Here is a 56794-nt window from a genome sequence, read left to right on the forward strand (position 1 = left end):
GTCGCTGTCCACCGGCCCCGCCTCCAGCACGTGGACGGTGCGCCCCGCGTCGACCAGGCGGCGCGCGATGGCGCTGCCCGCCGATCCCGCTCCGACCACGATGTAGTCGGCGACTTCTGTGAGCTCGGTCATCGCTCGTTCCTCTCTGAACGCCGGGCGGTCTTCGCCCGCTGTCAGATCAGAATCGCCCGGATGCGGCGGATACGACCGGCCACCGACGAACACCGATGTGCCGGACGCGCACGATCGCCGGAGTCAGTGCTGCAGCGCCTCGGCGCGGTACTCGTCGCCAGGCCGGGCACAGCTTCGGATCCTGACCCGAGCACAGCCTCGGTCCCCGGCCGGGCACAGCTTCGGATGCCGTACGCGACACGCCGCTGGTTCGGCCGCACCGTCGGCGCGTCCAGGCCTCCGATCCGAAGCTGTGCCCGCGGCACGCCTGGCCGGACGCGCACGATCGCCGGAGTCAGTGCTGCAGGGCCTCGGCGCGGTACTCGCTCGGCGTGACGCCGAACCGCGTGCGGAACGCCCGGGAGAAGGCCGTGGCGTCGGTGAAGCCCCATCGCGCGCCGATCGACGCGATCTGCTGCCCGACCTGGCTCGGATTGCTCAGGTCTCTGCGGGTGGCGTCGAGGCGGCGATGCCGGATCCACGAGCTCACGGTGTCGTTCCTGCCCTCGAACAGCTTCTGCAGATACCGCACCGAGACGTGGTGGGCGGCGGCGATCTGGGCGACCGTCAACTCGGCATCACCGAGATGCGCGGCGATGTACATCTCGATCCTGGTCAGGAGCGCCCTCCGGTCGGCATCCCCTCCGCTGTCCAGCACGAGCTCCAGTCGTTCCCCGAGGGCAGCGGTCAGCATGTCGAGCACGGCGTCGGACAGCGGCATCCGGTTGCGGAGCGTGCCGTCTTCGAGGGCGCTGTCGAACGCGCGCAGCAGCGAGGAGGCGATCGCGCTCACGCCCTCGTGGCCGGAGAACCGCGAGGCCGTCAGCGCTCTCAGGCGCGCCCGATCGATGCGAAGAGTCTCGAGCGGGAACATCACGACCAGCATGCGGAACGAGTCGTCGAAGTCGACGGAGTAGGGGCGCGTCGTGTCGTAGACGGCGAAGTCCCCCGGCAGCAGGATGGCATCGCGCCCGTCCTGGCTGATCACGCTCCGGCCCTGCAGCTGCACGCCGAGCTTGATGTGGCCGGGGTCGTCACGGGCGATCTCGCTCCTGGTGCGGCTCACGCGAACGGGCGATCCTGACACGCTGCTCACCGACAACGGCCCGAGCTCCTGCGCCACGAGCTTGCCCGCGAAGCCCGCCCTGGTCGCGGGATCCGCAGACCAGGCCCGGAGGGGCACGAAACTGCGATTCACGGCATCCGTCCACATGTCGAAGCGCTCGGCGGAGGCTACGTCGCCGCAGTCGAGCACGACCCTGCCCGGGTTCTCCTCGCGTTCGCGATCGCCCATCCGTCACTCCTCGCCTCGTCGCGTGACGGACAGCATACGCGCAGTTCGTCGGCGCGCGCCGCGCGAGGTCGACCCGAGGTCAGCGCGACTGGAGCCCGTCCAGACTCACGCGCAGGATGTCCTCGCCGAGCTCGTCGGGGTCGACAGGCCCCCCGGGCCGGTACCACTCGACGACCGAGTTGATCATGCCGAAGATGAGCCTGGTCGCGACCGCCGCATCGACGTCATCGCGGATCAGCCCCTCGCGCTGCGCCTCGGCGACGATCGCCGTGACCCGCTGGTCGAAGTCGCGCCGACGCCGCAGCGCCGTCGTCTCGACCTCGCTGTTGCCCCGCACCCGCAGCAGCAGGGTCACGGAGGGGAGCTTCTCGGTGAGCACGCGAACGGCTCCTCGGACGATCGAGCGCAGACGGTCGGCGGCGAGCGGATGCTGCGCCACGGCGTCGTCCACGACCTGCTCCAGTCCGTCGAGCGCGTCGTTCAGCGCGAGCTCGAGGATCGCGGACTTGGAGTCGAAGTGGTGGTAGAGCGCCGACTTCGTCAGCCCGAGCGCGGCGGTGAGGTCGGCGACGCTGGTCGCGTCGTAGCCGTGGTCGTTGAACACCTTCACCGCGACGGCGAGCACCTGCTCGCGGTCGTAGCCCGGCCTGCCCCGCTTCGGCGTCGGATCTGCGGGATCGGTGCGGGGCATGCGACCAGTCTGTCATCTCGGAGTTGCCAACCGCCGGTTCATCTGAGAATGTATTCCTGACCGATCGGTCTGAAATTATCTGCCAGTGGCGGCAGACAGGAGGATGACGATGTCCGAGGCCTACCTCGTCGGCGGTGCGCGCACCCCGGTCGGCCGCTACGGCGGCGCGCTCTCCAGCGTCCGCCCGGACGACCTCGCCGCCCTCGTCGTCGGCGAAGCGGTGAGCAGGTCGACGGCGCCGGTCGACGCGATCGACGAGGTGATCCTGGGCGCGGCGAACCAGGCGGGCGAGGACAACCGCAACGTGGCCCGCATGGCCGTGCTGCTCGCCGGCCTTCCCGATTCGGTCCCCGGGCTGACCGTGAACCGGCTGTGCGCGTCGGGGATGTCGGCCATCGCCCTCGCGGCGAACGCCGTGCGCGCGGACGACGCCGACCTCATCGTCGCCGGCGGCGTCGAATCCATGACCCGGGCGCCCTGGGTGCAGGCGAAGCCGGAGCGGGCATGGGGCAAGCCGGGCGCCGCCTTCGACACGTCGATCGGCTGGCGATTCGCGAACCCGCGGCTGAGCGCACGCGACAAGGCGACCTTCTCGATGCCGGAGACCGCAGAGGAGGTGGCGCGCGTCGACGGGATCTCGAGGGCGGATGCCGACGCGTTCGCGCTCCTGAGCCATCAGCGCGCTCTCGCCGCGATCGACGCGGGGCGCTTCGTCCCCGAGATCGTGGGGGTCGAGACGGCCCGCGGACTCGTCGACGCCGACGAGGGTCCCCGCCGCGACACCTCGCTCGACGTCCTCGCGGGGCTCCGTCCCGTCGTCGCCGGCGGCGCGGTCGTCACGGCCGGCAACTCTAGCTCCCTCAACGACGGGGCCTCGGCGATCCTCGTCGCGAGTGCGCAGGCCGTCGCCGCGCACGGGCTGCGCCCCCGCGCGCGCATCGTCGCCTCGGCCACGGCTGCCCTCGCACCCGAGATCATGGGCCTCGGCCCGGTACCGGCGACCGAGAAGGCGCTGCGCAAGGCCGGGCTGAGCATCGCGGACATCGGCGCAGTCGAGCTTAACGAGGCGTTCGCCTCGCAGTCGCTGGCCTGTATCCGCCGCCTCGGACTCGACCCCGCGATCGTGAACGCCGATGGCGGTGCGATCGCCCTCGGCCACCCGCTCGGCTCCAGCGGATCGCGACTGATCGTCACGCTGCTCGGACGCATGGAGCGCGAGGGCGCACGATACGGCCTCGCCACGATGTGCGTCGGTGTCGGCCAGGGCACGGCGATGATCGTGGAGCTCGTGTCATGACGCTGCGCATCGAGGAGCGCGCCGACCGCGTGATCGCGACCCTGGACCGTCCGGAGAAGCGGAACGCGATCGATCAGGAGACGATCGATGCCCTGCACGAGCTGTGCGCAGGGCTCGAAGCCGCGCCGCGCACGCTGATCCTCACCGGCTCCGGAGGAACCTTCGCGGCGGGGGCCGACATCGCCCAGCTGCGGGAGCGCACGGCCGAGGACGCGCGGAAGGGCATCAACGCGACCGCGTTCATCCGCATCCGCGAACTCCCGATGCCCGTGATCGCGGCGATCGACGGCTATGCGCTCGGCGGTGGCGCCGAGCTCGCCTACGCGGCGGACATCCGCATCGCCACCCCTGCCCTGAAGATCGGCAACCCCGAGACCGGGCTCGGCATCATCGCCGCGGCGGGCGCCACCTGGCGGCTGCCCGAGATCGTCGGGGAGGCGAGAGCGAGCGACCTCCTCCTCACCGGTCGGGCGCTGGATGCCGAGGAGGCGCTGGCCTGGGGGCTGATCTCCGCTGTGCACGCCGCGGACGACCTCCTGCCCGCCGCCCACGCGATCGCAGACCGGATCGCCGCGAACGACCCCCTCGCGACGCGGCACACCAAGCGCGCCCTACGCACGCCGAGGGCCCAGCATCCGGCCATCGAGCTCGAGCTGCAGGCCGAGCTCTTCGAGTCCCCCGAGAAGCATCGCAGGATGACCGCGTTCCTGGAGCGCCGCACTGAGCGAGCGCAGCGAGACGAAGCGAGGAAGAAGCGATGAGCGACCCCCGGCCGTCGAGCGAGCCCGCTCCCGCGCACGCCCCCCGGTCGTTGAGCGAGCCGCAGGCGAGTCGAAACGCAGAGACGACACGCCCGCCGGCACGCGTCGGCGTCCTGGGCGGCGGACGCATGGGCGCCGGCATCGCGCACGCGTTCCTGCTGGCGGGGTCGCGCGTGACCGTGGTCGAGCGCGACGACGCCAGCGCGGATGCCGCGGCCGACCGCATCGACGACAGCATCCGCCGCTCGGCCGAACGCGATGCCTCCCTCGACGGGACCGCGCTGCGCTCGCACCTCACGACCGGCTCGGACATCTCGGCCTTCGGCGAATGCGACCTCGTGATCGAGGCGGTGCCGGAAGACCGCGACCTCAAGGAGCAGTCGCTCGCCCGCGCGGAGGCAGCCATGCCCACGCACGCGACGCTGGCGAGCAACACGTCGTCCATCTCGATCGACGACCTCGCCGCCACGCGGCTGCGCCCGGAGCGCTTCCTGGGCCTGCACTTCTTCAATCCCGTCCCCGCCTCGGCGCTGGTCGAGATCGTGCACGGCACGGCGACCGCGCCCGATGTCACCGAGAGCGCCCGCGACTGGGTCGCAGCCCTCGGCAAGACGCCGATCGTCGTGCGCGACTCCCCCGGCTTCGCCTCCTCCCGCCTGGGCGTGATGCTCGGCCTGGAGGCCATCCGGATGCTGGAGGAGGGCGTCGCATCGGCCGCCGACATCGACGCCGCGATGACCCTCGGGTATCGGCATCCCACCGGCCCGCTGCGCACCACGGACATCGTGGGCCTCGATGTCCGCCTCGGGATCGCGGAGGAGCTGGAGCGCGCCTTCGGCGAGCGCTTCGCCCCGCCGGAGCTGCTGCGGCGCATGGTCGCCGAGGGGCGGTTGGGCCGCAAGACCGGCCACGGATTCTACGAATGGAACGAGGAGAGATGACCGAGTACCTGTCGAGCTACGTCAACGGCGAGTGGTGGACGCCCTCCTCCCCCGACCGGGCGACGGACGTCCGCGACGCCTCCACCGGCGAGCTGATCACCCGGGTGTCGACCGAGGGCCTCGACCTGGCCGCCGCCCTCGAGTTCGCCCGGACGACCGGGCAGCGGAGCCTCGCCGCGCTCACCTTCCACCAGCGGGCGGTGCTGCTCAAGCAGTTCGCGCTCGCCCTCACCGCGCGCAAGGACGAGCTGTACGCGCTGTCCTCGCGCACGGGCGCCACGAAGGTCGACTCCTGGGTGGACATCGACGGCGGGATCGGCGTGCTCTTCTCCTACTCGGGCAAGGGCCGGCGCGAGCTGCCGAACGGCACCGTGCACGTCGACGGGCCCGTGGAGCCGCTCTCCAAGGACGGATCCTTCCTCGGCCGCCACGTCTACACGACCCTCCCCGGTGTGGCGGTGCAGATCAACGCCTTCAACTTCCCGGTGTGGGGTTCTCTGGAGAAGTTCGCCCCCGCGTTCCTCGCGGGCATGCCGACGCTCGTCAAGCCCGCGACGCCGACCGGCTACCTGGCCGAGGCGATGGTGCGGATCCTCGTCGAGTCGGGGCTGCTGCCCGAGGGATCGCTGCAACTGGTGAGCGGCAGCGTGCCCGAGCTGTTCGAGAACCTGCGGCTCGGCGACCTCGTCGGCTTCACCGGCAGCGCCTCCACCGCGGAGAGCCTGAAGGCGCACCCGGCCGTGCAGACGGGCGGCGTGCGGTTCACCGCCGAGACCGACTCGATCAACGCCTCCGTGCTCGGCACCGACGCGGTGGAGGGCACCCCCGAGTTCGACGCCTACGTCCGCCAGCTCGTGACGGAGATGACGACCAAGGCCGGACAGAAGTGCACCGCGATCCGCAGGGCGATCGTGCCCGCCGCATCCGCGGACGCCGTGATCGCCGCCGTGCAGGCGCGCATCACCGAGAAGACCGTGCTGGGTGACCCCCGCGCGGAGGGCGTGACCATGGGTCCGCTCGCCTCGACAGCTCAGCGCGACGAGGTGCGGCGCCAGGTGAAGGTTCTTCAGGACGCCGGCGGCCGGCTCGTCGTCGGATCCACCGACGCCCCCGAGGTGCGCCTCGCCGACGGCACGACCGGCCCCGCGTCCGACGGCGCCTTCGTCTCCCCCGTTCTTCTCCGGTTCGACGACGCGCAGTCGGATGCCGTGCACTCCGTCGAGGCGTTCGGCCCCGTCTCCTCGCTGCTCACGTACGACACCACCGCCGAGGCCGCGGCGCTCGTCGCCCGCGGCGGCGGCTCGCTCGTCACCAGCATCGCGACGCACGACCCCGCACAGGCCGTCGAGCTCGCCACGCGCATCGCGCCCTTCAACGGACGCATGCTGCTGCTCGACCGCGACGACGCCCGGTCCTCCACCGGCCACGGCTCCCCGCTGCCGAACCTCGTGCACGGCGGTCCCGGCCGGGCCGGCGGTGGCGAGGAGCTCGGCGGCATCCGCGCGGTGCTGCACCACATGCAGCGCACGGCCGTGCAGGGCTCCCCCGAGATGCTGACGGCGCTGACCGGCGTGTGGCACGCGGGGGCCGCGGCGCACAGCGGCGGGCGGCATCCGTTCCGCAAGTCGCTGGCGGAGCTGCGGATCGGCGACCAGATCGTGTCCGCCTCGCGCGAGGTGACCCTCGACGACATCGAGACCTTCGCGCACTTCACCGGGGACACGTTCTACGCGCACATGGACGAGGAGGCCGCCGCGGCCAACCCGTTCTTCCCCGGGCGCGTTGCGCACGGCTACCTGCTGGTCTCGTGGGCGGCCGGGCTGTTCGTCGACCCGGAGCCCGGACCGGTGCTCGCGAACTACGGACTCGAGAACCTGCGCTTCCTCACTCCGGTCTCGCCCGGAGACGAGATCCGCGTCGAGCTCACCGCCAAGCAGATCACGCCGCGCGAGACCGACGAGTACGGCGAGGTGCGGTGGGATGCCGTCATCCGCAATCAGGAGGACGAGACCGTCGCCACCTACGACGTGCTGACGCTGGTGAGCAAGTCATGAGGCCGATGATGCAGCGTGACAGCGCCTCGGCGATGCTCGGGATGGTCGTCGAACTCGACGAGCCGGGGCACGCGATCGTGTCGATGCCCGTGCGGGAGGACATGCTGAACGGCTTCGCGATCACCCACGGAGGACTCGTGTTCGCCCTGGCGGACACGGCGTTCGCGATCGCGTGCAACGAGGACGAGCGGGTGACCGTGGCCGCAGGAGCCGACATCACCTTCCTGAAGTCGACGCGGGCGGGGCAGACCCTCACGGCGACCGCCGTGCGACGCGTGGTCAGCGGCCGCACCGGGCTGTACGACGTCACGGTCACCGACGAGATCGGCGACGCCGTCGCCGAGTTCCGCGGACGCTCGATCACCACGAACCGGCCGGCATCGCGCTGAGGCGCGGGCCGTCACGGATGCCGCCGCCATGCGCGCCTCTGACGCAGAGAAGGGCCGGGGTCGTCACGACCCCGGCCCATCCGCGCGTTCCAGAGGCTCAGCGCTGGATCACCTGGGGAGCGGCGACGGCCTTGAGACCGGCGACGCCGAACTCCTGCCCGTAGCCGCTGGCCTTGATGCCGCCGAACGGCACATTCGGGTTGATCGCACCGTGCTGGTTGATCCACACCGTCCCGGCCTGCACCCGACGGGCGACCTCGGTCGCGGCATCCGCATCCGACGACCACACCGACGCACCCAGGCCCTGCGACGACGCATTCGCCCTGCGCACCGCATCATCGACCTCGGAGTAGCGGATCACCGGGATCACGGGACCGAACTGCTCCTCGTCGACCAGCGGGGCGCCGTCGTCGATGTCGGCGACGACGGTCGTCCGGTAGAACAGCGGTCCGTGCTCGGGCGCGGCTGCTCCGCCCGTCACGATGCGGGCGCCGCGCGCCCTCGCGTCATCCACGAGCCGGCGCACGATGTCGAACTGCTTCTCGTTCTGCAGGGGGCCGAGCACGTTCGCCTCGTCGAGCCCGTTGCCGCTCGGCATCGCCGCGGCGAGGTTCGCGAGCGTCTCCACGACCTGCTCGTATTGCGAGTCGTGCACGTACAGCCGCTTGAGGGCCGCGCAGGTCTGACCCGTGTTGAGGAAGATGCCCCAGAACAGGTTCTCGGCGATGGCGGCGATGTCGGTGCCCGGCAGGATGATGCCCGGATCGTTCCCGCCCAGCTCGAGCGTGAGCCGCGCGAGGTTGTGCGCCGAGGCCTCCACGATGCGGCGCCCCGTCTCCGTCGATCCGGTGAACATGATCTTGTCCAGCCCAGGGTGCGCCGCGATCGACGCGCCCACCTCGCGGTCGCCCGAGACCACGGTCAGCACGCCCTCGGGCAGGTGCCGGTTGAACACGGCGGCGAGCGCGAGCACCGAGAGCGGCGTGTACTCGCTCGGCTTCACGACCACGGTGTTGCCCATGCGCAGCGAGGGCGCTATCTGCCACACAGAGATCATCATGGGCCAGTTCCACGGGCCGATCGCGCCGACGACGCCGAGCGGCTCGTAGTGCACCTCGGCCCTCGACTCGCCGGCCTCGAAGACGACCTCGGGCTCGATCGGGGTGTCGGCGGCGGCGCGGGTCCAGAGCGCGCACGCGCCGACCTCGAAGCGCGCGTTCGGGCCGTTGAGCGGCTTGCCCTGCTCGCGCGAGAGCAGCACCGCGAGCTCCTCCGCGTTCGCCTCGATCTCGTCGGCGATCGCGTGCAGGATGCGGCTCCGCTCGGCGTGACCGAGAGCGGCCCAGCCCGGCTGCGCCGCCCGAGCGTCGGCAATGGCCCTGTCCAGGTCCTCCGTGGTGTGCACCGGCGCGTGCGCGATCACCTCGCGGGTCGCGGCGTCGGGGATCGGCCGACCGATCCCCTCGGGCGCGCTGATCTCCTCCAGGAGCGTCGTCGTCGTGGTCACAGCATCCTCCTTCTCCGCGGACGGCTCCGTCCGATTGCGGCGAGCCTACGAGCCGGCCGCCGCCCGCGACAGGGGCCGCACCCGTTCATGCATCCGCGGCACAGCGGCGTACGTGTACGGCAGATCACGCCCGACCGACACCCGCTGAAAATGAAGATGCCGCCCCTGCGACGAAGGAGTCGACCATGACCTCAGTGCTTCCCGAGATCGGGACCGAGACCGAGCTGCACTCGCGCGATGCGCTCGCCGAGCTGCAGCTGCGCCGCCTGCAGTGGACCGTGCGCCACGCGTACGACAACGTGCCGCTGTACCGGCGTAAGTTCGACGAGCACGGTGTTCATCCCGACGACATCCGGGAGCTCGCCGATGTCCAGAGGCTCCCGTTCACGACCAAGGCCGATCTGCGCGAGACCTACCCGTTCGGCATGTTCGCCGTGCCGATGGCCGATGTGCGCCGCATCCACGCCTCGTCGGGCACCACCGGCAGACCGACCGTCGTGGGCTACACGGAGGGTGACCTGGAGCGCTGGAGCGACCTGGTCGCGCGGTCACTGCACGCCGCGGGCATCCGCGCGGGCATGAAGGTGCACAACGCCTACGGCTACGGGCTGTTCACCGGCGGCCTCGGCGCGCACGCCGGCATCGAACGGCTCGGCGCCACGGTCATCCCGATCTCCGGAGGCCAGACCGCGCGGCAGGTGCAGCTGATCACCGACTTCGAACCCGATGCGATCCTGTGCACGCCGAGCTACCTGCTCACGATCGCGGATGCTCTGGAAGCCGCCGGCCTCGACCCCGCCGCGACCTCGCTGAAGGTCGCCGTGCTGGGGGCGGAGCCGTGGACGAACGAGATGCGCCGGGAGATCGAGCGGCGCCTGAACATCGACGCCGTGGACATCTACGGCCTCAGCGAGGTCATGGGCCCCGGCGTCGCGAGCGAGAGCGTGCTCACGAAAGACGGTCCGCACATCTGGGAGGACCACTTCCTGCCGGAGACCATCGACGGCGACACGGGAGCCACCGTGCCGGATGGCGAGCTCGGAGAACTCGTGTTCACGTCGCTCACCAAAGAGGCGTTCCCGGTGATCCGCTACCGCACGCGCGACCTCACGAGACTGCTGCCCGGCACGACCTACCCTGCGGTGCGTCGGATCGAGAAAATCACGGGCCGCAACGACGACATGATCATCCTGCGCGGTGTGAACCTGTTCCCCACCCAGATCGAGGAGATCGTGCTCGGCATCGAGACCCTGACGCCGCACTTCATCCTCGAGCTGCACCGTGCCGGGCGAATGGACTCCCTGACCGTCCGGATCGAGCGGCATCCCTCGCTGAGCGCCGAGGAGTGCGAGGGCGCAGCCGCCGTGCTCAGGCACCGCATCAAGATGCACATCGGAACGAGCGTCGAGGTGCAGGTCGAGGAACCTGGCACGCTGCCCCGCAGCGAGGGCAAGTACAAGCGCGTGTACGACCTGCGCTGAGGTCTCCTGCGTATCCGCCCCGCGCTGCCGATCAGCCCCGCAGGGCCAGCACGAAGGGCAGCACCTCGGCGGCACCGGCCTGGCGGAGAGCGCGGGCGGCGATCGTGAGGGTCCAGCGGCTGTCGGCCTGATCGTCGACGAGCAGCACCGGCCCATCCGGCACGTCGAGTCCCTCGGCGCTGAACCGCTCCCAGAGCCCAGCGATGCGGAAGGCGCTGTTGCCGCCGGGCTGACCGGTCGGTCCTCCGCCGACCAGCCCCAGCTCGCCGAGGTACGGCAGCCGGCCGATCTCCGCGATGCCGCGGGCGAGGGAGTCCACCAGCTGCGGGCGGGAGCGCGACGGCATCGCGACGACGGCGACCGGCCGCTGCTCCCATCCCCACCCGGCGAGCACGCGCACGCACCCGGCGAGGAGCTGCGGCGGGACCACGGCATCCGCGGCCCCCGCGCCGAACAGGTCTCGCAGCGCTCCTCCCCAGCCGAGATCGGTGAGCCGCGCCAGCGCACGCCCCTCGGCCGCCTGCTCGGCCGGTGCGATGCGCCCCTTCACGGGAACACCCAGCCCGTCGGCGCCGGTCGGCCAGGCTCGTCGTGGCTCGATCGGCACGCCGACCCGATCGAGGGACTCGGATGCCGCGGCCGTCGCCCGCTCCTCGATGTCGCGAGGGAACCACGCGCCGGCGCAGTTGTCGCAGCGTCCGCACGGGACCGCGGTGTCATCGTCGAGAGCGCGCTGGAGGAACTCCATGCGGCAGCCTGCCGTCGTCTCGTAGTCGAGCATGCTGCGCTGCTCGGCGAGGCGCTCCGCCGCGATCCGCTCGTATCGTTCGGCGTCGTAGATCCACGGCTCGCCCGTGGCCACCCATCCGCCCTGCACCCGCCGCACCGCGCCGTCGACGTCGAGCACCTTGAGCAGGAGCTCCAGAGGTGTGCGCCGGATGTCGACCATCGCCTCGAGCACCGGGGTCGAGACCGGGGTGTCGCCGAGGGCGGCGATCACCCGTTCGGCACGCTCCCGGTCGGGCATCGACGCGGTGGCGAAGTAGTGCCAGATGTCGCGGTCCTCGACGCCGGGCAGCAGCAGCACGTCGGCGCTCTCGCTCGCACGGCCGGCGCGACCGACCTGTTGGTAGTACGCCACGGGAGAGGACGGGGCTCCGAGGTGCAGCACGAAGCCGAGGTCGGGCTTGTCGAAGCCCATCCCGAGGGCGCTCGTGGCGACGAGCGCCTTGACCTCGTTGCGCTTGAGCATGCCCTCCGACTCCTCGCGCTCGTCGGCGTCGGTCTGCCCCGTGTAGGCGCGCACCTCGTGACCGCGCTCGCGCAGCAGCCGAGCGGTGTCGACGGCCGCCGCGACGGTGAGCGTGTAGATGATGCCGGAGCCGGGCAGATCGTCGAGGTGGCTGAGCAGCCAGGCGAGACGACTGGCCGAATCGGGCAGCCGCAGCACGCCCAGCCGCAGCGACGTGCGTGCGAGGGCGCCGCGGATGGTCAGCACCTCGGCATCCGATTCGCCGGTGCCGAGCTGCTCGGCCACATCGGCGACGACGCGGCTGTTCGCCGTCGCCGTCGTCGCGAGCACCGGCACGTCGGCGGGCATCTGCGCGATGAGGTCGCGCAGGCGCCGGTAGTCGGGGCGGAAGTCATGACCCCAGTCGCTGATGCAATGCGCCTCATCGACCACGAGCATGCCGATGCGGCGCACAAGCGCGGGCAGCCGCTCCTCACGGAAGGACGGGTTGTTCAGCCGCTCCGGCGACACCAGCAACACGTCGACCTCGTCGCGGTCGAGCTGCGCGAGCACATCGGACCACTCGTGCGCGTTCGTGGAGTTGATCGCGACCGCGCGCACGCCCGCACGCTCGGCGGCCGCGATCTGGTCGCGCATGAGCGCCAGCAGCGGTGAGACGAGCACGGTCGGCCCCGCGCCCTGCCTGCGCAGCAGCAGGGTCGCCACGAAGTACACCGCCGATTTGCCCCACCCCGTCCGCTGCACGACGAGCGCGCGACGACGGCGTTCGACCAGGGCCTCGATGGCCTCGTACTGCCCGTTGTGGAACTCGGCATCCGCCCTCCCGACCAGTTCGCGCAGTGCGGAGAGTGCGGCGGTGCGGGTGTCGCCGGAGAGCGGAGAGGTCATGTCCCCACTCTGCCTCACGTCGCGGACATCGTCGGCGACGCGCGGATGTCGATGCTCTACCGTTGACCCATGATCGCCCGTGAGCTCGCCGTCGCCCTGCGCGAGGCCGGGCTGGTGTGGCACCCCGCCGAGGGAGACCGCTTCCAGCTCGATCTGCCCGATGAGGTGGAGCTCGAGGCGGAGGCCGACATCTTCACGGTGAGCGAGATGACGATCGAGGCGCGTCAGACCCCGAGCGGCACCGACCTCGCGTTCAACGGCACGACGGAGTGGGCGCTCGACGCCGTGACCCTCGCGGACGCCGTGTGGCTGCCCCGAGAGGATCAGCTGCGCGACCTCCTCCGCGGCACCTTCCGTCGCCTGACCCGCCTCAGCGACGCCTTCCTCGTCGAGATCGAGATCGCCGGTGAGACGCTGGCGTTCGAGCATCCGGATCCCGCGGAGGCGTACGGCCGGGCGCTTCTGGAACTGATCTCCCGCTCGCACTGACCCTCCCCTCCCGCTCCGGGACTCCGGAGATCGGGCGGCGCCGGCCATCCGGATACCGCTCGGCTCACGCACTGCGCAGAAGAGGCAGCTCTCGCATCTCCGGTTTCTCCGGAGTTCTGGAGCGCCGGCCCGAGCACGGCGGAGGGCTCTGTCTTGCGTGTGACGACGCGCCGTGTCAGAATTACCTAACGAACGGTCAGTAAAGAAGGCCGGACCCTGAGGAGTCGATGATGACCAGCCCCGCAGACCTCTCCCTCGTGAACGAGGAGCTCTCCGACGAGGAGCGCCTGTTCGACGAGCTCATCGCGAACGAGCAGCGCATCGAGCCCCGGGACTGGATGCCCGACGCCTACCGCAAGACGCTGATCCGTCAGATCTCGCAGCACGCGCATTCCGAGATCATCGGCATGCAGCCGGAGGGCAACTGGATCACCCGCGCGCCGAGCCTCAAGCGCAAGGCGATCCTCATGGCGAAGGTGCAGGACGAGGCCGGCCACGGACTCTACCTCTACTCCGCCGCACAGACCCTCGGCATCACCCGCGACGAGATGATGGACCAGCTCATCAGCGGCAGGGCCAAGTACTCCTCGATCTTCAACTACCCCACCCCGACCTGGGCCGACATGGGCGCGATCGGCTGGCTCGTCGACGGTGCCGCGATCTGCAATCAGGTGCCGCTGTGCCGCGCCTCCTACGGCCCGTACGGACGCGCGATGGTGCGCGTCTGCAAGGAGGAGTCCTTCCACCAGCGGCAGGGCTTCGAGATCCTGCTGACGCTCATGCAGGGCACCGAGGAGCAGCGGCAGATGGCGCAGGATGCCGTGAACCGCTGGTACTGGCCGAGCCTGGCGATGTTCGGGCCGCCCGACGACCAGTCGCCCAACTCCGCGCAGTCCATGAAGTGGAAGATCAAGCGCTTCTCCAACGATGAGCTGCGCCAGCGCTTCGTGGGGATGCTCGTGCCGCAGGCCGAGATCCTCGGCATCACCCTGCCCGACCCCGATCTGCGCTGGAACGACGAGACCGGGCAGTACGACATCGGCGAGATCGACTGGGACGAGTTCTTCGAGGTGCTCCGAGGCAACGGCCCCTGCAACGCCGAGCGACTGGAGCGCCGCCGCACGGCGCACGCGGAGGGCGCCTGGGTGCGTGAGGCCGCGGCCGAGTACGCCCGCAAGCAGGCACTGAAGACCGAAGGGATGGCGGCGTGATGGCGACCCCCGGCGCCGACGAGCGCGAGACCTGGCCTCTCTGGGAGATCTTCGTGCGCGCGAACCGCGGACTCAGCCACGTGCACGTGGGCTCCCTGCATGCTCCGGATGCCGACATGGCGATCCGCAACGCCCGCGACCTCTACACGCGGCGCGGTGAGGGCGTGTCGATCTGGGCGGTGCCCGCCGACGCGATCACGACGAGCGACCCAGACGCGAAGGGCGCGTACTTCGAGAGCCCCGCCGGCAAGAACTACCGCCACGCCGTGTACTACACGGCATCCGAGGGGGTGCCGCACCTGTGAGCGACGACATCCACGGCGACGTCCACGGCGACGTCTCCGTCGACGAGCTCCGGCTGAGCGACGAGCTCGCCGGATCCGGGGCGATCGCGGCATCCGCCGACATCGCCGAGTACGCCCTGTGGCTCGGGGATGACGCGCTGATCCTCTCGCAGCAGCTGGGCGCCTGGATCTCGAACGCCCCCGAGCTGGAGGAGGACGTGGCCCTCGGCAACATCGCCCTCGATCTGCTCGGCCACGCCCGCTCGCTGCTGCGCTACGCCGGATCCTTCGACGGCCGCAGCGAAGACGACCTGGCCTACTTCCGCGACGAGCCGGAGTTCCGCTGCGCCTGGATCGTCGAGCAGCCGAACGGCGACTTCGCACAGACCATCGCGAGGCAGTTCATCGTCGCGACCTACATGTTCGAGCTGTACTCCGCATTGCGCGGAAGCACCGACGAGACCTTCGCCGCGATCGCCGAGAAGGCGCTCAAGGAGGTCGACTACCACCGCGACCACGCCGTGCAGTGGGTGCTGCGTCTGGCCGGCGGCACGGAGGAGTCGCGGACCAGGATCGTCCGCGCGTTCGGCGACGTCTGGCCGTACGTCGAGGAGCTGTTCCGCGACGAGCCCCTGATCGACCGCCTCGGAGGCGCCGCGGTGCGTCCGTCGTCGCTGCGTGCCGGTGTCGACGGGGTCATCGACACCGTCTTCGCCGAGGCAGAGCTGTCGACGCCCGCCGTCGCCGCATCGTCGGCCGGCGGTCGGCACGGAGCCCACGTGACCCCGCTCGGCCACCTCCTCGCGGAGATGCAGGTGCTCGCCCGCCGGCACCCGGGGGCGACATGGTGACCGCGAGCGAGGCCCGGTCGCAGGCTCCCTCGCTCGACGGCCGGGATCACGATGCGTGGCGGATCGCGGCATCCGTCGCCGACCCGGAGGTGCCGGTGCTCACCATCGAGGACCTCGGCGTGCTGCGTGCCGTCGAGGTCGACGGAGACGCCGTGCGCGTCGACATCACGCCCACCTACAGCGGCTGCCCCGCGATGGACGCGATCCGCGACGACGTGATCCTCGCTCTCACCGCCGCGGGGTACGCGGAGGTCGACGTGCGACTCGTGCTCTCCCCCGCCTGGACCACGGACTGGATGTCGGATGCCGGCAAGCAGAAGCTGACGGAGTACGGCATCGCCCCGCCCTCCGGCCGCGCCGCCGTGTCGACCGGTCCCATCCGGCTCGCCCTCAGCGTGCGCTGCCCGCGATGCGGGTCGCTGGACACGCGTGAAGTCTCCCGCTTCGGCTCGACCTCCTGCAAGGCGCTCTTCGAGTGCCGTGCGTGCCTCGAGCCCTTCGACCATTTCAAGGTGCACTGATGTCGCTGTTCGCCTCCGCTCACACCGCCCCGGCATCCGCCCCCTCGCGCGGCGCCTCCGGCGAGCGCACGCGCGCTCGCTTTCACACGCTCACGGTGGAGGACGTGCGTCCGCTCACCGAGGACGCGGTCGAGGTCACGTTCGCCGTGCCCGCTGAGCTCGCCGACGACTACGACCACCTGCCCGGCCAGTACGTCGCGCTCAGGACGACCCTCGACGGCGTCGAGGTGCGGCGCTCGTACTCGCTGTGCCGCGCGCCGGAGCACAGGGGCGCGGGGCAGCCCACGCGTCTCAGCGTCGCCGTCAAGCGCGACGAGGGCGGGCTGTTCTCGACCTGGGCGCAGACCGGGCTGCATCCGGGTTTCCGCATCGACGTGATGAGCCCGCAGGGGACCTTCACCTCGGGTCTCGACGACCTCGACCAGCGCCATGTCGTCGGCATCGCCGCGGGTTCCGGCATCACGCCGCTCATGGCGCTCGCGCACACCGTGCTGACGCGCTCGGAGACCTCGCGCTTCACGCTCCTCTACACGAACCGGTCGACGCTCGACGTGATGTTCCTGGAGGACCTGGCCGACCTCAAGGACCGCTACCCCACCCGGCTCACGCTGCACCACGTGCTCTCGCGCGAGCAGCGCACGGCGCCGGTGCTCTCCGGCCGCATCGACGAGGAGAAGCTGCGGACGATCCTGCGGGTGCTCATCGATCCGACCGATGTGGACGAGTGGTTCCTGTGCGGCCCGCTGTCTCTCGTCGACCTGTGCCGCGAGGTGCTCGCGGATGTCGGGGTGGCCCGCGAGCACATCCGCTTCGAGCTGTTCACGACCGGCGACGAGCCGCTGCGCACCGCGCGCCCTGTCGAGGTGCGCAAGGGCGAGAAGACGTTCCGCATCGAGGTCAACCTCGACGGCGTCTCCTCGACCGTCGAGAGCCCCGTCGACGCGCACGAGTCCGTGCTGAACGCCGCGCTCCGGGTGCGCCCCGACGCCCCGTTCGCGTGTGCGGGCGGCGTCTGCGGCACGTGCCGCGCGCGGGTCATCGAGGGCAGTGTGACCATGACCGAGAACTACGCCCTGGAGCCGGACGAGCTCGAACGCGGCTACGTCCTCACCTGCCAGTCCCACCCCACGAGCGACCGCGTCGTGGTCGACTACGACGTGTGAAGCGGAGCATCCGATGATCGACCTGAGCATCCACGACGACGTCGCCACCATCGTGCTGAACGCGCCGTCGCGCCTCAACGCGCTCGACGAGCAGGCGCTGCACGGCCTCGGCATGGCCTACGACGAGGCGGAGGCCGCCGGCGTGCGCGCCCTGGTGCTCCGCGGCGAGGGCCGGGCGTTCTGCGCCGGCCGCGACATCTCCGGCGTGGACCCGAGGGATGACGACGTCATCGGCTACCTCGACGGCCTCGTGACCCCGCTGCTGCAGCGGATGTCGCGGTTCCCCGCGCCGACCTTCGCCACCGCCCACGGAGCATGCCTCGGTGTGGGACTCGGGCTCCTCATCGCCACGGATGTCGTGTACGTGGCGGAGTCCGCGAAGATCGGCTCGCCGTTCGCGGCTCTCGGCGCCACGCTCGACTCGGGCGGCCACGCGCTCTTCCTCGACCGCCTCGGCGCCCACAAGACGCTCGATCTCATCTACACCGGGCGTCTGATGAGCGGCACGGAGGCGGTGCAGTCCGGCCTCTTCTCCCGGGTGCTCCCCGACGACGAGGTGGCGCAGGCGACGACGGATGCCGCGACCACTGCGGCCCGCGGAGCCACGGCCGCGTTCCTCGCGAGCAAGCGGCTCGTCGCACGGATCCGCGACGAGCGCCTCGCGCTGTGGGATGCGGTGGGCATCGAGAACGCCGCCCAGGCCGCGCTCTGCGACACCGACGACTACCGCGAGGGCTTCGCGGCGTTCCAGGAGAAGCGGAAGCCGGAGTTCCGCGGCCGCTGACACGCCTGACCCCTGACCCACGCCTGGGATGGATCAGAGACGTCGCTGAGCGCGTCGTCTCGGGAGCATTTCTGATCCATCCTTGATCGGCACGAGTGGGAGGCTGGGCGACAGGGTTCGGTCGAGGGGCGGACGTCGGGCGCGGATGCGAGGGCGGACACCAGGTGCGCGGCACGCACACCAGGTGCGGATGCGGGACACGGACTGCGGATGTCGGATGCCGGTGGGATGATTCGGGGATGAAGCTCGGTGAGGTCGTCTCTGCGGCGGACGAGGCCGGCGCGACCGCGTCGCGCCTGGCGAAGATCGATGCCCTGGCGCGGGTCATCGCGCAAGCCGACCCCGACGAGGCGCCGGCGCTGATCGGCCTGCTGCTCGCGGCTCCGCGGCAGGGGCGGCTCGGCGTCGGGTGGCGCACCCTCATGGACCTCGACGTCGTGCACGCGGATGCCGCGGCGCTGACGGTCGGCGAGGTCGACACCGCCCTCGACGGGCTCGCCGCCGCGTCCGGAGCCGGATCCGTGTCGGCCAGGCACGACCTCCTCGTCGAGCTCGCCTCTCGCGCGACCGCGGCGGAGTGGGACTTCCTCGCCCGCTCCATGCTCGGCGAGCTGCGCACCGGCGCACTCGCGGGCGTCCTGCTCGATGCGATCGCGCGGGCATCCGACCGCCCTCCCGCCGCCGTCCGCCGCGCGGCGATGCTGTCGGGCGACCTCGGCATCACCGCGGTGATCGCCCTCACCGGCACCCCCGATGAGCTCGACGACGTCGGCCTCGTCGTGGGCCGCCCCGTGCTGCCGATGCTGGCCTCGACCGCCGCGACGCCGACGGCGGCGCTGGAGCTGACGGGAGAGTCGTCGGTCGAGTACAAGCTCGACGGCGCGCGCATCCAGGTGCATCGGCACGGAGACGAGGTCGGCGTGTTCACGCGCAGCCTCGCCGACATCACCCACCGCGTGCCCGAGATCGTGGAGATCGTGCGCGGCCTTCCGGCGCACGACCTCATCCTCGACGGCGAGACCCTGGCGCTCGATGAAGACGGAGGCCCGCGCCCGTTCCAGGAGACCATGTCGCGGTTCGGCGCCGATGCCTCGCGCGATCTCGCGCTGCGACCCTGGTTCTTCGACCTGCTCCACGTCGACGGACGCGACCTCATCGACGAGCCGCTCTCGGTGCGGCTGGCCGAACTCGATCGGGTCGCCGAGCGCTGGCGGATGCCCGGCATCGTCACGGGCGACGCCGACGCCGCGGAGCGGCTCTCCCGCGATGCTCTCGCCGCCGGCCACGAGGGCGTCGTGGTCAAGAGCATCGACTCGCCCTACGCAGCCGGTCGGCGCGGGAAGTCCTGGGTCAAGGTCAAGCCGGTGCTCACGTACGACCTCGTGGTGCTCGCCGCCGAATGGGGGTCGGGGCGCCGCCGCGGCTGGCTGTCGAACCTGCACCTCGGCGCACGCGATCCCGACGGCGAGTTCGGCGAGCCAGGGGGCTTCGTGATGGTCGGCAAGACCTTCAAAGGGCTCACCGACGAGCTGCTCCGCTGGCAGACGGAGACCTTTCCGCAGCACGAGGAGAGGCGCACGGCATCCGCTGTCTTCCTGCGCCCCGAACTGGTCGTCGAGATCGCGATCGACGGCGTACAGCGCTCACCGCGGTATCCGGGCGGACTCGCCCTGCGCTTCGCGCGCGTCAAGGGCTACCGACCGGACAAGACCCCCGAGGGCGCCGACACGATCCAGACCCTGCGCGCTCTGCTGCGCGGGTGAGTCCCGCGTGTCCGCGCGCGACGGCCCGCGTCAGGCGGAGGGAGCGAGCCCCAGGTCCTCTTCGCGCACCGTGCCCTGGAACGACCACGGGAAGTTGATCCAGAGATCGGTGTCCTTCCAGGCGTAGTCGGGCTGGATGATCGTCGACGGCTTCGTGTAGATGGTGACGGAGCGCACGTCGGCGCCCTTCTCCTTCAGCAGCTCGACGGCGAGCGCAAGGGTGCGCCCGGAGTCGGCGACGTCGTCGACGAGGAGCACGCGACGTCCGTCGAGGTAGGCCATGTCGAGCTCTGGGGGCAGCACCTCCGGAGCGTCGAGCACCGTGCCGATGCCCGTGTAGAACTCGACGTTGATCGCGCCGCAGTTCTTCGCACCGAGCCCATACGCGATGGCGCCGGCCGGGAGCAGCCCGCCCCGAGCGATCGCCACGACGACCTCCGGCTCGAAGCCGCTGTCGAGGATCTTGCGCGCGAGGTCGCGCGTCGCGGATCCGAAGCCGTCCCAGGTGAGCGTCTCGCGCTCGTTCGATGCATCAGTCACCGGTACATTCTCGCTCATGCACGGGCATCGCGCCGCCGGGTCGGAGGATGCGCTACAAACGAAGGACCATGTGCCGCCTCTTCGCCTTCGTCTCCCCCACCCCGTCGTCGGTGCGCCGCGAGCTCGGCGACACCGGTATGGAGCGCCTGATCTCCCTCGCCCGCCTGCACGGAGACGGCTGGGGCTGGGCCGGGGTCGAACGCCCGGGCGAGACGCCCGTGGTGCGCAAGTCCGCTCTCTCGGCGGTCTCCGACCCCGATTTCGAGGGCACGGCGACCACGATGGCCCGAGCTGCGATGGTGCACCTGCGGTGGGCGACGGCGGGCATCGAGATCGCCGACCGCAACGCTCACCCTTTCCTCCGCGGGGCCGTGGCCTTCGAGCACAACGGTTCGCTGAAGCCGATCGAGAGCGCCCGTGCCCTGCTCTCCCCCGAGAGCCTCGCCGAGATGACCGGGGAGACCGACAGCGAGATGTACTTCGCCCTCATCCGCGAACGGCTCGCGCTCGGCATCCCGCTCTCCGCGGCGACGGCAGATACGGCCCGCATGCTGCGCGAGGTCTTCCCCCTCGCGAGCCTCAATGCGATCATGCTCGACGGGGAGCAGATGGTCGTGGTGCGCGCGAGCGCACGCAGCGTGCTCTCCGACGACGACCTCGACGAGATCGCGCAGCATCCGCTTCTCCCCGAGGAGCACAACGAGGACTACTTCGCTCTGCGCTGGACGCGCACGCACGACGGCGCCCTGCTGATCGGCTCCACGGGGGTCTCCGGCTACGACTGGGAGGCCCTGCCGCCCGAGTCGGTCACGACGATCCGCCTCGACGACCTCACCGCCTCGACGGTGCTGCTGCACAGCGCCGAGTCGGACGTCACTCGAGCCGGGTGATCTCGACGGAGACGAAGAGTTCCGAGGCGCTCGGCCCCGCGTAGACCCCGCGCAGCGGAGCCACGTCGCCGTAGTCGCGTCCGTGCCCCACGTACACGTGAGACTCCCCGATCTCGACGAGGTTTGTCGGGTCGTATCCGCGCCACTGTCCCGAGTACCACTCCACCCAGGCGTGCGACTCGCCGATCACCGGCTGCCCGATCCCCGCTGAGGGGTCGGGGTGCAGGTACCCGGACACGTACCGCGCGGGGATGCCGGCCGCTCGCAGCACCCCGAGCGCGACGTGGGCGATGTCCTGGCACACCCCCGAACGCGTCGGCCAGGCGTCTCGCGCCGTGGAGCTCACCCCGGTCACCCCTCGCCGGTACTCCATCGCCTCCCCGACCGTCCGGCAGATCTCGAAGGCCGTCTCGTCGACGTCGCCGCCCTCCGCCTCGATGCGCAGGGCCAGGTCGCGCATCTCGTCATCGGGTTCGGTCGCCGGCGTCTGCGCCACGCACTCGGCGAGCGCGAGCGACAGCGGGATGCGGGCGGCCAGCTCGTCCCAGTCGATCGACGCCGTCGCGGCCGGGGCGGGCCGCACGTCCACCACGCTCGTCGCGGTGACCGACAGCAGCTGATGGGGCGTGAGCACTTCGAACGTGGAGACCCTCGTGTCCCAGTAGTCCGCGTAGGAGTGCTGAGTGGCGGTCGGCGTGATCTCCAGGCTCGCCTGCAGCACGAACTGCCCATCGCGCGAATGCGGCAGCATCCGCGCCTCGTTGTACGACGCGGTCGCCGGCTTCTCGTAGCGGAACCCGGTCCTGTGCACGATCCGCAGCCGGCTCACAGCGCTTCTCCGATCCACACCGGCATCGCGATCGACGGGAAGTAGCGCTCCCTGATCGCGTCGCTCGCCATCGACATCCCCACCTGCACCTCTTCCATGCTCTCCGACAGGCGATGCACGATGTCGCCGATCGGCCGGTACTCCAGCTCCGACCGCATCCGTCCGAGCACGCGGTGCGCGCGGTCGGGTGCTCCGAACGCGCCCGCCGGGTCGATGCCGCGCAGACAGTCCTCGGCCTGCAGGATGCTCGACAGCACCGACCGGGGGAACAGCCGATCCACCAGCAGGAACTCGAGGGCGGACGCCGCCGTCGGCATCGCCCTGTGACTCCGGAGGTGCGCCTCGTATGCCCCGCAGCTGCGCAGCAAGGTCGTCCAGCTGGGTCCTGCGGCGTCGGTCAGCGACCGGGTGGCGAGGAGGCGTGCGGTCATGTCCGCGCGTTCGATCGACCGCCCGAGCACGAAGAAGTGCCAGGCCTCGTCGCGGCTGGTCGACGAGTCCACCACCCCGAACGCGAGGGCGGAGCGGTCGCGCACCCAGCGGAAGAACGGGTGGGTCTTGTCGGAGGCGATGCGACGCGGCATCCGCGCGTTGGACTCGTTGAGCGTCTCCCACAGGTCGGTGGAGATGATCTCCCTGGCGCGCCGCGCGTTCTCCCGAGCGGAGGCGATCGAGTGCGCGATGGATGCGGTGTGCTCCCTGTCGAGGGCGAGCAGGCGCACGACATCGTCGCGGCTCAGCACGACGTCCGGCTCGGCGCTGGTGCCCATGACCGACAGGAGCGCACGGCACGCCGTGTCCTCCTCGACCCAGGGGTCCTCCAGCAGCAGCTGCAGGTGCACGTCCAGGATGCGCGCGGTGCCGTCGGCGCGCTCGACGTAGCGGCCGATCCAGAACAGAGCCTCGGCGATGCGGCTCAGCACGACGCACCTCCCTGCTGTTGCTGCTGTTGCTGCTGTTGCTGCTGTTGCTGCTGCTGGTGGTGCCGCGCCTCGACGTCCTCGTCCTGCGGGGACGAGAGGAACGGAGGGTGCGGGTCCTCGCGGGGAGGCGCGACCACGGCGATCGCTCCGGTGGCGAGCGAGACCTCGTCGGATGCCGGGTCCGGTGCCCCGGCGAGCGTCGTCGGCCCGGTGAACAGCGAGGGGTCGAGCACCCACGTGTCCTTCGAGCCGCCGCCCTGACTGGAGTTCACCACGAGCTGCCCCTCCGGCAGGGCGACCCTCGTCAGTCCGCCGGGGAGCACCCACACGTCGTCGCCGTCGTTCACCGCGAAGGGGCGCAGATCGACGTGCCGCGGACGGAACCCGTCTTCGACGAGCGTCGGGATCGTGGAGAGCTGCACCACCGGCTGGGCGATCCACCCGCGGGGGTCCGCGAGGAGGGCGCGGCGCAGCTCCTCCAGCGTGGCGCGGGAGGCATCAGGCCCGACGACGAGGCCCTTGCCCCCTGACCCGTCGACCGGCTTCACCACGAGCTCATCGAGCCGATCCAGCACCTCCTCCAGAGCGGCGGGCTCCTCCAGCCGCCAGGTGTCGACGTTGGGGATGATGGGGTCCTCACCCAGGTAGTATCGGATCAGGGCCGGGACGTACGTGTAGACGAGCTTGTCGTCGGCGACGCCGTTGCCCACCGCGTTCGCGATGGTGACGGTGCCGAGCCGCGACGCCAGCATGAGCCCCGGGGCGCCGAGCACCGAATCGGGGCGGAAGTGCTGCGGATCGAGGTACTCGTCATCCACACGCCGGTAGATCACGTCGACGCGCGTGGGGCCTGCGGTCGTGTGCATCCAGACCCGTCCGCCTGAGCAGAACAGGTCACGCCCCTCGACGAGCTCGACGCCCATCATCCGCGCGAGAAGGGTGTGCTCGTAGTAGGCCGAGTTGTGCACCCCCGGGGTCAGCACCACGACGTTCGGGTGATCGACGCCCTCGGGCGCGGCCGCACGCAGCGCCTGCAGCAGGCGCCCCGGGTAGTCGACGACGGGCCGTACGCGGAGGCTGGTGAACAGCTCGGGCAGGGTCTGCGCCATGACCCGCCGGTTCGCAAGGACGTAGCTGACGCCGCTCGGCACGCGGACGTTGTCCTCCAGCACCCTCCACGCCCCGGCCTCGTCACGGATGACGTCGATCCCGGCGACGTGGATGCGCACGCCGTTCGCCCCGACGATGCCCGCCGCCTGACGGTGGAAATGCGAGGAGGAGCTGATGAGGGATGCCGGGATGACCCCGTCCTGCACGGCGAGCTGCGGGCCGTAGACGTCGGCGAGGAACGCCTCCAGCGCCCTGACCCGCTGCTTCACACCGGATTCGACGTAGAGCCAGTCGTCCGCCGCGACCACGCGCGGCACCACGTCGAGCGGGAACGGGCGCTCCTCCCCCGCGAAGTCGAAGGTCACGCCCTGGGCGAGGTAGCTGCTGGCGAGCGCGTCCGTGCGCGCCCGCAGCTCGCTGTCGTCCATCCCGGCCAGGGCCGGGTACAGATCCCGATAGGGGCCGCGCACCTCTCCGTCCGGCGCAGCCGGGAACATCTCGTCCCAGGGTCCAGGCCCGGTCCGCACCGCGCTCCGTCGTGAGGTGTATCCGTTGAACAGCGACTCCATGACCGCATGCTTCCGCGTCGCGGTTTCCGCGATGTTACGGTCGCGAGACGGCGCCGAGTCGGGCCCTCTCGCGCTAGAATCGACGGGTCCGGCTCTGACGAGGCCGGTGCCTGAAAAAGAGGCACGAAGCACCCCGCATCGCAGCGGGGGCGAGACACATACGGAACAGCATCCTCCGTCCCTGTCTCGAAAGGCTTTCGCATGCCCACCGTCTCCGCGCACGTCGCCCTCACCCTCGCCCAGCACATCGACGCCGTCTTCGGCGTGATGGGCAATGGCAACGCCTACTTCCTCGACGCCATCGAGACGCAGACGGATGCCGTCTTCACAGCCGTCCGTCACGAGCAGGGCGCCGTCGTGGCCGCCGACGCGCACTTCCGCGCCTCGGGGCGCATCGCCGCCGGCACCTCGACGTACGGCGCCGGCTTCACCAACACGCTGACCGCTCTGGCCGAGGCCGTGCAGGCGCACGTGCCGCTCGTGCTCGTCGTCGGCGACGAGCCCACCTCCGGTCCTCGTCCATGGGACGTCGACCAGATCGCGCTCGCCTCCGCCGTCGGCGCCCGCACCTACACGGTCGGACGGGCGGATGCCGCCGCCACCACCGTCATCGCGATCGAGCACGCCCTGACCTACCGCGTGCCCGTGGTGCTCGCGATCCCCTACGACGTCGCCGCCCTCGAGGCCGGTGACGTGCCGCCGGCGCCCTCTCCGCGCATCCCCGCGCCGCTCGCTCCGCGCGGTGAGTTCGCCGAGGGGATGCTCGACGAGATCGCGCACGCCCTGCGCGGCGCCGAGCGCCCGTTCCTTCTCGCAGGGCGCGGCGCCTGGCTGGCCGGCGCCGGATCAGCGCTCGGCGAGCTCGCCGCCCTCACCGGAGCGCTGACCGCCTCGTCGGCGCTCGGCCGCGGCGTCTTCCCCGAGACGCAGTACGACCTGGGCGTGACCGGCGGCTTCGGCGCCGACGAAGCCATGGAGCTCGTCCGCACCGCCGACGTCGCCGTGGTCTTCGGCGCGTCGCTGAACCAGTTCACGATGCGCTTCGGCGAGCTGTTCGCGCCCGGAACCCGCGTCTTCCAGATCGACACCGCCCCCGCGGCCACCCACCCGCACGTCGGCGGCTTCGTACGGGCCGACGCCCGCGTCGCGGCGGAGCAGCTCGTGACGCGCATGGCCGCGGCATCCGCCACGTCCGCCGTGCCTGCCGGGCCTGCCGGGCCTGCCGGGCCTGCCTTCGGAGCAGAGACTGCCGGGCCTGCCGGGCCTGCCTTCGGAGCAGAGACTGCCGGGACTGGCGGGCCTGCCGGGCCTGCCGGGCACAGCTTCGGAGCGGAGACCGGACACGCCGGGCGGATCACCGATGCCCGCGGTGTGTTGGATGTCACATCCGAAGCTGTGCCCGGTACCGCATCCGAAGCTGTGCCCAGTGCCTCATCCGAAGCCATGCCCAGTGCCGCATCCGAGGCCGCGCCCGATGCCGCATCCGAAGCCATGCCCGATGCCGCATCCGACGCCGCGCCCGGTGTCATGCCCGCCCGCGCCTGGCGGGAGACGGTCGACGTGGCCGGCTCGCGCGCATACGAGACCGGCGACGACCTCGCCCCGGACGGACGGCTCGATCCCCGCTCGGCGGCACGACGCATCGCCGAGCTGCTGCCGGAGGACCGCGTGGTCGTGTCCGACGGCGGCCACTTCATCGGATGGGCGAACATGTACTGGCCCGTCGCTGCTCCCGACCGCATGATGATGGTCGGCACCGCCTTCCAGTCGATCGGTCAGGGCTGGCCGAGCGTCGTCGGCGCCGCGCTCGCGCGCCGGGAGTCGACCATCGTGCTCACGAGCGGTGACGGCGGCGGCCTCATGGCGATCGCCGACCTCGAGTCCGCTGTGCGCGCGGCGGCCGGACGGGGCATCGCCGTGATCTGGAACGACGCCGCCTACGGCGCCGAGGTGAACCTCTACGGGCTGAAGGGCCTCGCCGAGGGGCCGATGCGCATCCCCGAGGTCGACTTCGCAGCGTTCGGCGCGGCGGTCGGCGCGGAGGGCGTCGTGGTGCGCACCCTCGCCGACCTCGACCGTCTCGGCGAGTGGGCGCGGGAGGATGCTGCCAGCCGTCGCTTCCTGCTCCTCGACCTGCGGATCTCGGGCGATGTCATCGCGCCGTACCAGCAGGAGATCATCCGCGTGAACTCCTGAGGTCGCCGACGCAGGTCGCGTTCCGCATGGTGAGATGAAGCATGCGCTACGTGTTCCGCCCCAGCGTCCTGAGCACGCTCATCACCACGATGAAGGCGATCGAGGTCCGCACGGAGACCGGCGCCCTCGTCGGGGTGATCAGCCGAGGCACGATCACCGGAGCCGAGACGGCAGGGACGTTCTGTTTCGAGTCGGAGGGTGCGACGCCGACGACAGTGGGGATCGGCAGCTTCAGCCGGTCCTGGCTCAAGCGGCTCGTACGTCCTGACTACCTGGTGCGCCGAGACGATCGCGAGGACCGGCTGAGCGACCGGCTCGGCGAGAACCTGCTCTACTTCGCGGTGGACGGAAGGATCGACGGCCACGACTACCTCGCCCGACAGGACTGGGACGACTCGGTCGAGGTCAAGGTCGATGGCGCCCTCGCCGCACGCTGGAACATCGACGACCTGAGCGGGACGGTCACGATCGACGCAGATCCGGAGGGCATGATCGCAGACCCGGCCTCCACGCTCTTCGCCGTGACCGTGCTCCTGCCCTTCATGCAGATGATCCACTCCGATGAGTCGGAACTGATCGAGTCAATTCTCGACTGAGATCGACGCTCGGTTGAGTCGGTCCTCGGCTGAGTCGGTCCTCGGCTGAATCGGTCCTCGGCCGCGATCGGTCCTCGACTGAGCTCCATCCTCGGCTGAGGTCGGCCTTCGACTGAGGTCGAGCCTCGACTGAGTCAGTCCTCGACTAAATCAGTCCTCGGCCGCGATCGGTCCTCGACTGAGCTCCATCCTCGGCTGAGGTCGGCCTTCGACTGAGGTCGAGCCTCGACTGAGCTCCATCATCGACTGAATCGACCCTCGACTGAGGTCGAGCCTCGGCTGAGTCGGTCGGATGACCTCTGCGTTCCGGAACTGCTCACTGGACCGCAGAGGTCAACCGGTTCGAGCGCCCCTTCAACAGGGGACGAACCGCATCGGGCCGACGCGGCTGCTCTCAGGCCTGCTGGTTCGCCGCCGCGTAGTCGGGCAGCTCCTGCAGGGTCCACGTGTTGCCGTCGGGGTCGTCGAACCAGACGAAGCGACCCCACCCGAGGTCTTCGACGCCGCGCGTCGTGACGCCGACCGCTTCGAGCTGCGCCTTCGCCTCGTCGGCGTTCGGAACGACCACCTGGATCGTCTTCTGCTGCCCCGGCTCGAGCGGGATGTCGAGACCGGTGCCGAAAGCGATCGAACAGGCCGACCCCGGAGGGGTCATCTGCACGAACCGAAGCCCCTCATAGGGCACCTGATCGTGGTCGGGATTGAAGCCGATCTTCGTGTAGAAGTCCTTCGCGCGGTCGACATCGGTCACCGGCACGAAGATGAGCTCGATCTTCCAGGTCATCGCACACACCCTCCATCGCGGGCATCTCCCGCCTGCGACCAAGGTACGCGGGGCCTCCGACATAGCGACACCCCCTTCCGCGCGCCTCCACTGACCGTGCATCCGACGCCGCATCGCCCCTCCGGCGCCTTCTCAGCCCTCGACAGCTCACCCTCTCAGGCTGCGGCCCAAGACCTTCTGACCGCATCCCCTCAGCCCCTCAGTCCCTCAGCGCCCCGGTCGCAGGCCGCGCCCGCCCCGAGATCCTGACGCCGCCCCCGAATCCGGACACACCCGCCGACAGCATCCGTATCTCGGTCGATCCTCCGGACTTCAGCCACCCGCGCCCTCCACCACCGCACAGCTTCTCCGCCATGCCCCGCTCACACCCCTCCCCGCTCAGACCTCAAGCCGCGCCCGCCCCGAGATCCGGACGCCGCCCCGAGATCCGGACACACCAACCGACAGCATCCGTAACTCGGTCGATCCTCCGGACTTCAGCCACCCGAGCCACACACCGCTGCAACACAGCCCCCTCCACCCCCACACCCCGACTCCGCCGCGAGCCGCTCAAGCCCCGAACTCCAGTCCCAGGCGCCCCGAGATCCGGACGCCGCCCCCAGATCCGGACACACCAGCCGACAGCATCCGGATATCGGTCGATCCTCCGGACTTCAGCCGCCAAGGCGAACGACCCACCGGACGTCGACCGATCGGGCAAAAACTTCAGCCCCGGCCGGCTCCCTGCCCCGAGAACCGGACGACGCCCCGAGATCCGCACAACTGACCTGCATCCATCCGGGTCTCGGTCGATCCTCCGGATCTCAGCCGTCCGACGCGGGCCGGACCCGCCCCTGCCCCACCCGACACGAACGACCCACCCGATGCGGGCTCAGAGCCATCCCTTGTCGAGAGCGATCCGCACGGCCTGCGCTCTGTTCGCCGCCCCGGTCTTGCCGATCGCCGCGGAGAGGTGGTTGCGCACGGTCCCCGCCGAGAGGAAGACCTCCGCGGCGATCGCGGCGGCCGATCTGCCGTCTGCGGCGAGACGCAGCACCTGCCGCTCCCGCTCGCTGAGCGGGTTCGCCCCGTCGAACAGGCTCTCCTCGGCGAGGGCCGGGTCGAGCACGCGCATGCCCGCGTGCACGCGGCGCACAGCATCCGCCAGCTTCTCCGCCGGGCTGTCCTTGACGATGAAGCCGCTGGCACCCGCGTCCAGAGCCGAGCGCAGGTACCCGGGCCTGGCGAAGGTCGTGACGATGAGCACGCGGGTGCCGGTGTGCGCCGCGCGCAGCAGCCGGGTGGTCTCGATGCCGTCCATGCCCGGCATCTGGATGTCCATGAGGCACACGTCCGGCGCGGTCTCGGCCGCCAGGCGGACCGCGGTCGCTCCGTCGGCGGCGAGCCCGACGACCTCCAGATCGGGCTCCAGGTCGAGCAGGGCGCCGAGCGCTCCTCGTACGAGCGCCTGATCGTCGGCGATCAGCAGTCGGATGCTGTCGGTCACCAGGTCACCTCCACGCTCGTGCCGCCCGACTCCCCCGGGCCGAACGCGAACGAGGCCCCGGCCGCTGCCGCCCGCTCCCGCATGCCGCGGACGCCGTTGCCCTCGCGCGCTCCAGGGCCGGCGCCGTCGTCGACGATCCGTAGCCGCCCCGGCGCGATCTGCACGTCGACACGGGTGGCGTCGGCATGCCGCAGCGTGTTCGTCGTCGCCTCCCGGAGTATCCATGCCGCGGTCAGCGCCTGCGCGGCGGAGAGCGAGTTCGGCGTCCCGTCGACGGCGAGCACGACGTCGGCCGACCGCAGCGCGTCGCGGCTGGATGCCAGCTGCTCGGTCAGCGTCGTCGCGCGCGCTCCGGAGACCGTGGCACGCACCCCGGCGATCGCCTCCGCGGTGAGCGCCTCGATGTCGGCGAGCTCGGCCTTCGCCCGCTCGGGGTCGGTGTCGATCAGACGCCTGACCAGCTGGGCCTTCAGCCCGACGACGGTGAGCGAGTGCCCGATCAGGTCGTGCACGTCGCGGGCGACCGCTTCCCGCCCCTCGCTCGTGGCGAGCTCGAGCCCCAGCCTCTCCGCCTCGTTCGAGCGCAGGATCAGCCAGGTAGACACGGTGTTCACGACCCCCAGCAGCACGATGATCGCGAGCACCGTGAGGAAGTCCAGCCCGCCGGGCAGGAGGAACACGCACAGGGCGGTGATCGTGACGGACGCCGCGAACGTGATCCAGTGCCAGACGCGGGTGAGCCCGTACGAGGCGAAGGACATGATGAACGGGAGGAAGCTGAGCGCCGATCCGCCCTCCGCGGGGATCGACACCAGGGCGCAGACGATCAGGAGCCCGAAGGTGACCCACTGCCGCGGAGCGACCGGGCGCCCCAGGCCGCCCCCGCCGCGCATGCCGTACATGAAGCCGACGACGTACAGCACGATGAAGGCGACCAGGGCGGCCCAGCCGACCACCACCCAGGCGATCGGCGCCTCGGAGCGGAGCAGCGAGAGGACGGGGTAGATCAGGAAGATGAGCCAGACGACGGCCATCAGCCAGCCGAATCGCGCCCAGGGATCCGCCGGATGCGCGGACCCCGCCCCTGAGCCGGATGCCGCCCATGCCGCGGGCGGAGCACCTGCTGCGGCGAGCGCCGCCGCGTCGTCTCGCTGATCGGTCATGGAACCAACCTACTGACGTGCGCGGGAGCGCTTGGCTCCCGCCATCACCAGCGCCGCGAAGAGCACGACCCACACCGCGACGTTGAGGAGCAGCATCCAGAGCTCATCGGTCTGCCCCGTGGTGAGCCGTCCTTCGGTCAGCGGCCACCTGCTCAGGGCCACGAAGCCGTAGAGCGGGGTGAACCGGGCGATGTCGAGCATGACCCCGTCGAGGGGCATGAACACGTTGCCGAAGAAGGCGAAGAACGTCATCGAGATCGATGCCAGCGCGGTCGCGGAGTCGCCGTTGAAGAACAGGCCGACGCCGAGACCCCAGAGCCCGTAGATCAATCCGAGTCCGAGGACGATCCCGACGGTCGCGAGCCACCGCCACGCGCCGTCGGCCTCGGCCCCGGTGAGCATCCCCGCCACGAACACCCCGAGCACCGACAGCGCCGCGTAGGAGAAGGCCGTGAGCACCTTGGTGAGCGCGTAGCCGGTGGTCGTCAGCGGCGACATCGCCAGCTGGCGGCCCCATCCCTGCTTCGACTCCGTGGCGGCGAGGGAGGTCAGCGAGCTCATGGCGACGGCGGTGCCGTACGCGGCCATCGACGTCATGACGTAGAACGAGACGTTGCCGTGCCCTGCGGAGAGCGTGCCGTAGCTCATGCTCGCGCCGAAGAGCAGGTACATCGCGATCGGCATGGCCAGGGTGAAGGCGAGCGTGTAGGGGTTGCGCAGCTGGCGGACGGCCTCGATGCGCAGCATGGTGGGTGAGAGAAGCATCGGTCAGTCCTCCGTGAGGGCGGTGAAGGCGGTTTCGAGGGTGGGCGCGGCGATCTCCAGATCCCGGGCCCCGGCGTCGAGCAGGGTGCGCGCGGCCGCGTCGGAGTCGGCGGCCTTGAGGCTGAGGCGATCGGCGTCGACGCGGATGCCGACCACGCCCGCGATCGCGGCGAGCCGCTCGACGATCGACATCGACGACCCGGCCGGCAGCGTCGCCGACACGGTGCGCTCGCCCAGGCTCGCCCTGAGCCGCGCGGTGGGGGCGTCTGCGACGATCGTCCCCCGGTGCATGACGACGGTGCGACGGGCGAACTGCTCGGCCTCTTCGAGGTAGTGCGTCGCGAAGATGATCGTGCGGCCGGCGTCGGCGTCGGCGCGCATGACGTCCCAGAAGTGACGCCGGGCCGTGACGTCCATGCCAGCGGTGGGCTCGTCCAGCACGAGGATGTCGGGATCGGGCACCATCGCGAGGGCGAACTTGACGCGCTGCTGCTCACCGCCGGAGCACTTCGAGACCTTGCGCTTCGCGAGCGCGACCAGATCGGCGCGGCGCATCACCTCGGGCACCCGATCGAGCGCCTGGCGCCCGTGGAGCGAGGCGATGAGCTCCACCGTCTCGAGCACCGTGAGGTCGCCGAGCAGCCCGCCGGTCTGCAGCACGGCCGCGATCGCCCCGGACTTCGCCGCGGCATCCGGATGCCCGCCGAGCACCGACACCGTGCCGGAGCTCGGTTCGGTGAGCCCCAGCAGCATGTCGAGGGTCGTCGTCTTGCCCGCCCCGTTCGGCCCGAGAAGGGCTGTGACCTCGCCCCGTTCGATGCGCAGGCTCACTCCGTCGACGGCCTGCACGCGCCGGTCGCCGACGCCGAAGTGGCGGCGGACGTCGGTCAGCTCGATCACCGCGGATGCGGCACCTGATGTGTTCATGCCTCCAGCATCGCGACGCGCAGCCTGCTGCGCCGTCGTCCGCTGTCACGCGTTCGACGTGACACGTGTCATGCCGGACGCCCCTGGGGCCGGTTCAGGACGCAGGCAGGAACGCGCCCTCCAGGAACGACTCCAGTTCGGCCACGGCATCCAGCGGCAGGATCGCGGCGACGTACTGGTCCGGGCGGACCACGACGACGACGCCGTCTCGCGAGAGCTCACGTGCCTCGAAGATGTCGGCATCCGTCCAATGCGAGGGGCCGGCGGCGTACACCTTCTCCCAGTCCGTGAGCCCGAGCGGGCCGGTCTTCGGCTGGAACAGCTCGGGAGCCGACGTCACCTCGACGTCCTCGTACGACTGCTGGTAGACGGCCTTCGCGTCGAAGACGGCGTCGACGTCGGCATCCGACGGGGTGAACCGGGCGAGCACGGGCGTGGCCTGCGCGGCCCACGACTCCAGCGCGGTCCCGTCGCGGTCGCCGAACGCGTAGACGCGCCAGCGTCCGTCCGCCTTGGCATGGTGGCCGAGGTGGATGGCGTTGCCGTCGCCGACCCGGACGACCTCGGCGGACTTGAACCGCTTGCCCAGCGGGAACCCGGCGGCGAGCGACTGGTGCGCGTCGGAGCCCGTGATCATGGACGCGGTGTACTGCGTCATGAAGCCGGAGGGGAACTCGGCCGTTCCGAGGTAGAAGGTGGCGAGCTCGTTCGGGTCGGAGATCTCCTCGGGCTTGCGGGCCATGAGCGAGGACCATTCGCGGTCGAAGTCGATCAGCTGCTGCGCCACGGGGCGGCGCTCGGATCCGTATGTCGACAGCAGCGCCTCCGGGCTACGTCCGGTGAGCACGGCGCCGAGCTTCCAGCCGAGGTTGAAGCCGTCCTGCATCGACACGTTCATGCCCTGCCCTGCCTTCGCGCTGTGCGTGTGGCAGGCGTCTCCGGTGAGGAAGACCCGCGGCGTGCGCTCCACGCCGGGGTCGACGTCGTCGAAGCCGTCGGTGACCCGATGGCCGACCTCGTACACGCTGTGCCAGGCGACCTGCTTCACGTCGATGGAGTACGGATGCAGGATCGCGTTGGCCTTGCGGATGATCTCCTCGACCGGGGTCTGACGCACGCGATGGTCGTCGTCGTCGGCGACCTCGCCGAGGTCGATGTACATGCGGCTGAGGTACCCGCCCTCTCGCGGGATGTGCAGGATGTTCCCCGCCTCGGAGTTGATGGCGCATTTGGTGCGCCAGTCGGGGAAGTCGGTGTTCACGAGCACGTCCATGACACCCCAGGCGTGGGCGGCCATCGCGCCGACGTGAGTGCGTCCGATCGCTCCGCGCACGCCGCTGCGGGCGCCGTCGCAGCCGACGACGTACTTCGCGCGGACCGTGCGCTCCTCCCCCTCGCGGGGGCCTGCGACGTAGCGGATGCGCACCTCGACGGGGAGCTCGCCGTCGTCGTGGACGGTGAGGCCCGTGAACTCGACGCCGTAGTCCGGCACGATCCGCCCCGGGCCGTCTGCGGCGGCCTCGGCGAAGTAGTCGAGCACGCGCGCCTGGTTCACGATCAGGTGCGGGAACTCGCAGATGTCGTAGGCGTAGTCGGCCGTGCGCGCCGTGCGGACGATCTCGTCGCGCTTCTCGGGGTTCGGACCCCAGAAGTTCATCCAGCCGATGTTGTAGGCCTCGGCGATGATCCGCTCGGCGAACCCGAACGCCTGGAAGGTCTCGACGCTGCGCGGCTGGATGCCGTCGGCCTGGCCGAGCACGAGGCGTCCGTCGCGCTTCTCGATGATGCGGGTGACGATGCCCGGGTACTGCGACATCTGCGCCGACAGGAGCATTCCGGCGGGGCCGGAGCCGACGATGAGCACGTCGATCTCGTCCGGCAGGTCTGCGGGTCGGTCGGCGACTCCCGCCGGGAGCACGCGCGGGTCACCGGAGACGTAACCGTGGTGGTGGAACTGCATCGTCGTCGATCCTTCCGGACTTCTCTGTCGGGTCTTGCGGCGCGAACCAGAGTGTTCTATATTCGAACACACTGTTCTACTATTGAACACAGCTTAGACGCGCCCCTCTCCGACCGCAAGGGAGCACCATGGCCGACACCGCACCGGCGTCGCAGACCCTCAGCCGTGGCATCCGCATCCTCGAGGTGCTCGCCGACGCCCGCGGCCCGCTGTCGATCGACGAGATCGCCGCCGCCATCGGCGTGCACCGCTCCATCGCCTACCGACTGCTGCGCACCCTCGAAGACCACCGGCTCGTCGGGCGCGACGCCGCAGGAGCCGTCTCGCTGGGCGCGCGCATGGCGGCCCTCGCGGCCGGAGTCGCACAGGACCTGCAGGCCGAGGCCCTCCCCGAGCTCACCGACATCGCGAACGAACTGGGGATGACGGCTTTCCTCGCGGTACTCGACGGCGAGGACTGCATCACGCTCGCGAGCATCGAGCCCCGTCACGCGGTCGCCAGCGTGGCGCAGCGACCGGGTGCACGGCACCCCGTCACCGTCGGAGCGCCGGGCAAGGCGATCCTGATGCAGCTCTCCCCCGCCGAATGGCCGGCGGATGCCGCGGCGGCGCTGCGCGCGGAGGTCGATGCCTCCCGCGCGCACGGCTACACGACGAGCCACGACGAAGTGATCCCGACCGTGCAGTCCGTGGCGGTGCCCCTCGCGCTCCGGGGCCAGCGCCCTGCGGCGATCGCGGTCGTGCACGTGGTGACGTCGGTCGAGGATGCGGCGATCGCCGAGCGCCTGGAGCGCTCGGCATCCGCGATCCGCGAGGCGCTCGAGGGCTGACGCGGCTCACGCGTTTCGTCTCGTCGCTGCGCTTCCTCGCTCGACGACCGGGACCTTCGCCGGTCGTCGAGCCAGCGCGACGACCCCCACCCCACCGGTCGTTGAGCGAGCGCAGCGAGCGGTGCACTGAGCGAGCGCAGCGAGTCGAAGAGAAGAAACGCCCCAACCGACGCCGATCGACGGCTGAAGCGTGTCGACTCGTCGCTGCGCTCCTCGCTCAGCGACCGGCGATCAGGCCTTCGCGAGACCGTGGATCGGGCTGACGGACTGCTCGGCCTCGTGATCCGGCCCGAGGGGGATGCCGGAGCGGTCGCGCAGCAGCAGCGTCGCCACGAGCCCCAGAACGGTCATGCCGGCGAGGTACCAGGTGACGGCCTGCGTCGAGCCCGTGGCCTGCACGATCGCCGTCGCGATGGTGGGGGCGAAGGCCCCGCCGGCGATCGCGCCGATCGCGTAGGAGATCGAGACGCCGGAGAAGCGGATGCTCGCCGGGAACAGCTCCGTGTACAGCGCGGCCTGGGGGCCGTAGGTGAACCCGAGGCCGATCGTCAGGATCGCGAGACCGGCGAAGAGCAGGCCGATCTGCCCCGTGTTGACGAGCGGGAACAGCGTGAAGACACCCGCGAGCTGCAGCACCCAGCCGATGATGTAGGTGCTGCGGCGTCCGATGCGGTCGGAGACCCAGCCGGCCAGCAGCGTGGTGAGCAGCCAGGTCACGGCGGAACCGGCGACGGCCCACAGCACCGGCCCGCGCTCGAGGCCGATCGGACCCTCCGGGTTCGTCGCGTAGCCCTGGATGTAGCCGCCGGTCGTCATGTAGCCGACGGCGTTGTTGCCGGCGAACACCAGCGCGGCGATGATCACGAGCAGCAGGTGCTTGCGGAACAGCTGCACGATCGGCATCTTCGCCTTCTCCTTGCGCTCGGCGAGTTCGGTGAACACCGGGCTCTCCTCGACCTTGCGGCGCACGTAGTAGCCGACGAGGATCAGCACGACGCTGAGCAGGAACGGGATGCGCCAGCCCCACGCGGCGAACTGGTCTCCGGGGGCGATCGCGGTCATGAGCGCCATCACGCCCGAGGCGAGGAGCAGCCCGAGCGGGACGCCGATCTGCGGCGAGGCGCCGAAGATGCCGCGCTTCTGCCGCGGCGCGTGCTCGACGGCCATCAGCACGGCGCCGCCCCATTCGCCGCCGGCGGAGATGCCCTGGATGATGCGCAGGAACACGAGGAGGATCGGAGCCGCGAGGCCGATGGACTGGTAGGTGGGCAGCACGCCGATGAGGGCGGTCGCCGCGCCCATGAGGATCAGCGTCCACATGAGGACGGCCTTGCGGCCGAGCTTGTCGCCGAAGTGCCCGGCGAGGAAGGCGCCGAGCGGACGGAAGAGGAAGCTGACGCCCACGGTGGCGAAGCCGATCAGCGCGCTGTTCGCACCGAGCGGCTCGAAGAACAAGTGGCCGAACACGAGACCGACGGCCGTGGCGTAGATGAAGAAGTCGTACCACTCGACGGTGGTGCCGACGACCGTCGCGAAGATGACGCGCCGTCGATCGGCCTGCGAGGCGATGGTTCCGGTGGGCGTGAACCCGCCCTGTGATTGCCCGCTCATGGGGCCTCCTTTGCTGGTGACTGCACTGTCACGGCGCACATCCGAGGGGGAAACGAGTGCTTGCCGAGGGGTGAACCGATGATATATGATTTCAGATACGACGCACAAGGCGTCGTCGAAAGCGCGAGGAGGCGCATCCGTGACGGCATCCATCCCCCGCCCCGGCAAGATCATCGCGATCCACCTGAGCTATGCCTCTCGCGCCGATCAGCGCGGCAGGCGCCCCGCCTTCCCCTCCTACTTCTTCAAGCCGACCAGCTCCGTCGCCGCATCCGGCGGCACCGTCGAGCGGCCGGCCGGCACCGAGCTGCTCGCCTTCGAGGGCGAGATCGCCCTCGTGATCGGCACGGCGGCGCGCCGCGTCTCCCTCGCAGACGCCTGGTCGCACGTGGGATGGGTCACGGCCTCGAACGATCTCGGCCTCTACGACCTGCGCGCGAACGACAAGGGCTCGAACGTCCGCTCCAAGGGCGGAGACGGGTACACCCCGCTCGGCCCCGAGTACATCGACGCCTCCGCCGTCGACCCCGCAGCCCTCCGCGTGCGCGCCTGGGTCAACGGCGAGCTCCGGCAGGACGACACGACGGCCGGCCTCATCTTCCCGCTCGCGCAGCTCGTCGCCGACCTCTCGCAGCACTTCACGCTCGAGCCCGGCGACGTCATCCTCACCGGCACGCCGGCCGGATCCAGCGTGATCGTCCCCGGCGACGTCGTCGAGGTCGAGGTGGACGCCCCGACCGCGCACGGCGCCCCCTCCTCCGGTGCGCTCGTGACCACCGTGACGCAGGGCGACGTCCCGTTCGACGCCGAGATCGGCTCACTCCCCGCGGTCGACGACCTGCAGCGCACCGAGGCCTGGGGCTCACGTGAGGCAGCCGGCCTGCCCCCGGTCGCCGAGGAGTCGCAGAACGCCGCGTTGATCCCCTCGGATGCCGCACCTTCCGGCTCCTCGGCATCCGGTGCCGGGCTCTCCCCCGAGCTGCGCGCCAAGCTCCTCGAGGCGCCGACCGCCGGACTCTCGGCGCAGCTGCGCAAGCGCGGCCACCACTCCTGCTTCGTCGACGGCGTCGCAGCGAACATCGCCGGCACGAAGATCGTCGGCACGGCGAAGACGCTGCGCTTCGTGCCGTTCCGCGAAGACCTCTTCAAGACCCACGGCGGTGGCTACAACGCGCAGAAGCGCGCGTTCGATGCCGTGAACGAGGGCGAGATCATCGTGATCGAGGCCCGCAGCGACGCCACGACGGGCACTCTCGGCGACATCCTCGCCCTCCGCGCCCGCGCCCGCGGAGCCGCAGGGGTCGTCACCGACGGCGGGGTGCGCGACTTCGACGCCGTCGCCGAGATCGGCCTTCCCGTGTTCTCGCAGGGCGCCCACCCGTCCGTCCTCGGACGCAAGCACGTGCCGTGGGACGTCGACGTCACGATCTCCTGCGGAGGCGCGACCGTGCAGCCCGGCGACATCATCGTCGGCGACGGCGACGGCGTGATCGTCATCCCCCCGTCGCTCGTCGAGGAGGTCGTCGACGACGCTCTCGCTCAGGAGATCGAGGACGCCTGGATCGCCGAGCAGGTCGCCGCAGGGCACCCCGTCGACGGGCTGTTCCCGCTGAACGCCGAGTGGCGCGCGAAGTACGAGGCTGCGACGAGCCGCGCATGACCACCGTCGAGAACTCCAGCAAGTCGGAGCGCGCCTACGACTGGATCCGCTCGCGCATCTCGGCGCACGCCTTCGGGCCCGGGTACCGTCTCGTGCTCGGCTCGATCGCCGACGAGCTCGACATGAGCGTCGTACCCGTGCGCGAGGCGATCCGCCGCCTCGAGGCCGAGGGGCTCGTGACGTTCGAGCGCAACGTCGGCGCGCGCGTCACGCTCGTCGACGAGAGCGAGTACGCGCACACCATGCAGACGCTCGGACTCGTCGAGGGCGCCGCGACGGCGCTCTCCGCCCCGCTCCTCGACGAGCAGGCGCTCGCGGAGGCCGCGGAGGTGAACGAGCGGATGCACCGACTGCTCGACCACTTCGACGCCCACGCCTTCACCGAGCTGAACCGCCAGTTCCACTCCGTGCTGTTCGAGCCGTGCCCCAACCCGCATCTGCTCGACCTCGTCCACCGCGGATGGGCCCGGCTCTCCGGCATCCGCGATTCCACGTTCGCGTACGTGCCCGGCCGCGCCCAGCACTCCGTCGACGAGCACACGCAGATCCTCGAGCTGATCCGCGAGGGCGCAGAGCCCCTCGAGATCGAGCTCGCCGCCCGCAACCACCGTTGGCGCACGAGGGACGCGTTCCTCGATGCGCTGCACACCCGTTCCACCCACACCCCTGGAGAAGGCTCATGACCGATTCCCGCATCCCCGCCGACCTGCCGGACCACATCCAGCACTACATCGACGGCGCCTTCGTCGACTCGATCGACGGCGACACCTTCGACGTGCTCGACCCGGTGACCAACCAGACCTACACCACCGCCGCCGCGGGCAAGAAGGCCGACATCGAGCTCGCCGTCGCCGCCGCGAAGCGCGCCTTCGACGAGGGCCCCTGGCCCCGGATGCTGCCGCGGGAGCGCTCGCGCGTGCTGCACCGCATCGCCGACATCGTCGAGTCGCGCGACGCGCGCCTCGCGGAGCTGGAGTCCTACGACTCGGGTCTGCCGATCACCCAGGCCCTCGGCCAGGCGCGTCGCGCCGCCGAGAACTTCCGCTTCTTCGCCGACCTGATCGTCGCGCAGTCGGACGACGCCTTCAAGGTGCCCGGCAAGCAGATGAACTACGTCAACCGCAAGCCGATCGGCGTCGCGGGCCTCATCACGCCGTGGAACACGCCGTTCATGCTCGAGTCGTGGAAGCTCGGACCCGCGCTCGCGACCGGCAACACGGTGGTGCTCAAGCCCGCCGAGTTCACGCCGCTGTCGGCATCCCTCTGGGCGGGCATCTTCGAGGAGGCGGGGTTGCCGAAGGGCGTCTTCAACCTCGTCAACGGTCTCGGCGAGGATGCAGGCGACGCCCTCGTGAAGCACCCCGACGTGCCGCTCATCTCGTTCACGGGCGAGAGCTCGACCGGACAGCTGATCTTCGGCAACGCCGCTCCCTTCCTCAAGGGCCTGTCGATGGAGCTCGGCGGCAAGTCGCCCGCCGTGGTGTTCGCCGACGCCGACCTGGAGGCCGCGGTCGACGCCACGATCTTCGGCGTCTTCTCCCTCAACGGCGAGCGCTGCACCGCCGGTTCCCGCATCCTCGTCGAACGCTCCATCTACGAGGAGTTCGTCGAGCGCTACGCGGCGCAGGCGCAGCGGGTCAAGGTCGGCTACCCGCACGACCCCACGACCGAGGTCGGCGCGCTCGTGCACCCCGAGCACTACGAGAAGGTCATGAGCTACGTCGAGATCGGCAAGACCGAGGGACGCCTGGTCGCCGGCGGCGGCCGCCCCGAGGGCTTCGACGAGGGCAACTTCGTCGCCCCGACCGTGTTCGCCGACGTCTCCCCCGACGCGCGCATCTTCCAGGAGGAGATCTTCGGCCCCGTGGTCGCGATCACGCCGTTCGACTCCGACGAGGAGGCGCTGTCGCTCGCGAACAACACGAAGTACGGCCTCGCCGCCTACATCTGGACCAACGACCTCAAGCGCGCGCACAACTTCGCGCAGTCCGTCGAGGCCGGGATGGTGTGGCTCAACTCGAACAACGTGCGCGACCTCCGCACCCCGTTCGGCGGAGTGAAGGCGTCCGGCCTCGGCCACGAGGGCGGCTACCGCTCGATCGACTTCTACACCGACCAGCAGAGCGTGCACATCACGCTCGCGGAGAAGTCCCACAACCCCACCTTCGGCAAGAACTGACCTCACCTCTCCCGTTTCGTCTCGTCGCTGCGCTCCTCGCTCAACGACCGGTCCTGAGATCCGGTCGTTGAGCGAGCGAAGCGAGACGAAACGAACGCACGACACGAAAGCAAGGACGCTGACATGACCAACCGCGACGACATGACGCTGACCTCGTCTGGCTTCTACGTGAGCCAGGAGGCGCCGATCCATCCCGCCGACCCCACCCCCACGCCGACGAGCACGCCCCCGGACGTGCTGCGCTGCGCTTACATGGAGCTCGTGGTCACCGACCTCGCGGCATCCCGCCAGTTCTACGTCGACATCCTCGGCCTCTACGTGACGAGCGAGGACGACGAGGCGATCTACCTCCGCTCCACCGAGGAGTTCATCCACCACAACCTCGTGCTGCGCAAGGGCCCGATCGCCGCGGTCGCCGCCTTCTCGTACCGGGTCCGCTCGGCCGAGGACCTCGACCGCGCCGTCGAGTTCTACACGGAGCTCGGCTGCGACGTCCGCCGCAACCCCGACGGCTTCGTCAAGGGCATCGGCGACTCCGTCCGCGTGGTCGACCCTCTCGGCTTCCCGTACGAGTTCTTCTTCCAGACCGAGCACGTCGAGCGGATGTCGTGGCGCTACGACCTGCACATCCCCGGCGAGCTCGTGCGCCTCGACCACTTCAACCAGGTCACCCCCGATGTGCCGCGCGCGGTGAAGTTCATGCAGGACCTCGGCTTCCGCGTCACGGAGGACATCCAGGACGAGGAGGGCACCGTCTACGCCGCGTGGATGCGCCGCAAGCCGACCGTGCACGACACCGCCATGACCGGCGGCGACGGGCCCCGCATGCACCACGTGTGCTTCGCGACGCACGAGAAGCACAACATCCTCGCGATCTGCGACAAGCTCGGCGCCCTCCGCCGCTCGGACGCGATCGAGCGCGGACCCGGCCGTCACGGCGTGAGCAACGCGTTCTACCTGTACCTGCGCGACCCCGACGGGCACCGCGTCGAGGTGTACACGCAGGACTACTACACGGGCGACCCCGACAACCCCGTCATCACGTGGGACGTGCACGACAACCAGCGCCGCGACTGGTGGGGCAACCCGGTCGTGCCGAGCTGGTACACGGATGCGAGCCTCGTGCTCGACCTCGACGGCAACCCGCAGCCGGTGGTCGCGCGCACCGACAGCTCCGAGATGGCCGTGACGATCGGCGCCGACGGGTTCAGCTACACCCGCCCGGACGACGAGGACGCGATGCCGGAGTGGAAGCAGGGCGAGTACAAGCTGGGGCACCAGCTCTAGTCGCAGGTGGCGGCCTACGGGATGTTCTCTCCGGCCGCATCGTGCGGCGCATCAGCCGCAGCCTGTGTCGGTGAGAAGAAGAGAGAAGGAACGGATGCTGTCAGCAGAGGACATCGCGACGATCGCGGCTGAGCTCGCCGAGGCCGATCGCACGCACGGGGTGATCCCGCGCATCACCGCGCGCTATCCCGCCGCGACGGTCGAGGACTCGTACGCGATCCAGGGCGTGTGGCGCGACTCGCAGATCGCCGCCGGCCGCCGGCTGGTCGGTCGCAAGATCGGCCTGACGTCGAAGGCGATGCAGCAGGCGACGGGCATCACCGAGCCCGACTACGGAGTGATGTTCGACGACACCGTGTACGAGTCCGGGGCCGACATCCCCACGGAGCACTTCTCCAACGTGCGCATCGAGGTCGAGCTCGCGTTCGTGCTGAAGCATCCGCTCGAAGGCCCGGACTGCACGCTGGAGGACGCCCTCGCCGCGATCGACTACGCCGTTCCCGCTCTCGAGGTGCTGAACTCGCACATCGAGCTGGAGGGGCGCACGATCGTCGACACGATCAGCGACAACGCCGCGTACGGGGCGATGGTCCTCGGCGACGTGCGCAAGCGCCCCGATGAGATCGATCTGCGCTGGGTCCCGGGGCTCCTCTTCAAGAACGGCGAGATCGAGGAGACCGGCGTCGCCGCCGGCGTGCTGAACCACCCCGCCACCGGCGTCGCCTGGTTGGCGAACAAGTTCCACCAGCACGGCGCGCGTCTCGAGCCGGGGGAGATCATCCTGGCAGGATCGTTCACGCGCCCGATGTGGGTGACGCGCGGCGATGAAGTGCTGTGCGACTACGGACCGATGGGAACGATCGCATGCCGATTCGTCTAGACGCCTCCTTCCACGAGCAGCTCGCGGCATCCGACCGCTCGCTGATCGGGATGTGGGCCTGCTCCGGCAGCGCGATCGTCACCGAGGTGGCTGCGGGCTCCGGCCTCGACTGGCTGCTGATCGACATGGAGCACTCCGCGAACTCGCTGGAGAGCGTGCTCCTGCAACTGCAGGTCGCCGCGGCCTACCCGATCGCCCCTGTCGTCCGCGTGCCCTCCAACGACACGGTCGCGATCAAGCAGGTCCTCGATCTCGGAGCGCAGAACATCATCGTTCCGATGGTGTCGTCCGCCGACGAGGCCCGCGCGGCCGTCGCCGCGACCCGCTACCCGCCGGAGGGCGTGCGCGGCGTCGGCAGCGCCCTCGCCCGCAGCGCCCGCTGGAACCGCGTCGACCGCTACCTGCAGGAATCCGCGGCGCACACGTCGCTGACGGTGCAGATCGAGACGGCCGCCGGAGTGGATGCCGCGGCGGAGATCGCCGCGGTCGACGGCGTCGACGCGGTCTTCGTCGGTCCGTCGGATCTGTCGGCGTCGATGGGCCTGCTCGGTCAGCAGACGCATCCCGACGTCGTCGCCGCGGTGGAACGCGTGTTCGCCGCGGTGAAGGCCGCCGGGACCGCCGTGGGCGTGAACGCCTTCGATCCGACCGCCGCCGACGGGTACATCGCCGCCGGCGCCGACTTCGTCGCGGTCGGCGCCGATGTCGCGCTGCTCGCCCGCGCCTCCGAGGGACTCGCGAGCCGTTTCATCCCCGTCTCGGACGACACGCGGCGCGCCAGCTACTGACCGTCAGAATCGGAGCGGATCCGCCAGCAGCGGAGCGAAGGCGGCCTCGGCGGCGCCGATCAGCAGACGATCGGCGCCGAGCCCTGCGGCCGTCACCTCCATCTGCTCCGCCGGCGCCTGCAGTGAGCGCGCCCGCACCTCGGCGTCGAAGCTCAGAGCGTCGCGGGCGCGCAGCATGGCGAGGAAGCCGCCCAGGACCACGATCGACGGATTCAGCACGTTGACCGCGTTCGCGAGCGCGGCCGTGAGCACGCGGCGCTGCCGGTCGATCTCGGAGATCACCTGCGGATCGCTCGTCGCCGAGAGCACCGCCGCGAGGGCGGTGTCGTCCACGGGGCCGAGCTGGGCGGCCTGCAGCAGGCGCGAGCGGTTGACCTCGTCTTCGAGGACGCCGCCGTCGGTGCGGCGGTCGTCGTCGGACAGGATGCCGGGGCGCGTCTGCCCCCACTCCCCTGCGTAACCCCCGGCGCCGCCGATGAGCCGGCCGTCCAGGATGAGCCCCCCGCCGATGCCGCTCGATCCCCCGTTGAGGTACACGACGTCCTCGTGAGCGCGCGCGGCTCCGAACAGGCGCTCGGCGCTCGCTCCGAGAGAGGCGTCGTTGCCGACGAAGACGGGGAGTCCGAGCGCCGTCGCGAGCGCATCGCCGATCGGAGCATCCCGCCACTCCAGGTGGGGGGCGAGTCGCACGATGCCGTCCTCGGCCCTGACCAGCCCCGGCACGGCGAGTCCGATGCCGACGATCCTCGCCGCCGGCCCGGACGACTCCCGCCACCGTCGCACGAAGCCCTCGACCCCCGCGGTGACGTCCTCGACGGAGGGAGGCTCGACGCATTCGACCCGTACCCGCTCGCGAACGCTGCCGCCGAGGGCGATGACGCCGATCTCGATCGCGTCGACCTCGGGGTTGACCGCGATCGCGACGACCTGCTCGCTCGGCGCGACGATCGGCGAGGGGCGCCCCACTCGGCGGGTGGAGTCGGGCTCCTGCTCCACGACGAGTCCGTGAGAGACCAGCTCGGCGACGAGGTCGGCGACCGTCGACCTGTTCAGTCCCGTGTCGGCGGTGATGACCGCGCGGGATCGCGGGCCGTCGTGGTGCACGAGCCGAAGCACCTCGCCGAGGTTCGCCCGGCGCACTCCCTCGACTCCGGATGCCCGATCCGTCATCCCCCGCCTCCTCCGCGCGTCGTGCTGCTCCTGCCACGATATCCGCCCGACGGGCGTGCTCCGGTCAGGCCCGACCCGCGCGATCACCGGGGGACGTACTCGACGCGCTCGACGCGCATCGTCGAGTCGGTCGCCGCACCGTTCGACGTGCCGTGGACCCCGATCCAGAGTCCGAGGAAGCCGCCGGTCGCGATCGAGTCGAGCGTGCGTCCGTCCGCCGTGGCGACGGCGGCGAGGTCGTCGCCCGGCCTCCCCGCCCGCATCTCGTAGTCCTGACCGCGCGCCCGCAGCATGAGAACGAGGTCCTCGTGGGGCGCTCCCGCGACGACCGCCTCCCCGATCACGCGCTCCGTTCCGGCGCTCCGGTGGATAGCGACCACGCGTGTGCCCTCCTCCCCTGTGACGCCGATGGCGGACAGCCGCACGTGGTCGTCCTCCGACTGACGCACGACGAGTCCCGCTTCCTCGCCCTCGCGCAGAGCGCAGGCGATGGTCGCCGTGACGTCGACGTCTCGATGCTGCTGCCGCACGCCGAGGAAGGCGCTGCGGGTCGCATCGGCGAGGGTCGCCGGGAGCAGCGGGAGCACCCACCCTTCGCCGTCGGCCGCGGCGATCTCCGAGGGCAGGGCGCGCACGGAGGTCCAGCGCGGATCGTTCGACGCGATGACTCCGCCGACGGGCGCCGCCGCCCGCGGCTGCGCGAACGGCACCTCGACCTCGTGCTCCACGCGACCGATGCCCGGTGCGAAGACCGGCCATCCGTCCTCCCAGACCACCGGCACCAGGAAGGTCTCCCTGCCGAGGTTGCAGTGGTAGCCGCCGTACGGACGCATGCCGAGCAGCACCGCCCACCAGCTGCCGTCCGGCGCCTCGACGAGGTCCGCGTGCCCGACCGCCGTGATGTCGACGCCGCGCCCGAGGTGCCGGTGAGTGAGCACGGGGTTGCCCTTGCTGCCGCGGTACGGACCGGTTACGGCATCCGCCCTCGCCACGCTGATGGCATGGTGGAAGTCGGTTCCGCCCTCCGCGGCGAGCAGGTGGTAGGCCCCGACCACCCGGTAGAGGTGCGGGCCCTCGGCCCACACCGCGCCCTGCACCGCCCCGCGCCACAGGACATGCTCCTCGGTCACGAGGGTCATCGTGTGCGGGTCCAGCTCCCGCAGCCAGACCTCGGTCTGATCGTGCCATTCGGGCTGACGGGCCGGTCGCGTGCCGTGCACCCAGATGCGACCGTCGTCGTCGAAGAACACCGACGGATCGATCCCGTCGACGTCGAGCCAGACCGGGTCGGACCAGGGGCCGGACGGGTCCTCCGCCGTGACGACGAAGTTGCCGCCCCTCGCGTCGTCCTCCTGGTCCACGAGCGTGCACAGCAGCCAGAACCGGCCGTCGTGGTGCCGGAGGGTCGGAGCGTAGAGGCCGCCCGACGAGCGGATCCCCTCGAGATCCAGCATCCCCGGCCGATCGATGACGTGCCCGACGACCTCCCAGTCGACGAGGTCGCGGCTGCGGAACACCGGGAGACCGGGCAGGTATTCGAACGTCGAGGTGACGAGGTAGTAGTCCTCCCCGACACGGCAGATCGTCGGATCGGGGTGGCACCCGGGCAGGATGGGGTTGCTCACCACCGTCATCGCGACACCGCGCGATCCACGATCATCTCCCCCGATGTCGCCACCCGTGCGTCCGCCGTCGTGACGGGGTGCGGCGCCCCCGTGATCCGCAGGGTCGCACGGACCGTCGCCGTGCCCTCCTCGACGGATGCCGCGGCGTGCGCTCCCACCCAGACCTCGACGTCGCCCGGCTCGACCACACGGGTCATCGACCGGTCGCTGAAGGCGAGCCGCTGGGTGGGGACCTCGAAGGTCACCCGCACCGACTCCCCGGCGCCGAGCGTCACCCGGCGGAACGCCAGGAGCTGGGCGACGGGTCTCGTGACCGATGCCACCACGTCGTGTCCGTACAGCTGCACGACGTCGGCGCCCGCCCGGTCGCCCGTGTTCGTCACGGTGACCGCGACCCGGAACGCTCCTCCGGCGGCCACCTCGTCGTCGACATCGAGCCGATCGACCTCGAACCGCGTGTACGACAGGCCGAACCCGAACGGACGCACCGGAGTCGAATCGGTCGCCGTCACCTCCGAGGGGCCGCCCAGGCGAGGGTGCAGGTACGAGTACGGCTGGGCTCCCGCCGAGCGCGGCAACGACACCGGGAGGCGCCCCGAGGGCACGACCCTCCCGGAGAGGACTCCGGCGAGCGCCGCGGCGCCCTCCTCTCCGGGGAAGAACGCCTGCAGCACGGCGGCCGGTGTAGACACGGCATCCAGAGCCCAGCCGATCGCGTACGGGCGACCGGTCACGGCCACCATGACCACCGGCGTTCCCGTGCGCACCAGCGCCTCCACGAGCTCGCGCTGCACGCCGGGCAGCTCGAGGCTCTCGGAGTCGTTGCCCTCGCCGACCGTGCCCCGACCGAACAGCCCTGCCTGGTCGCCGACGACGACGATCGCCACGTCGGCCGCGCGCGCGACGTCGACCGCCTCCGCGAAGCCCGAGCGGTCGTCGCCCTCGACGTCACAGCCGTGCGCGGCGATCACCTCGACGCCGAGAGCATCCGCCTCCTCCGAGAACGCCTCGAGGAAGCTCGGGATGGAGAAGCCGATCGGATGCTCCGGATGATGCGCGAGCACGTGGTTGGCGAACGAATAGCAGCCCATCAGCGCTTCAGGGCGCGCGGAGTTGGGGCCGATCACGGCGACCGTCGCCAGGGGCCTCGCCGCATCGGCGAGGGGAAGGATGCCGTCGTTCGAGAGCAGTACCGCCGACTCCTCCGCGAGCCGTCGTGCGATGTCGCGATGGCGGGGCGAGTCGAGGTCGACCGCCGCGGGCGGATCGTCGTCGAAGGCGTCGGGCTCCAGCAGCCCGAGCTCCTCCTTCTGGTTCAGCGCGCGCAGGACCGCGCGGTCGACGAAGGCCTCATCGAGCGCCCCCGACAGAACGCGCTCCCGCAGCGGCGCCAGATACGCGTCTCCACTCGGGAGCTCGACGTCGACCCCGGCCGTGAGGGCGGCCTCTGCCGCTTCTCCCCTGTCGCGCGCGATGCCGTGCATCATCTCCAGGAAGGCGACGGCGAAGTAGTCCGCGACGACCACGCCGTCGAAGCCCCACGCCTCGCGCAGCAGGCCCGTGAGATGCTCGGCGCTGCTGCCCAGAGGCACCCCGTCGATCTCCGCATAGGAGTTCATCACCGAGCGCGCGCCGCCGTCGATCACCGCCATCTCGAACGGCGGGAGGAACACGTCGGCCACCTCCCTGGGTCCGGCGGAGACCGGCGCGTGGTTGCGCCCCGCGCGCGAGCCCGAGTATCCGACGAAGTGCTTGAGCGTCGCGTGCACACCGGCGGACTGCAGCCCGCGCACGTACGCGGTTCCGGTCACCCCCACCACGTACGGATCCTCGGCGATGCACTCGTCCACCCGCCCCCACCGGGGGTCGCGGATGACGTCGAGCACCGGCGCCAGCCCCTGGTGGATGCCGAGGTCGCGCATGGTCTCGCCGATCGACGCCGCCATCTCCTCCACCAGCTCCGGGTCGCACGAGGCGCCCCAGGCGAGCGGCGTGGGGAAGGTCGCCGCCTTCCACGCGGCGAGCCCGGTGAGACACTCCTCGTGCACGAGCGCGGGGATGCCCAGCCGGGTCTCCCGACGGAGGCGGCGCTGCTCCTCCCAGAGCCACGCCGCGCGCTCGGCGGCATCGACCGGGCGCGTGCCGTAGACGCGCGTGTAGTGGCCGATGCCGTCACGCGTGATCTCGGCCAGCGCCCCGGGGGCGGCCTTGCCTCCCATCTCGTTCTGCATGGGCGCCACCACCTCGCCGCCCTGGTCGATCCAGTAGCCGACGAGCTGCGCGAGCTTCTCGTCCAGCGTCATCCTGGCGAGCAGATCCCGCACCCGATCGGATGCGCGGGGGAATGCGGGGATGTCAGCGCTCATGTGCGCCTCCATTCGTGGTTCGTGGTCTCTCAGCCCTTGACCGCGCCGGTCAGACCGCCGACGATGCGGCGCTCGAACAGGCTGAAGAAGATCAGGGCGGGAAGCATGGACAGCGAGGTGTAGGCGAGCACACGGGCGGTGTCGACCGAGTACTGCGAGGCGAAGTTCTGCACGCCGAGCGGAAGGGTGAACAGGCTCTGGTCGCTCAGGATGAACAGCGGGAGCATGTAGCCGTTCCACGCGCCGATGAAGGCGAGGATCCCGACCGTGATGACTCCCGGCAGGCTCAGCGGGATGACCATGCGCCAGAAGAACCCCAGACGGGATGCGCCGTCGATCGACGCTGCCTCCTCCAGCTCCTTCGGGATCGCCTTGAGGAACGGCACGAGGATGATGATCGTGGTCGGCAGGGCGAACGCGATCTGCGGAAGGATGATGCCCGCGAGGCTGTTCACCAGCCCCAGGTTGCGGATCAGCAGGTAGAGCGGCGTGATCGCGACGGTCACCGGGAACATCAGCCCCGCGGCGAACAGCGAGTACATGACGCCCTTGCCCGCGAAGTCGTAGCGCGCGATGACGTAGCTCGCCATGACCCCGAGGATCACGGCTCCCGCGGTGGTGCCGACGGCCGAGATGGTCGAGTTCAGCATCGCCGTCCAGAACTCGGAGCTGCCGAGCACGTCGGTGTAGTTCGCGAACTGCCACGGGGCCGGCCAGCCCGACGGATCCGTGGTGATCTGCGAGTTCGTGCGGAAGCCGCCGATGATGATGTAGAGGATCGGCGTCACGCAGACCGTGATCAGCACGAGGGCGACGAGGTACACGCCTGGGCTGCCCCAGCGCACCTCGGGGGCGGCGCGGCGGCGGCCCCTGGGCCCGATCGTCTGGATCGCGACGGAGGTCTTCAGGGTGTCGGTCATCGTCTGCGCGCCTTTCCGCTGTCTCCGGTGAGTGCGCCCTCGGTGTCACGCCGCAGCACGAAGCGCTGGTAGATGAGCGCCACGACCATGGAGATGAGGAAGAGCATCACGGCCACGGCGTTGCCGAAGCCGTAGTTCCCCGCCAGATGGCCGTTCTGGTACATGTAGGTCGCCATCGTCGAGGTGCCGGCGGTCGCCGCGATGTACTGCCCCCAGATGATGTTGACGAGGTCGAACAGCTGGAGGGAGCCGATGATCGACAGGAACGCCCAGATGCGGATGGTCGGCCCGAGCAGGGGAAGCGTGATGCTCCACTGCGTCTTCCAGAATCCGGCTCCGTCGATCGCGGCCGCTTCGTAGAGCTCCTCGGGGATCGACTGCATCCCCGCCAGCATGAGGATGACGGCGAACCCGACGTACTTCCACGTGATGATGATCATCAGCGACCACATGGCGATCGCGGGGTCGGCGATCCACGAGTGCTGGAGCGCGCCGAGGCCCCACTTCTCCAGCAGGGAGTTGAGGGCGCCGGCATCCTGCAGCATCAGGCTCCAGCCCGTGCCGACGACGACCTCCGCGATCACGTACGGGGCGAAGATCAGGACGCGGATGACCGAGCGCCCGCGGATCTTCTGGTTGAGCAGCAGCGCGAAGAGGATCGCGACGGGCCCCTGCATGATCAGCGACAGGAAGATGATGATGAAGTTGTGCGACACGGCCGCACGGAACGTCTCGTCCTGCAGCATGAGCACGTAGTTGTCGAGGCCGACGAACTCGGTCGGCCAGCCGAAGCCGTTCCACTTGAAGAATCCGTAGAACGCCGCCATCAGCACCGGGAAGATGACGAAGCCGACGAACACGAGGAGGGCAGGGCCCGAGAGGAGGGCGATCTCGCCGCGCTTGCGCCAGTCAGGGCGCGGCTTCCGCCGCCGTGGGGCCGACGATGCGCCGGCCCCACGGGAGCTCCCCTCAGGCGCCTGAGCGAGCGCCTGGGTGATGGTCATGGCGCGGGTCAGCCCCTGGCCGCCGCGTTCGCGAGGCTGTCGACGAGCTTCTTCGGGTCTCCCTGACCCGCGAGCATCTCCACGACGCCGGTGTTGAGCGCGTTGCCGACGTTCTGGCCGAGGGCCGTGTCCAGCCAGAGCGAGACGTAGGGCGCCTTGCTGTACGCCTCCATGAGCGGGATCAGCGACGGATCGGTGACCGCGCCCATCGCGTCCTGAGAGGCCGGGATCGTCTGGAAGGCGACGGCGTACTTCTCCTGCCATTCCTTCGAGGAGACGAAGTTCAGGAACTTCTCGCAGGTGTCGGGCGAGTCGACGGAGCACGAGTATCCGTCCACGCCGCCCATCATGGCGCCCGGGGTTCCCTTGCCGCCGCTGACCTCGGGGAAGGGGAACCAGCCGAGGTCGGGAAGGGGCTTCTGGTCGGGCGTGAGGCTGGCGATCACACCGACGTTCCACGCCCCCATGAGCTCCATCGACGCCTTGTGGTTGGCGACGAGGCCCGCGGAGGAGTTCGCGCCCTGCTGCGCTGATGTCGTGAGGAACCCGTCGTTGAACGGCTCGGTCTCGGCGAAGTCGGCGAGGTTCTGTGCGGCGTCGAGCCAGCACTTGTCCGAGAAGTCCGGCTTGGTCGACAGGTTGGCGATCACGTCCTGGTCGCACGCGCGCACCGCGAAGAAGTAGTACCAGTGCGCGGCCGGCCAGGCGTCCTTCGCGCCGAGCGCGATCGGGGCGACGCCCGACGCCTTCAGCTTGTCGACGGCGCCCTCGAGCTCGTCCATGCTGCTCGGCTCACCCGTGACCCCCGCCGCGGCGAACAGGTCCTTGCTGTAGAAGATGCCGCCGGGGAGCACCGCGCTGGGCATGCCGTAGATCTTGCCGTCGACCGTGAAGGCGCTGAACGGCGCGTCACCGAAGGCCGACTTCACGTCGGCGTCGATGAGCTTGGTGAGGTCCTTCACCTTGCCGGCCTTGACGACGTCGGCGAGCTTGCCGCCTCCGCGCGCCATGAAGATGTCAGGCATGTCGCCGGAGTTGACGGCGGTCTGGAGCTTGCCGTCCATGTCCTCGTTCTGGATCGACGTGACCTTGACCGTCACCTCGGGGTTGGCCTTGTGGAATGCGGCCGCAGCGTCCTCCCAGTACTGCTTGCCCGCACCGGTGGTCGAGTTGTGCCACATCGTGAGCGTGCTGCCGTCATCGGCGCCGCCTCCCCCGCCCGCGCACCCGGTCAACCCGAGCGCCCCCAGCGTCACGATGGCCGCCCCCGCAGCCCACGCTTTGCGCATCTTCATGCTGTGTCTCCTCTTCATCGAGTTCCGTGCAGCAGAGCGAACCTATTTGTTGTCAGCCACACCAATGTGTTGTGCGCCCACTCTGGCACCTGGACGAGATCGTGTCAAACGATATCGATAACGTTTTCCATGATTAGTCTGTTCTGATGAACGCACGCACCACGATCACCGACGTCGCCCGCGCAGCAGGAGTGTCCGTGGCGACGGTGTCGAAGGCCATCAACGGCCGCGACGGCGTGTCCGCGGAGACCCACGCCCGGATCCTCCGCGTCGTCGCCGAACTCGGATACGAGAGCTCCCTGGTGGCGACGTCGATGAGGAGAGGGCGCACGAACGTCATCGGCGTGCTCGTCGCCGAGTTCGAGCCCTTCGCGCTGCAGCTGCTGCGCGGCGTCTCCACCGCGCTGCAGGACACGCCGTACGACGTGCTCGCGTATGCGGGAAGCGTCTCGGCGGGCGAGCACCTCGGCTGGGAGCGCCGCTCCCTCTCCCGTCTGGGCGGGACGCTCATCGACGGGGCGATCCTGGTGACCCCGACCACGACTCCCCCGCAGGCCGCGGTGCCGATCGTGGCGGTGGACCCGCACGAGGGGCCGCACGGAACGGCGACGGTCGCGGTGCACAACGTCGAGGGCGCACGCACGGCGACCGAGCACCTCATCTCCCTCGGGCACCGCAGGATCGCGCACCTGCGCGGCCGCTCCGATCTCGAGTCGGCGCAGCAGCGCGAGGCGGGCTACCGCTCGGCGCTGGACGCGGCCGGCATCCCGTTCGATCCGTCCCTCGTGGTCGACGGCGGCTACCGCACCGCGAGTGCGACCGCCGGCGCCCACGCCATCCTCGATCTCCCCGAGCGGCCGACCGCAGTGTTCGCCGCCAACGACCTCACGGCGCTCGAGGCGATGCGCGTCGCCGCCGAGCGCGGCCTGCGCGTGCCCGACGACCTCTCCGTCGTCGGGTTCGATGACATCCCCGAGGCGTCGTCGAACAACCCGCAGCTCACGACCGTGCATCAGCCCCTCGCGGAGATGGGGGCGGCGGCGGTCGGCGTGCTGCTGGGGATGCTGCGCGGCGAGGATCCCGCGCACATCAGGATGCACGCCGAGCTCGTGGTGCGCAGCTCGACGGCGCCGATCGGCGGCTGACCGCACCTCCGGCGCAGGATGCAGCGGACGGACACGTTGCGGAGGCCACTCGCCCCTGATATGTTCCTGGCAACAACAATTCGCCCTCACCGTGGAAAGCGATCCGAGCCATGTCCCTCACCCCCACCCGCGACGACAAGTTCTCCTTCGGACTCTGGACCGTCGGCTACAACGGCGCCGATCCCTTCGGCGGACCGACCAGGCCGCACCTCGACGTCGTGCACGCCGTCGAGCGACTCGCGGAGCTCGGCGCCTACGGCCTGACCTTCCACGACGACGACCTGTTCGCCTTCGGCTCCACCGACGCCGAGCGTCAGACGCAGATCGACCGCCTCACCGGCGCACTGGCCGACACCGGGCTGATCGTGCCGATGGTGACCACGAACCTCTTCAGCGCACCGGTCTTCAAAGACGGCGGCTTCACCTCCAACGACCGCCAGGTGCGCCGCTTCGCGCTGCGCAAGGTGCTGCGCAACCTCGACCTCGCCGCCGAGCTCGGCGCCAAGACCTTCGTCATGTGGGGCGGCCGCGAGGGCGCGGAGTACGACTCGGCGAAGGATGTCCGCGCAGCGCTCGAGCGCTACCGCGAGGCCGTCAACCTGCTCGGCGACTACGTGACCGACAAGGGCTACGACATCCGCTTCGCGATCGAGCCCAAGCCCAACGAGCCGCGCGGCGACATCCTGCTGCCCACGCTCGGCCACGCGATCGCGTTCATCGACTCCCTCGAACGCCCCGAGCTCGTCGGCGTGAACCCCGAGGTCGGGCACGAGCAGATGGCGGGACTCAACTTCACCGCCGGGATCGCGCAGGCCCTGTTCCACGGCAAGCTCTTCCACATCGACCTCAACGGCCAGCGCGGCATCAAGTACGACCAGGACCTGGTCTTCGGCCACGGCGACCTCCACAACGCGTTCTCCCTCGTCGACCTGCTCGAGAACGGCGGCCCGAACGGCATCCCCGCCTACGACGGCCCTCGCCACTTCGACTACAAGCCGAGCCGCACCGAAGACGAGACCGGGGTCTGGGACTCCGCGGCGGCCAACATGCGCACCTATCTGCTGCTGAAGGAGCGCGCGGCGGCGTTCCGCGCCGACCCCGAGGTACAGGAGGCTCTGGCCGCGGCGAAGGTCGCCGAGCTCGCGACTCCGACCCTGAACGAGGGCGAGTCCTACGACGATCTGCTCGCCGACCGCGGCGCCTACGAGGACTTCGACGCCGACGCGTACCTCGGCGGCAAGGGCTTCGGCTTCGTCCGGCTGCAGCAGCTCGCCACCGAGCACCTGCTCGGCGCGCGCTGATGGCATTGGTCGCGGGCGTCGACTCGTCGACGCAGAGCTGCAAGGTCGTCGTCCGCGACCTCGACACCGGTGCGGTCGTGCGCACCGGCCGTGCACCCCATCCCGCCGGCACCGAGGTCGACCCCGCCGCGTGGTGGGCGGCACTGCGAACGGCGCTGGCGGATGCCGGCGGACTCGACGACGTGTCGGCGATCGGCATCGGCGGGCAGCAGCACGGACTGGTCGCGCTCGACGAGTCCGGCCGAGTGATCCGCCCCGCGCTCCTGTGGAACGACACCCGTTCGGCGCAGGCTGCGGCCGATCTCACGGCAGAGGTCGGCGCTTCCGAGTTCGCGTCGCGCACGGGCCTGGTGCCCGTCGCGTCGTTCACCGTCACGAAGCTCCGATGGCTGGCGGACGCCGAGCCGCAGCACGCCGCCCGCGTGGCGGCCGTGGCCCTCCCCCACGACTGGCTGACCTGGCGCCTTCGCGGGTACGGCCCTGCCGACGAGTCCGAGCTCGGCCCCGCACTCGGCGAGCTCGTCACCGACCGCTCCGACGCGAGCGGGACGGGCTATTTCGACCCCGTCCGCGACGGCTACGACCGCGAGCTGCTGTCGCTCGCCCTTCGCAGGGACGCGTCGGATGTGGTGCTCCCCCGGGTGCTCCGCCCCTCGGAGCATGTACAGGGCCCCGACGGGCTCGTGGTGTCGGCGGGTGCGGGCGACAACGCCGCTGCCGCGCTCGGCATGGGCGCGCGCACGGGCGACGTGGGCGTGTCCATCGGCACGAGCGGCACGATCTTCGCCGTGACCGATGCGCCGATCTTCGACGTCTCCGGCACCGTCGCAGGGTTCGCGGATGCCGCGGGCGGCCGCCTCCCGATCGTCACGACCCTCAACGCCGCGCGCGTGTTCGACGTGACGGCCGCCCTGCTCGGCGTGGACCTCGAGGAGTTCTCGCGGCTCGCCCTGCAGGCGGAACCCGGTGCCGGCGGACTGTCCCTGCAGCCGTGGTTCGAGGGCGAGCGGACCCCGAATCGGCCGGATGCGACCGCGACCCTCTCGGGCATGACCCTCGCGTCGACCAGCCGTGAGAACCTGGCGCGGGCCGCCGTCGAGGGCGTGATCGGCGGTCTCGCGTTCGGCCTCGGCGCCATCCGCGACCTCGGCGTCCGCACGGAGCGCGTGCTGCTCATCGGCGGCGGTGCGCAGAGCCCCGCCGTCGCGGCCGTCGCCCGCGAGGTGTTCGACATCCCGGTCGTGGTGCCCGAGCCGGGCGAGTACGTCGCCCTCGGCGCCGCCGTGCAGGCGGCCTGGGCCCTCACCGGCATCCGTCCGTCCTGGTAGACGCCGCCCGACGACCCTCCTCGCCGCGCGTCGCGTGGCAGGATGGTCGGATGCAGAGACGCGAGGACCGCCGATGACGCGCGGGCTCGCCGCGATGCAGGACGCCGGATTCCGCTGGTTCTTCCTGGCGAGGGCGATCACGATGATCGCCGGGTCCATGTCGTCGATCGCGCTCGCCTTCGCCGTGCTGGAGATCGACAACGACGCCCGCTCGCTGTCGCTCGTGCTCGCCGCCTTCACGGTCAGCAACATCGTCTTCCTCCTGTTCGGCGGAGTGATCGCCGACCGGCTCCCTCGGGCGCTGATCATCCAGTCGTGCTACGTCATCGACATCCTGACCGTCGGGGCGATGGCCGCCCTGCTGTTCACCGGAACGGCGACCGTGCCGATGCTCGCCCTGCTCTCCGTGCTGAACGGGGCGTCCACGGCCTTCGTCCTGCCCGCCATGCAGGGGATCATCCCGCAGCTCGCCTCGCCGGAGCATCTGCAGCAGGCGAACGCGATGCTCTCCTTCGTGCGCTCGGCCACCACCATCGGCGGCCCCATCATCGCCGGCATCGTCGTCGCATCCGCAGGCCCCGCCTGGGCGATGGTCGTGCAGGCGATCGGGTGGGTGATCGCGATCCCGGTGTTGGCGATGGTGCGCCTTCCTCCGCCGGCGCACGGCGGAGGGACGACGCTGTTCCAGGATCTCCGCACCGGCTGGCACGAGTTCCGCACCAGGACCTGGCTGTGGGTGGTCGTGCTGGCGTTCATGGTGATGAACGCCATCCACGTGGGCGCGTGGGGAGTCGTCGGCCCGTACATCGCGAAGAACGACCCCCGTCTCGGCATCACCGGCTGGGGCTGGGTGGTCAGCGCGGAGGGCGTCGGCA

At 70.5% G+C, this 56794-nt stretch carries 50 protein-coding genes (2 of these 50 only partly in view); 28 read left to right on the forward strand and 22 right to left on the reverse strand.

The window, feature by feature from the left end:
• The 3 genes from ACFVRO_RS15685 to ACFVRO_RS15695 all read right to left on the reverse strand — a co-directional run.
• Positions 1-132, reverse strand: the start of a protein-coding gene (locus ACFVRO_RS15685; RefSeq protein WP_386953934.1) for a GMC family oxidoreductase. The gene continues 1401 nt to the left of window position 1, outside the view; 132 of the gene's 1533 nt are visible here — the first part of the coding sequence; it begins with the start codon at positions 130-132; its stop codon lies off the left edge, out of view.
• 334 nt (positions 133-466) lie between these two features.
• Positions 467-1465: a helix-turn-helix domain-containing protein gene (locus ACFVRO_RS15690; protein WP_386953936.1), complete on the reverse strand. Its 999-nt coding sequence runs from the start codon at positions 1463-1465 to the stop codon at positions 467-469.
• A 79-nt stretch (positions 1466-1544) separates the two neighbouring features.
• Positions 1545-2156, reverse strand: coding sequence for a TetR/AcrR family transcriptional regulator (locus ACFVRO_RS15695; RefSeq protein ID WP_386953938.1), 612 nt, complete (start codon positions 2154-2156; stop codon positions 1545-1547).
• A 109-nt stretch (positions 2157-2265) separates the two neighbouring features.
• Here ACFVRO_RS15695 and ACFVRO_RS15700 point away from each other — a divergent pair, with 109 nt between their 5' ends.
• The 5 genes from ACFVRO_RS15700 to paaI are packed head-to-tail and all read left to right on the forward strand — an operon-like array spanning position 2266 to position 7598.
• On the forward strand, positions 2266-3453 hold the full coding sequence (locus ACFVRO_RS15700) for a thiolase family protein (RefSeq protein WP_386953941.1): 1188 nt from the start codon (positions 2266-2268) through the stop codon (positions 3451-3453).
• A complete protein-coding gene (locus tag ACFVRO_RS15705; RefSeq protein ID WP_386953943.1) occupies positions 3450-4214 on the forward strand; it encodes an enoyl-CoA hydratase/isomerase family protein in 765 nt (254 codons plus the stop codon). Before ACFVRO_RS15700 ends, ACFVRO_RS15705 begins: the two co-directional genes overlap by 4 nt.
• The gene (locus tag ACFVRO_RS15710) at positions 4211-5155 is read left to right on the forward strand and encodes a 3-hydroxyacyl-CoA dehydrogenase family protein (protein ID WP_386953946.1); all 945 of its coding nucleotides are present in this window, start codon (positions 4211-4213) and stop codon (positions 5153-5155) included. The genes ACFVRO_RS15705 and ACFVRO_RS15710 overlap by 4 nt, the downstream gene beginning before the upstream one ends.
• Positions 5152-7209 carry a phenylacetic acid degradation bifunctional protein PaaZ gene (gene paaZ, locus ACFVRO_RS15715; RefSeq protein WP_386953948.1) on the forward strand — a complete coding sequence of 686 codons (2058 nt, stop codon included), beginning with the start codon at positions 5152-5154 and terminating at the stop codon, positions 7207-7209. Before ACFVRO_RS15710 ends, paaZ begins: the two co-directional genes overlap by 4 nt.
• The gene (gene paaI / locus ACFVRO_RS15720; RefSeq protein ID WP_105676669.1) at positions 7206-7598 is read left to right on the forward strand and encodes a hydroxyphenylacetyl-CoA thioesterase PaaI; all 393 of its coding nucleotides are present in this window, start codon (positions 7206-7208) and stop codon (positions 7596-7598) included. Before paaZ ends, paaI begins: the two co-directional genes overlap by 4 nt.
• 97 nt (positions 7599-7695) lie before the next feature.
• On the opposite strand, the gene ACFVRO_RS15725 is transcribed toward paaI, so the two are convergent.
• Positions 7696-9105: an aldehyde dehydrogenase family protein gene (locus ACFVRO_RS15725; RefSeq protein WP_386953951.1), complete on the reverse strand. Its 1410-nt coding sequence runs from the start codon at positions 9103-9105 to the stop codon at positions 7696-7698.
• A 185-nt stretch (positions 9106-9290) separates the two neighbouring features.
• Here ACFVRO_RS15725 and paaK point away from each other — a divergent pair, with 185 nt between their 5' ends.
• Positions 9291-10586 (forward strand): phenylacetate--CoA ligase PaaK, encoded by a 1296-nt coding sequence (gene paaK / locus ACFVRO_RS15730; RefSeq protein ID WP_386953954.1) that lies wholly within the window; start codon positions 9291-9293, stop codon positions 10584-10586.
• Between the two features lie 31 nt (positions 10587-10617).
• Here paaK and ACFVRO_RS15735 read toward each other — a convergent pair whose 3' ends face one another.
• Complete coding sequence (locus tag ACFVRO_RS15735) at positions 10618-12726, reverse strand: RecQ family ATP-dependent DNA helicase (RefSeq protein WP_386953957.1); 2109 nt, start codon at positions 12724-12726, stop codon at positions 10618-10620.
• A 69-nt stretch (positions 12727-12795) separates the two neighbouring features.
• On the opposite strand from ACFVRO_RS15735, the gene ACFVRO_RS15740 reads away from it, so the two are divergent.
• The 8 genes from ACFVRO_RS15740 to ACFVRO_RS15775 all read left to right on the forward strand — a co-directional run bounded on the left by ACFVRO_RS15740 (position 12796) and on the right by ACFVRO_RS15775 (position 19792).
• A complete protein-coding gene (locus ACFVRO_RS15740) occupies positions 12796-13215 on the forward strand; it encodes a pilus assembly protein CpaE (RefSeq protein ID WP_386953959.1) in 420 nt (139 codons plus the stop codon).
• Between the two features lie 230 nt (positions 13216-13445).
• A complete protein-coding gene (paaA, locus tag ACFVRO_RS15745) occupies positions 13446-14426 on the forward strand; it encodes a 1,2-phenylacetyl-CoA epoxidase subunit PaaA (protein WP_344011773.1) in 981 nt (326 codons plus the stop codon).
• A complete protein-coding gene (gene paaB, locus ACFVRO_RS15750) occupies positions 14426-14731 on the forward strand; it encodes a 1,2-phenylacetyl-CoA epoxidase subunit PaaB (protein ID WP_386954496.1) in 306 nt (101 codons plus the stop codon). Before paaA ends, paaB begins: the two co-directional genes overlap by 1 nt.
• Positions 14728-15561, forward strand: a complete 834-nt coding sequence (gene paaC, locus ACFVRO_RS15755) for a 1,2-phenylacetyl-CoA epoxidase subunit PaaC (protein WP_386953963.1) — start codon at positions 14728-14730, stop codon at positions 15559-15561. The genes paaB and paaC overlap by 4 nt, the downstream gene beginning before the upstream one ends.
• Positions 15555-16082 (forward strand): 1,2-phenylacetyl-CoA epoxidase subunit PaaD, encoded by a 528-nt coding sequence (gene paaD / locus ACFVRO_RS15760; protein WP_386953966.1) that lies wholly within the window; start codon positions 15555-15557, stop codon positions 16080-16082. Before paaC ends, paaD begins: the two co-directional genes overlap by 7 nt.
• On the forward strand, positions 16082-17245 hold the full coding sequence (paaE, locus tag ACFVRO_RS15765; RefSeq protein ID WP_386953969.1) for a 1,2-phenylacetyl-CoA epoxidase subunit PaaE: 1164 nt from the start codon (positions 16082-16084) through the stop codon (positions 17243-17245). Before paaD ends, paaE begins: the two co-directional genes overlap by 1 nt.
• Before the next feature lie 13 nt (positions 17246-17258).
• Entirely contained in the window at positions 17259-18029 is a 771-nt protein-coding gene (locus ACFVRO_RS15770) for an enoyl-CoA hydratase/isomerase family protein (RefSeq protein WP_386953971.1), read from the forward strand.
• A gap of 239 nt (positions 18030-18268) precedes the next feature.
• Positions 18269-19792, forward strand: a complete 1524-nt coding sequence (locus tag ACFVRO_RS15775; protein WP_386953974.1) for an ATP-dependent DNA ligase — start codon at positions 18269-18271, stop codon at positions 19790-19792.
• 30 nt (positions 19793-19822) lie between these two features.
• On the opposite strand, the gene ACFVRO_RS15780 is transcribed toward ACFVRO_RS15775, so the two are convergent.
• Positions 19823-20332, reverse strand: a complete 510-nt coding sequence (locus tag ACFVRO_RS15780) for a phosphoribosyltransferase (protein ID WP_223586868.1) — start codon at positions 20330-20332, stop codon at positions 19823-19825.
• Positions 20333-20400: 68 nt separating this feature from the next.
• Here ACFVRO_RS15780 and ACFVRO_RS15785 point away from each other — a divergent pair, with 68 nt between their 5' ends.
• Complete coding sequence (locus ACFVRO_RS15785) at positions 20401-21222, forward strand: class II glutamine amidotransferase (protein ID WP_386953977.1); 822 nt, start codon at positions 20401-20403, stop codon at positions 21220-21222.
• Here the strand turns inward: ACFVRO_RS15785 and ACFVRO_RS15790 are convergent.
• Genes ACFVRO_RS15790 through ACFVRO_RS15800 form a run of 3 tightly spaced genes read right to left on the reverse strand, consistent with a single transcriptional unit; the run spans position 21206 to position 24653 of the window.
• On the reverse strand, positions 21206-22051 hold the full coding sequence (locus tag ACFVRO_RS15790) for a transglutaminase N-terminal domain-containing protein (protein ID WP_386953980.1): 846 nt from the start codon (positions 22049-22051) through the stop codon (positions 21206-21208). The genes ACFVRO_RS15785 and ACFVRO_RS15790 overlap by 17 nt on opposite strands.
• Positions 22048-22974, reverse strand: coding sequence for an alpha-E domain-containing protein (locus ACFVRO_RS15795; protein ID WP_105676644.1), 927 nt, complete (start codon positions 22972-22974; stop codon positions 22048-22050). Before ACFVRO_RS15795 ends, ACFVRO_RS15790 begins: the two co-directional genes overlap by 4 nt.
• Entirely contained in the window at positions 22968-24653 is a 1686-nt protein-coding gene (locus tag ACFVRO_RS15800) for a circularly permuted type 2 ATP-grasp protein (RefSeq protein WP_386953982.1), read from the reverse strand. The genes ACFVRO_RS15795 and ACFVRO_RS15800 overlap by 7 nt, the downstream gene beginning before the upstream one ends.
• A gap of 201 nt (positions 24654-24854) precedes the next feature.
• Between ACFVRO_RS15800 and ACFVRO_RS15805 the strand changes: the two genes are divergently transcribed.
• Positions 24855-26849, forward strand: a complete 1995-nt coding sequence (locus ACFVRO_RS15805) for a thiamine pyrophosphate-binding protein (protein WP_386953985.1) — start codon at positions 24855-24857, stop codon at positions 26847-26849.
• Between the two features lie 50 nt (positions 26850-26899).
• Positions 26900-27445: a hypothetical protein gene (locus tag ACFVRO_RS15810; protein ID WP_386953988.1), complete on the forward strand. Its 546-nt coding sequence runs from the start codon at positions 26900-26902 to the stop codon at positions 27443-27445.
• Positions 27446-27839: 394 nt separating this feature from the next.
• Here ACFVRO_RS15810 and ACFVRO_RS15815 read toward each other — a convergent pair whose 3' ends face one another.
• The 6 genes from ACFVRO_RS15815 to ACFVRO_RS15840 form a co-directional block, all read right to left on the reverse strand.
• Positions 27840-28229 (reverse strand): VOC family protein, encoded by a 390-nt coding sequence (locus tag ACFVRO_RS15815; RefSeq protein ID WP_223586872.1) that lies wholly within the window; start codon positions 28227-28229, stop codon positions 27840-27842.
• An 871-nt stretch (positions 28230-29100) separates the two neighbouring features.
• On the reverse strand, positions 29101-29715 hold the full coding sequence (locus ACFVRO_RS15820) for a response regulator (protein ID WP_386953991.1): 615 nt from the start codon (positions 29713-29715) through the stop codon (positions 29101-29103).
• Complete coding sequence (locus ACFVRO_RS15825; protein WP_386953994.1) at positions 29712-30878, reverse strand: sensor histidine kinase; 1167 nt, start codon at positions 30876-30878, stop codon at positions 29712-29714. The genes ACFVRO_RS15820 and ACFVRO_RS15825 overlap by 4 nt, the downstream gene beginning before the upstream one ends.
• 9 nt (positions 30879-30887) lie before the next feature.
• Positions 30888-31643 (reverse strand): ABC transporter permease, encoded by a 756-nt coding sequence (locus ACFVRO_RS15830; RefSeq protein ID WP_105677410.1) that lies wholly within the window; start codon positions 31641-31643, stop codon positions 30888-30890.
• Positions 31644-31646: 3 nt separating this feature from the next.
• The gene (locus tag ACFVRO_RS15835; protein ID WP_105677411.1) at positions 31647-32570 is read right to left on the reverse strand and encodes an ABC transporter ATP-binding protein; all 924 of its coding nucleotides are present in this window, start codon (positions 32568-32570) and stop codon (positions 31647-31649) included.
• A gap of 94 nt (positions 32571-32664) precedes the next feature.
• On the reverse strand, positions 32665-34530 hold the full coding sequence (locus ACFVRO_RS15840; RefSeq protein WP_386953997.1) for an FAD-dependent monooxygenase: 1866 nt from the start codon (positions 34528-34530) through the stop codon (positions 32665-32667).
• Between the two features lie 128 nt (positions 34531-34658).
• Between ACFVRO_RS15840 and ACFVRO_RS15845 the strand changes: the two genes are divergently transcribed.
• Complete coding sequence (locus tag ACFVRO_RS15845) at positions 34659-35360, forward strand: IclR family transcriptional regulator (RefSeq protein ID WP_386954000.1); 702 nt, start codon at positions 34659-34661, stop codon at positions 35358-35360.
• A 231-nt stretch (positions 35361-35591) separates the two neighbouring features.
• Here the strand turns inward: ACFVRO_RS15845 and ACFVRO_RS15850 are convergent, their stop codons facing one another.
• Complete coding sequence (locus ACFVRO_RS15850; protein ID WP_386954003.1) at positions 35592-36971, reverse strand: MFS transporter; 1380 nt, start codon at positions 36969-36971, stop codon at positions 35592-35594.
• An 85-nt stretch (positions 36972-37056) separates the two neighbouring features.
• Between ACFVRO_RS15850 and ACFVRO_RS15855 the strand changes: the two genes are divergently transcribed.
• The 6 genes from ACFVRO_RS15855 to ACFVRO_RS15880 all read left to right on the forward strand — a co-directional run bounded on the left by ACFVRO_RS15855 (position 37057) and on the right by ACFVRO_RS15880 (position 43765).
• A complete protein-coding gene (locus ACFVRO_RS15855) occupies positions 37057-38631 on the forward strand; it encodes a fumarylacetoacetate hydrolase family protein (RefSeq protein WP_386954006.1) in 1575 nt (524 codons plus the stop codon).
• Positions 38628-39314 carry a GntR family transcriptional regulator gene (locus ACFVRO_RS15860; RefSeq protein WP_105677417.1) on the forward strand — a complete coding sequence of 229 codons (687 nt, stop codon included), beginning with the start codon at positions 38628-38630 and terminating at the stop codon, positions 39312-39314. The genes ACFVRO_RS15855 and ACFVRO_RS15860 overlap by 4 nt, the downstream gene beginning before the upstream one ends.
• Positions 39311-40810 carry a 5-carboxymethyl-2-hydroxymuconate semialdehyde dehydrogenase gene (gene hpaE / locus ACFVRO_RS15865; RefSeq protein WP_105677418.1) on the forward strand — a complete coding sequence of 500 codons (1500 nt, stop codon included), beginning with the start codon at positions 39311-39313 and terminating at the stop codon, positions 40808-40810. The genes ACFVRO_RS15860 and hpaE overlap by 4 nt, the downstream gene beginning before the upstream one ends.
• A gap of 123 nt (positions 40811-40933) precedes the next feature.
• On the forward strand, positions 40934-42097 hold the full coding sequence (gene hpaD, locus ACFVRO_RS15870; protein ID WP_223586876.1) for a 3,4-dihydroxyphenylacetate 2,3-dioxygenase: 1164 nt from the start codon (positions 40934-40936) through the stop codon (positions 42095-42097).
• 94 nt (positions 42098-42191) lie between these two features.
• Positions 42192-42977, forward strand: a complete 786-nt coding sequence (locus tag ACFVRO_RS15875; protein ID WP_105677175.1) for a fumarylacetoacetate hydrolase family protein — start codon at positions 42192-42194, stop codon at positions 42975-42977.
• Positions 42962-43765 carry an HpcH/HpaI aldolase/citrate lyase family protein gene (locus ACFVRO_RS15880; RefSeq protein WP_386954009.1) on the forward strand — a complete coding sequence of 268 codons (804 nt, stop codon included), beginning with the start codon at positions 42962-42964 and terminating at the stop codon, positions 43763-43765. The genes ACFVRO_RS15875 and ACFVRO_RS15880 overlap by 16 nt, the downstream gene beginning before the upstream one ends.
• A 3-nt stretch (positions 43766-43768) precedes the next feature.
• On the opposite strand, the gene ACFVRO_RS15885 is transcribed toward ACFVRO_RS15880, so the two are convergent.
• The 6 genes from ACFVRO_RS15885 to ACFVRO_RS15910 all read right to left on the reverse strand — a co-directional run bounded on the left by ACFVRO_RS15885 (position 43769) and on the right by ACFVRO_RS15910 (position 52145).
• Positions 43769-44935 (reverse strand): ROK family protein, encoded by a 1167-nt coding sequence (locus ACFVRO_RS15885; protein ID WP_386954011.1) that lies wholly within the window; start codon positions 44933-44935, stop codon positions 43769-43771.
• Between the two features lie 83 nt (positions 44936-45018).
• The gene (locus ACFVRO_RS15890) at positions 45019-46569 is read right to left on the reverse strand and encodes a family 43 glycosylhydrolase (RefSeq protein WP_386954014.1); all 1551 of its coding nucleotides are present in this window, start codon (positions 46567-46569) and stop codon (positions 45019-45021) included.
• The gene (locus tag ACFVRO_RS15895; RefSeq protein ID WP_386954017.1) at positions 46566-48926 is read right to left on the reverse strand and encodes a glycoside hydrolase family 3 N-terminal domain-containing protein; all 2361 of its coding nucleotides are present in this window, start codon (positions 48924-48926) and stop codon (positions 46566-46568) included. The genes ACFVRO_RS15890 and ACFVRO_RS15895 overlap by 4 nt, the downstream gene beginning before the upstream one ends.
• Before the next feature lie 29 nt (positions 48927-48955).
• Positions 48956-49846 (reverse strand): carbohydrate ABC transporter permease, encoded by an 891-nt coding sequence (locus ACFVRO_RS15900; RefSeq protein ID WP_105677170.1) that lies wholly within the window; start codon positions 49844-49846, stop codon positions 48956-48958.
• Entirely contained in the window at positions 49843-50850 is a 1008-nt protein-coding gene (locus ACFVRO_RS15905; protein ID WP_105677168.1) for a carbohydrate ABC transporter permease, read from the reverse strand. Before ACFVRO_RS15905 ends, ACFVRO_RS15900 begins: the two co-directional genes overlap by 4 nt.
• Before the next feature lie 8 nt (positions 50851-50858).
• Positions 50859-52145 carry an ABC transporter substrate-binding protein gene (locus tag ACFVRO_RS15910; protein ID WP_386954019.1) on the reverse strand — a complete coding sequence of 429 codons (1287 nt, stop codon included), beginning with the start codon at positions 52143-52145 and terminating at the stop codon, positions 50859-50861.
• A 146-nt stretch (positions 52146-52291) separates the two neighbouring features.
• Between ACFVRO_RS15910 and ACFVRO_RS15915 the strand changes: the two genes are divergently transcribed.
• From ACFVRO_RS15915 to ACFVRO_RS15930, 4 genes are all read left to right on the forward strand, one after another.
• Positions 52292-53290, forward strand: a complete 999-nt coding sequence (locus ACFVRO_RS15915; RefSeq protein ID WP_386954021.1) for a LacI family DNA-binding transcriptional regulator — start codon at positions 52292-52294, stop codon at positions 53288-53290.
• A 110-nt stretch (positions 53291-53400) separates the two neighbouring features.
• Positions 53401-54591, forward strand: coding sequence for a xylose isomerase (gene xylA, locus ACFVRO_RS15920; protein WP_386954024.1), 1191 nt, complete (start codon positions 53401-53403; stop codon positions 54589-54591).
• Positions 54591-55919: a xylulokinase gene (gene xylB / locus ACFVRO_RS15925; RefSeq protein WP_386954027.1), complete on the forward strand. Its 1329-nt coding sequence runs from the start codon at positions 54591-54593 to the stop codon at positions 55917-55919. Before xylA ends, xylB begins: the two co-directional genes overlap by 1 nt.
• A gap of 73 nt (positions 55920-55992) precedes the next feature.
• Positions 55993-56794, forward strand: partial view of an MFS transporter gene (locus tag ACFVRO_RS15930; protein ID WP_386954030.1) — the 5' portion only. It continues 425 nt past the right edge of the window; the window shows 802 of its 1227 coding nt (coding positions 1-802); the start codon lies at positions 55993-55995; the stop codon falls past the right edge of the window.

The organism is Microbacterium sp. NPDC057944, assembly GCF_042887445.1.
Classification (GTDB): Bacteria; Actinomycetota; Actinomycetes; order Actinomycetales; family Microbacteriaceae; genus Microbacterium; species Microbacterium natoriense.

Coding starts and splice junctions, on each gene's coding strand:
- ACFVRO_RS15710 (WP_386953946.1), top strand. CDS start 4,211: ATGAGCGACCCCCGGCCGTCGAGCGAGCCCGCTCCCGCGCACGCCCCC.
- ACFVRO_RS15880 (WP_386954009.1), top strand. CDS start 42,962: ATGCCGATTCGTCTAGACGCCTCCTTCCACGAGCAGCTCGCGGCATCC.
- ACFVRO_RS15805 (WP_386953985.1), top strand. CDS start 24,855: ATGCCCACCGTCTCCGCGCACGTCGCCCTCACCCTCGCCCAGCACATC.
- ACFVRO_RS15815 (WP_223586872.1), bottom strand. CDS start 28,229: ATGACCTGGAAGATCGAGCTCATCTTCGTGCCGGTGACCGATGTCGAC.
- hpaD (WP_223586876.1), top strand. CDS start 40,934: ATGACCAACCGCGACGACATGACGCTGACCTCGTCTGGCTTCTACGTG.
- ACFVRO_RS15895 (WP_386954017.1), bottom strand. CDS start 48,926: ATGAGCGCTGACATCCCCGCATTCCCCCGCGCATCCGATCGGGTGCGG.
- ACFVRO_RS15800 (WP_386953982.1), bottom strand. CDS start 24,653: ATGGAGTCGCTGTTCAACGGATACACCTCACGACGGAGCGCGGTGCGG.
- ACFVRO_RS15900 (WP_105677170.1), bottom strand. CDS start 49,846: ATGACCGACACCCTGAAGACCTCCGTCGCGATCCAGACGATCGGGCCC.
- ACFVRO_RS15770 (WP_386953971.1), top strand. CDS start 17,259: ATGATCGACCTGAGCATCCACGACGACGTCGCCACCATCGTGCTGAAC.
- ACFVRO_RS15860 (WP_105677417.1), top strand. CDS start 38,628: ATGACCACCGTCGAGAACTCCAGCAAGTCGGAGCGCGCCTACGACTGG.
- ACFVRO_RS15705 (WP_386953943.1), top strand. CDS start 3,450: ATGACGCTGCGCATCGAGGAGCGCGCCGACCGCGTGATCGCGACCCTG.
- ACFVRO_RS15825 (WP_386953994.1), bottom strand. CDS start 30,878: ATGACCGATCAGCGAGACGACGCGGCGGCGCTCGCCGCAGCAGGTGCT.
- ACFVRO_RS15890 (WP_386954014.1), bottom strand. CDS start 46,569: ATGACGGTGGTGAGCAACCCCATCCTGCCCGGGTGCCACCCCGATCCG.
- xylB (WP_386954027.1), top strand. CDS start 54,591: ATGGCATTGGTCGCGGGCGTCGACTCGTCGACGCAGAGCTGCAAGGTC.
- ACFVRO_RS15690 (WP_386953936.1), bottom strand. CDS start 1,465: ATGGGCGATCGCGAACGCGAGGAGAACCCGGGCAGGGTCGTGCTCGAC.
- ACFVRO_RS15835 (WP_105677411.1), bottom strand. CDS start 32,570: ATGAACACATCAGGTGCCGCATCCGCGGTGATCGAGCTGACCGACGTC.
- paaK (WP_386953954.1), top strand. CDS start 9,291: ATGACCTCAGTGCTTCCCGAGATCGGGACCGAGACCGAGCTGCACTCG.
- ACFVRO_RS15840 (WP_386953997.1), bottom strand. CDS start 34,530: ATGCAGTTCCACCACCACGGTTACGTCTCCGGTGACCCGCGCGTGCTC.
- paaZ (WP_386953948.1), top strand. CDS start 5,152: ATGACCGAGTACCTGTCGAGCTACGTCAACGGCGAGTGGTGGACGCCC.
- ACFVRO_RS15845 (WP_386954000.1), top strand. CDS start 34,659: ATGGCCGACACCGCACCGGCGTCGCAGACCCTCAGCCGTGGCATCCGC.
- ACFVRO_RS15830 (WP_105677410.1), bottom strand. CDS start 31,643: ATGCTTCTCTCACCCACCATGCTGCGCATCGAGGCCGTCCGCCAGCTG.
- ACFVRO_RS15785 (WP_386953977.1), top strand. CDS start 20,401: ATGTGCCGCCTCTTCGCCTTCGTCTCCCCCACCCCGTCGTCGGTGCGC.
- ACFVRO_RS15915 (WP_386954021.1), top strand. CDS start 52,292: ATGAACGCACGCACCACGATCACCGACGTCGCCCGCGCAGCAGGAGTG.
- ACFVRO_RS15850 (WP_386954003.1), bottom strand. CDS start 36,971: ATGAGCGGGCAATCACAGGGCGGGTTCACGCCCACCGGAACCATCGCC.
- paaI (WP_105676669.1), top strand. CDS start 7,206: ATGAGGCCGATGATGCAGCGTGACAGCGCCTCGGCGATGCTCGGGATG.
- ACFVRO_RS15695 (WP_386953938.1), bottom strand. CDS start 2,156: ATGCCCCGCACCGATCCCGCAGATCCGACGCCGAAGCGGGGCAGGCCG.
- ACFVRO_RS15905 (WP_105677168.1), bottom strand. CDS start 50,850: ATGACCATCACCCAGGCGCTCGCTCAGGCGCCTGAGGGGAGCTCCCGT.
- paaD (WP_386953966.1), top strand. CDS start 15,555: ATGGTGACCGCGAGCGAGGCCCGGTCGCAGGCTCCCTCGCTCGACGGC.
- xylA (WP_386954024.1), top strand. CDS start 53,401: ATGTCCCTCACCCCCACCCGCGACGACAAGTTCTCCTTCGGACTCTGG.
- ACFVRO_RS15775 (WP_386953974.1), top strand. CDS start 18,269: ATGAAGCTCGGTGAGGTCGTCTCTGCGGCGGACGAGGCCGGCGCGACC.
- hpaE (WP_105677418.1), top strand. CDS start 39,311: ATGACCGATTCCCGCATCCCCGCCGACCTGCCGGACCACATCCAGCAC.
- ACFVRO_RS15740 (WP_386953959.1), top strand. CDS start 12,796: ATGATCGCCCGTGAGCTCGCCGTCGCCCTGCGCGAGGCCGGGCTGGTG.
- paaE (WP_386953969.1), top strand. CDS start 16,082: ATGTCGCTGTTCGCCTCCGCTCACACCGCCCCGGCATCCGCCCCCTCG.
- ACFVRO_RS15875 (WP_105677175.1), top strand. CDS start 42,192: ATGCTGTCAGCAGAGGACATCGCGACGATCGCGGCTGAGCTCGCCGAG.
- ACFVRO_RS15855 (WP_386954006.1), top strand. CDS start 37,057: ATGATTTCAGATACGACGCACAAGGCGTCGTCGAAAGCGCGAGGAGGC.
- paaB (WP_386954496.1), top strand. CDS start 14,426: ATGGCGACCCCCGGCGCCGACGAGCGCGAGACCTGGCCTCTCTGGGAG.
- ACFVRO_RS15885 (WP_386954011.1), bottom strand. CDS start 44,935: ATGACGGATCGGGCATCCGGAGTCGAGGGAGTGCGCCGGGCGAACCTC.
- ACFVRO_RS15700 (WP_386953941.1), top strand. CDS start 2,266: ATGTCCGAGGCCTACCTCGTCGGCGGTGCGCGCACCCCGGTCGGCCGC.
- ACFVRO_RS15735 (WP_386953957.1), bottom strand. CDS start 12,726: ATGACCTCTCCGCTCTCCGGCGACACCCGCACCGCCGCACTCTCCGCA.
- ACFVRO_RS15910 (WP_386954019.1), bottom strand. CDS start 52,145: ATGAAGATGCGCAAAGCGTGGGCTGCGGGGGCGGCCATCGTGACGCTG.
- paaA (WP_344011773.1), top strand. CDS start 13,446: ATGACCAGCCCCGCAGACCTCTCCCTCGTGAACGAGGAGCTCTCCGAC.